General features: G+C 68.1%; 58 protein-coding genes (1 of these 58 cut by a window edge). 41 read left to right on the top strand and 17 right to left on the bottom strand.

What is annotated here, in order from left to right; all coding sequences use genetic code 11:
* Window positions 1-3,521 carry the 5' portion of a non-ribosomal peptide synthetase gene (locus SK571_RS30480; protein ID WP_319987527.1) on the bottom strand. It extends 217 nt beyond the left edge of the window, so only the first 3,521 of its 3,738 coding nucleotides appear in the window; the start codon lies at window positions 3,519-3,521; its stop codon lies off the left edge, out of view.
* Window positions 3,522-3,679: 158 nt separating this feature from the next.
* Here SK571_RS30480 and fabG point away from each other — a divergent pair, with 158 nt between their 5' ends.
* The 21 genes from fabG (at window position 3,680) to pcaB (ending at window position 26,262) form a co-directional block, all read left to right on the top strand.
* The gene (gene fabG, locus SK571_RS30475) at window positions 3,680-4,420 is read left to right on the top strand and encodes a 3-oxoacyl-ACP reductase FabG (protein WP_319987526.1); all 741 of its coding nucleotides are present in this window, start codon (window positions 3,680-3,682) and stop codon (window positions 4,418-4,420) included.
* A complete protein-coding gene (locus tag SK571_RS30470; RefSeq protein WP_319987525.1) occupies window positions 4,417-6,078 on the top strand; it encodes an aldehyde dehydrogenase family protein in 1,662 nt (553 codons plus the stop codon). Before fabG ends, SK571_RS30470 begins: the two co-directional genes overlap by 4 nt.
* A gap of 11 nt (window positions 6,079-6,089) precedes the next feature.
* Window positions 6,090-7,193, top strand: a complete 1,104-nt coding sequence (locus tag SK571_RS30465) for an acyl-CoA dehydrogenase family protein (RefSeq protein WP_319987649.1) — start codon at window positions 6,090-6,092, stop codon at window positions 7,191-7,193.
* Window positions 7,193-8,425, top strand: a complete 1,233-nt coding sequence (locus SK571_RS30460) for an aspartate aminotransferase family protein (protein WP_319987524.1) — start codon at window positions 7,193-7,195, stop codon at window positions 8,423-8,425. The genes SK571_RS30465 and SK571_RS30460 overlap by 1 nt, the downstream gene beginning before the upstream one ends.
* Window positions 8,426-8,452: 27 nt before the next feature.
* Window positions 8,453-8,938, top strand: a complete 486-nt coding sequence (locus SK571_RS30455) for a type II toxin-antitoxin system RatA family toxin (protein ID WP_319987523.1) — start codon at window positions 8,453-8,455, stop codon at window positions 8,936-8,938.
* 23 nt (window positions 8,939-8,961) lie between these two features.
* Entirely contained in the window at window positions 8,962-9,204 is a 243-nt protein-coding gene (locus SK571_RS30450) for an acyl carrier protein (protein ID WP_319987522.1), read from the top strand.
* On the top strand, window positions 9,201-10,430 hold the full coding sequence (locus tag SK571_RS30445) for a beta-ketoacyl-[acyl-carrier-protein] synthase family protein (protein WP_319987521.1): 1,230 nt from the start codon (window positions 9,201-9,203) through the stop codon (window positions 10,428-10,430). The genes SK571_RS30450 and SK571_RS30445 overlap by 4 nt, the downstream gene beginning before the upstream one ends.
* 9 nt (window positions 10,431-10,439) lie before the next feature.
* Entirely contained in the window at window positions 10,440-11,255 is an 816-nt protein-coding gene (fabI, locus tag SK571_RS30440; protein ID WP_319987520.1) for an enoyl-ACP reductase FabI, read from the top strand.
* Window positions 11,252-11,731 (top strand): MaoC family dehydratase, encoded by a 480-nt coding sequence (locus tag SK571_RS30435; RefSeq protein WP_319987519.1) that lies wholly within the window; start codon window positions 11,252-11,254, stop codon window positions 11,729-11,731. The genes fabI and SK571_RS30435 overlap by 4 nt, the downstream gene beginning before the upstream one ends.
* A gap of 59 nt (window positions 11,732-11,790) precedes the next feature.
* Window positions 11,791-12,618, top strand: coding sequence for a helix-turn-helix transcriptional regulator (locus SK571_RS30430; protein WP_319987518.1), 828 nt, complete (start codon window positions 11,791-11,793; stop codon window positions 12,616-12,618).
* Between the two features lie 123 nt (window positions 12,619-12,741).
* On the top strand, window positions 12,742-15,006 hold the full coding sequence (locus SK571_RS30425; protein WP_319987517.1) for an MMPL family transporter: 2,265 nt from the start codon (window positions 12,742-12,744) through the stop codon (window positions 15,004-15,006).
* A gap of 157 nt (window positions 15,007-15,163) precedes the next feature.
* A complete protein-coding gene (locus SK571_RS30420; protein ID WP_319987516.1) occupies window positions 15,164-15,859 on the top strand; it encodes a response regulator transcription factor in 696 nt (231 codons plus the stop codon).
* Window positions 15,860-15,876: 17 nt separating this feature from the next.
* Window positions 15,877-16,734: a sensor histidine kinase gene (locus SK571_RS30415; RefSeq protein ID WP_319987515.1), complete on the top strand. Its 858-nt coding sequence runs from the start codon at window positions 15,877-15,879 to the stop codon at window positions 16,732-16,734.
* Window positions 16,735-16,803: 69 nt separating this feature from the next.
* Window positions 16,804-17,922, top strand: coding sequence for an acyl-CoA dehydrogenase family protein (locus tag SK571_RS30410; RefSeq protein WP_319987514.1), 1,119 nt, complete (start codon window positions 16,804-16,806; stop codon window positions 17,920-17,922).
* Window positions 17,923-17,949: 27 nt separating this feature from the next.
* The gene (locus SK571_RS30405) at window positions 17,950-18,978 is read left to right on the top strand and encodes an SDR family oxidoreductase (protein WP_319987513.1); all 1,029 of its coding nucleotides are present in this window, start codon (window positions 17,950-17,952) and stop codon (window positions 18,976-18,978) included.
* Window positions 18,975-20,237: an aspartate aminotransferase family protein gene (locus SK571_RS30400; protein WP_319987512.1), complete on the top strand. Its 1,263-nt coding sequence runs from the start codon at window positions 18,975-18,977 to the stop codon at window positions 20,235-20,237. Before SK571_RS30405 ends, SK571_RS30400 begins: the two co-directional genes overlap by 4 nt.
* Before the next feature lie 2 nt (window positions 20,238-20,239).
* The gene (locus SK571_RS30395) at window positions 20,240-20,716 is read left to right on the top strand and encodes a type II toxin-antitoxin system RatA family toxin (RefSeq protein ID WP_319987511.1); all 477 of its coding nucleotides are present in this window, start codon (window positions 20,240-20,242) and stop codon (window positions 20,714-20,716) included.
* 9 nt (window positions 20,717-20,725) lie between these two features.
* A complete protein-coding gene (locus SK571_RS30390; protein ID WP_319987510.1) occupies window positions 20,726-21,232 on the top strand; it encodes a flavin reductase family protein in 507 nt (168 codons plus the stop codon).
* An 11-nt stretch (window positions 21,233-21,243) separates the two neighbouring features.
* The gene (locus SK571_RS30385) at window positions 21,244-22,917 is read left to right on the top strand and encodes a class I adenylate-forming enzyme family protein (RefSeq protein ID WP_319987509.1); all 1,674 of its coding nucleotides are present in this window, start codon (window positions 21,244-21,246) and stop codon (window positions 22,915-22,917) included.
* 31 nt (window positions 22,918-22,948) lie between these two features.
* Complete coding sequence (locus SK571_RS30380) at window positions 22,949-24,883, top strand: FAD/NAD(P)-binding protein (RefSeq protein WP_319987508.1); 1,935 nt, start codon at window positions 22,949-22,951, stop codon at window positions 24,881-24,883.
* Entirely contained in the window at window positions 24,880-26,262 is a 1,383-nt protein-coding gene (gene pcaB, locus SK571_RS30375; RefSeq protein WP_319987507.1) for a 3-carboxy-cis,cis-muconate cycloisomerase, read from the top strand. Before SK571_RS30380 ends, pcaB begins: the two co-directional genes overlap by 4 nt.
* Here the strand turns inward: pcaB and SK571_RS30370 are convergent.
* Entirely contained in the window at window positions 26,249-27,676 is a 1,428-nt protein-coding gene (locus SK571_RS30370; protein ID WP_319987506.1) for a molybdopterin-dependent oxidoreductase, read from the bottom strand. The genes pcaB and SK571_RS30370 overlap by 14 nt on opposite strands.
* A 42-nt stretch (window positions 27,677-27,718) precedes the next feature.
* Here SK571_RS30370 and SK571_RS30365 point away from each other — a divergent pair, with 42 nt between their 5' ends.
* Genes SK571_RS30365 through SK571_RS30355 form a run of 3 tightly spaced genes read left to right on the top strand, consistent with a single transcriptional unit; the run spans window position 27,719 to window position 29,664 of the window.
* Window positions 27,719-28,300 carry a TetR/AcrR family transcriptional regulator gene (locus tag SK571_RS30365; protein ID WP_319987505.1) on the top strand — a complete coding sequence of 194 codons (582 nt, stop codon included), beginning with the start codon at window positions 27,719-27,721 and terminating at the stop codon, window positions 28,298-28,300.
* Window positions 28,301-28,313: 13 nt separating this feature from the next.
* On the top strand, window positions 28,314-29,189 hold the full coding sequence (locus SK571_RS30360) for an alpha/beta fold hydrolase (RefSeq protein ID WP_319987504.1): 876 nt from the start codon (window positions 28,314-28,316) through the stop codon (window positions 29,187-29,189).
* 7 nt (window positions 29,190-29,196) lie between these two features.
* A complete protein-coding gene (locus SK571_RS30355) occupies window positions 29,197-29,664 on the top strand; it encodes a hypothetical protein (protein ID WP_319987503.1) in 468 nt (155 codons plus the stop codon).
* A 1-nt stretch (window position 29,665) separates the two neighbouring features.
* Here the strand turns inward: SK571_RS30355 and SK571_RS30350 are convergent, their stop codons facing one another.
* Complete coding sequence (locus SK571_RS30350) at window positions 29,666-30,322, bottom strand: class I SAM-dependent methyltransferase (RefSeq protein ID WP_319987502.1); 657 nt, start codon at window positions 30,320-30,322, stop codon at window positions 29,666-29,668.
* Entirely contained in the window at window positions 30,315-31,259 is a 945-nt protein-coding gene (locus SK571_RS30345; protein ID WP_319987501.1) for a DUF4142 domain-containing protein, read from the bottom strand. The genes SK571_RS30350 and SK571_RS30345 overlap by 8 nt, the downstream gene beginning before the upstream one ends.
* A gap of 121 nt (window positions 31,260-31,380) precedes the next feature.
* Between SK571_RS30345 and SK571_RS30340 the strand changes: the two genes are divergently transcribed.
* Entirely contained in the window at window positions 31,381-32,049 is a 669-nt protein-coding gene (locus SK571_RS30340) for a DUF305 domain-containing protein (RefSeq protein WP_319987500.1), read from the top strand.
* A gap of 16 nt (window positions 32,050-32,065) precedes the next feature.
* Here the strand turns inward: SK571_RS30340 and SK571_RS30335 are convergent, their stop codons facing one another.
* The 4 genes from SK571_RS30335 to SK571_RS30320 all read right to left on the bottom strand — a co-directional run bounded on the left by SK571_RS30335 (window position 32,066) and on the right by SK571_RS30320 (window position 35,986).
* Window positions 32,066-32,956 carry a cation diffusion facilitator family transporter gene (locus SK571_RS30335; protein WP_319987499.1) on the bottom strand — a complete coding sequence of 297 codons (891 nt, stop codon included), beginning with the start codon at window positions 32,954-32,956 and terminating at the stop codon, window positions 32,066-32,068.
* 131 nt (window positions 32,957-33,087) lie between these two features.
* A complete protein-coding gene (locus SK571_RS30330; protein ID WP_319987498.1) occupies window positions 33,088-34,371 on the bottom strand; it encodes an MDR family MFS transporter in 1,284 nt (427 codons plus the stop codon).
* Window positions 34,368-35,480, bottom strand: coding sequence for a PLP-dependent cysteine synthase family protein (locus tag SK571_RS30325; RefSeq protein WP_319987497.1), 1,113 nt, complete (start codon window positions 35,478-35,480; stop codon window positions 34,368-34,370). The genes SK571_RS30330 and SK571_RS30325 overlap by 4 nt, the downstream gene beginning before the upstream one ends.
* Window positions 35,481-35,608: 128 nt before the next feature.
* Window positions 35,609-35,986, bottom strand: coding sequence for a hypothetical protein (locus SK571_RS30320; RefSeq protein ID WP_319987496.1), 378 nt, complete (start codon window positions 35,984-35,986; stop codon window positions 35,609-35,611).
* Between the two features lie 315 nt (window positions 35,987-36,301).
* Between SK571_RS30320 and SK571_RS30315 the strand changes: the two genes are divergently transcribed.
* Together SK571_RS30315 and SK571_RS30310 are read left to right on the top strand one after the other, a co-directional pair.
* The gene (locus SK571_RS30315) at window positions 36,302-37,036 is read left to right on the top strand and encodes a M23 family metallopeptidase (protein ID WP_319987495.1); all 735 of its coding nucleotides are present in this window, start codon (window positions 36,302-36,304) and stop codon (window positions 37,034-37,036) included.
* Between the two features lie 249 nt (window positions 37,037-37,285).
* Entirely contained in the window at window positions 37,286-37,567 is a 282-nt protein-coding gene (locus tag SK571_RS30310; RefSeq protein WP_319987494.1) for a DUF3040 domain-containing protein, read from the top strand.
* Window positions 37,568-37,960: 393 nt separating this feature from the next.
* Here SK571_RS30310 and SK571_RS30305 read toward each other — a convergent pair whose 3' ends face one another.
* Both SK571_RS30305 and SK571_RS30300 read right to left on the bottom strand, forming a co-directional pair.
* Entirely contained in the window at window positions 37,961-38,134 is a 174-nt protein-coding gene (locus SK571_RS30305) for a hypothetical protein (RefSeq protein WP_319987493.1), read from the bottom strand.
* Window positions 38,131-38,775, bottom strand: a complete 645-nt coding sequence (locus tag SK571_RS30300; protein WP_319987492.1) for a class I SAM-dependent methyltransferase — start codon at window positions 38,773-38,775, stop codon at window positions 38,131-38,133. Before SK571_RS30300 ends, SK571_RS30305 begins: the two co-directional genes overlap by 4 nt.
* Before the next feature lie 81 nt (window positions 38,776-38,856).
* On the opposite strand from SK571_RS30300, the gene SK571_RS30295 reads away from it, so the two are divergent.
* A complete protein-coding gene (locus SK571_RS30295; RefSeq protein WP_319987491.1) occupies window positions 38,857-39,459 on the top strand; it encodes a TetR/AcrR family transcriptional regulator in 603 nt (200 codons plus the stop codon).
* A gap of 6 nt (window positions 39,460-39,465) precedes the next feature.
* On the opposite strand, the gene SK571_RS30290 is transcribed toward SK571_RS30295, so the two are convergent.
* Window positions 39,466-40,047, bottom strand: coding sequence for a class I SAM-dependent methyltransferase (locus tag SK571_RS30290; protein ID WP_319987490.1), 582 nt, complete (start codon window positions 40,045-40,047; stop codon window positions 39,466-39,468).
* Window positions 40,048-40,301: 254 nt separating this feature from the next.
* Here SK571_RS30290 and SK571_RS30285 point away from each other — a divergent pair, with 254 nt between their 5' ends.
* A complete protein-coding gene (locus SK571_RS30285; RefSeq protein WP_319987489.1) occupies window positions 40,302-41,348 on the top strand; it encodes a HupE/UreJ family protein in 1,047 nt (348 codons plus the stop codon).
* An 8-nt stretch (window positions 41,349-41,356) separates the two neighbouring features.
* Window positions 41,357-41,872, top strand: coding sequence for a hypothetical protein (locus tag SK571_RS30280; RefSeq protein ID WP_319987488.1), 516 nt, complete (start codon window positions 41,357-41,359; stop codon window positions 41,870-41,872).
* Between the two features lie 3 nt (window positions 41,873-41,875).
* Here the strand turns inward: SK571_RS30280 and SK571_RS30275 are convergent, their stop codons facing one another.
* The 3 genes from SK571_RS30275 to SK571_RS30265 form a co-directional block, all read right to left on the bottom strand.
* Window positions 41,876-43,144 (bottom strand): MFS transporter, encoded by a 1,269-nt coding sequence (locus tag SK571_RS30275; protein WP_319987487.1) that lies wholly within the window; start codon window positions 43,142-43,144, stop codon window positions 41,876-41,878.
* A gap of 61 nt (window positions 43,145-43,205) precedes the next feature.
* Window positions 43,206-43,853 carry a DUF305 domain-containing protein gene (locus tag SK571_RS30270; protein WP_319987486.1) on the bottom strand — a complete coding sequence of 216 codons (648 nt, stop codon included), beginning with the start codon at window positions 43,851-43,853 and terminating at the stop codon, window positions 43,206-43,208.
* 126 nt (window positions 43,854-43,979) lie between these two features.
* Entirely contained in the window at window positions 43,980-44,336 is a 357-nt protein-coding gene (locus SK571_RS30265; RefSeq protein ID WP_319987485.1) for an ArsR/SmtB family transcription factor, read from the bottom strand.
* 20 nt (window positions 44,337-44,356) lie between these two features.
* On the opposite strand from SK571_RS30265, the gene SK571_RS30260 reads away from it, so the two are divergent.
* From SK571_RS30260 to SK571_RS30235, 6 genes are all read left to right on the top strand, one after another.
* The gene (locus SK571_RS30260) at window positions 44,357-45,694 is read left to right on the top strand and encodes an MFS transporter (RefSeq protein WP_319987484.1); all 1,338 of its coding nucleotides are present in this window, start codon (window positions 44,357-44,359) and stop codon (window positions 45,692-45,694) included.
* A gap of 389 nt (window positions 45,695-46,083) precedes the next feature.
* Window positions 46,084-46,494 (top strand): ArsR/SmtB family transcription factor, encoded by a 411-nt coding sequence (locus SK571_RS30255; RefSeq protein ID WP_319987483.1) that lies wholly within the window; start codon window positions 46,084-46,086, stop codon window positions 46,492-46,494.
* A 3-nt stretch (window positions 46,495-46,497) separates the two neighbouring features.
* A complete protein-coding gene (locus SK571_RS30250) occupies window positions 46,498-48,543 on the top strand; it encodes a heavy metal translocating P-type ATPase (protein WP_319987482.1) in 2,046 nt (681 codons plus the stop codon).
* A gap of 22 nt (window positions 48,544-48,565) precedes the next feature.
* Entirely contained in the window at window positions 48,566-48,946 is a 381-nt protein-coding gene (locus SK571_RS30245; protein ID WP_319987481.1) for a hypothetical protein, read from the top strand.
* Window positions 48,947-48,964: 18 nt separating this feature from the next.
* Window positions 48,965-49,651 (top strand): DsbA family protein, encoded by a 687-nt coding sequence (locus tag SK571_RS30240; RefSeq protein ID WP_319987480.1) that lies wholly within the window; start codon window positions 48,965-48,967, stop codon window positions 49,649-49,651.
* 20 nt (window positions 49,652-49,671) lie between these two features.
* The gene (locus SK571_RS30235; protein ID WP_319987479.1) at window positions 49,672-50,247 is read left to right on the top strand and encodes a vitamin K epoxide reductase family protein; all 576 of its coding nucleotides are present in this window, start codon (window positions 49,672-49,674) and stop codon (window positions 50,245-50,247) included.
* A 16-nt stretch (window positions 50,248-50,263) separates the two neighbouring features.
* Here SK571_RS30235 and SK571_RS30230 read toward each other — a convergent pair whose 3' ends face one another.
* Window positions 50,264-50,896 (bottom strand): class I SAM-dependent methyltransferase, encoded by a 633-nt coding sequence (locus SK571_RS30230; protein WP_319987478.1) that lies wholly within the window; start codon window positions 50,894-50,896, stop codon window positions 50,264-50,266.
* A 124-nt stretch (window positions 50,897-51,020) separates the two neighbouring features.
* Between SK571_RS30230 and SK571_RS30225 the strand changes: the two genes are divergently transcribed.
* The 4 genes from SK571_RS30225 (at window position 51,021) to SK571_RS30210 (ending at window position 53,077) form a co-directional block, all read left to right on the top strand.
* A complete protein-coding gene (locus tag SK571_RS30225; RefSeq protein ID WP_319987477.1) occupies window positions 51,021-51,533 on the top strand; it encodes a DinB family protein in 513 nt (170 codons plus the stop codon).
* A 207-nt stretch (window positions 51,534-51,740) separates the two neighbouring features.
* The gene (locus SK571_RS30220; protein ID WP_319987476.1) at window positions 51,741-52,076 is read left to right on the top strand and encodes a hypothetical protein; all 336 of its coding nucleotides are present in this window, start codon (window positions 51,741-51,743) and stop codon (window positions 52,074-52,076) included.
* Window positions 52,073-52,513 carry a MerR family transcriptional regulator gene (locus tag SK571_RS30215; RefSeq protein WP_319987475.1) on the top strand — a complete coding sequence of 147 codons (441 nt, stop codon included), beginning with the start codon at window positions 52,073-52,075 and terminating at the stop codon, window positions 52,511-52,513. The genes SK571_RS30220 and SK571_RS30215 overlap by 4 nt, the downstream gene beginning before the upstream one ends.
* A 228-nt stretch (window positions 52,514-52,741) precedes the next feature.
* On the top strand, window positions 52,742-53,077 hold the full coding sequence (locus SK571_RS30210; RefSeq protein WP_319987648.1) for a YnfA family protein: 336 nt from the start codon (window positions 52,742-52,744) through the stop codon (window positions 53,075-53,077).
* Window positions 53,078-53,187: 110 nt separating this feature from the next.
* Here the strand turns inward: SK571_RS30210 and SK571_RS30205 are convergent, their stop codons facing one another.
* Window positions 53,188-53,712 carry a hypothetical protein gene (locus SK571_RS30205; protein WP_319987474.1) on the bottom strand — a complete coding sequence of 175 codons (525 nt, stop codon included), beginning with the start codon at window positions 53,710-53,712 and terminating at the stop codon, window positions 53,188-53,190.
* Between the two features lie 239 nt (window positions 53,713-53,951).
* Window positions 53,952-55,133, bottom strand: a complete 1,182-nt coding sequence (locus tag SK571_RS30200; protein ID WP_319987473.1) for a cytochrome P450 — start codon at window positions 55,131-55,133, stop codon at window positions 53,952-53,954.
* Between the two features lie 90 nt (window positions 55,134-55,223).
* Here SK571_RS30200 and SK571_RS30195 point away from each other — a divergent pair, with 90 nt between their 5' ends.
* Window positions 55,224-55,799, top strand: a complete 576-nt coding sequence (locus SK571_RS30195) for a TetR/AcrR family transcriptional regulator (protein WP_319987472.1) — start codon at window positions 55,224-55,226, stop codon at window positions 55,797-55,799.
* The last annotated feature ends 62 nt before the right edge of the window (window positions 55,800-55,861 follow it).

Below are 55,861 nucleotides of genomic sequence, written 5' to 3'. Positions count from 1 at the left end.
AGCAGCATTGAGTTGCCACCGAGGTCGAAGAACCCGGAGTCCAGCCCGACGTCGCCTCGCCCGAGCACTTCCTGCCAGACGCCTGCCACTGCGCGTTCGGTTTCGGACCGCGGTACGACGAACAGCGCGACGGGAGCCACGGGCGCGGGCAGGGCCTTGCGGTCCACCTTGCCGTTGTCGGTCTGAGGAATGGCGGTGAGCCACACGAAAGCCGACGGCACCATGTAGCCCGGCAATTCAGAGGCTGTCCACCCGCGCAGGTCAGCGTCGTTCGCCCGCTTCTGCCGCGCGACGAGATAGGCGACGATGCGGCGGTCGCCGGGTGAGTCCTCACGCACGATGGCGACGGCATCGGACACCGCGTCGTGCCCGCGCAACCTGGACTCGATCTCGCCCAGCTCGATGCGATGCCCGTGCACCTTCACCTGGTTGTCCATGCGGTTGAGGTAGACCAGCCGCCCGTCGGGTCGCTGCCGCACCAGGTCACCGGTGCGGTACAGCGTGCCGGGCGGCAGTCCGGCCGGACTCTGCACGAACCGTGACGCGGTGAGCTCAGGCCGCTTCAGGTAGCCCTGAGCGACACCGTCGCCGCCGATGAACAGCTCGCCCGGCGTACCGGGCGGCACCGGCGCACCGGTCTCGTCGAGCACGTGCAGGCGGGTGTTCGCGATCGGCCTGCCGATGGTCACCGGTCGCCCTGCGACGACCTCGTCCACTGTGGACCAGATCGTGGTCTCGGTGGGGCCGTATAGGTTCCACACCTGCTCGCACGACCCGGCAAGGAAGTCGGCCAGGTCCTGCGGCAGCGCCTCGCCACCGCAAAGCACCCGCAGGTCCGGGTCGCCGCGCCACCCCGCGGTGCGGAGCATCTGCCACGTCGCCGGCGTCGCCTGCATCATCGTCGGACGGCTGCGGCCGAGCTGCTCCAGCAACGCGAACCCGTCCGCGGCCGTCTCCTCGGTGCAGACCTCGACGCGTCCACCGGAGATCAGGGGCAGGTACAGCTCCAGCCCGGCGATGTCGAAGCAGACCGTGGTGACCGCGAGCAGATGGTCCCCAGCCGTGCATCCGGGCTGGTTCGCCATGGCGCAGAGGAAGTTCGTCAGCGCGCGGTGCCCGATGCGGACGCCCTTGGGTTTGCCCGTCGATCCCGAGGTGTAGATGACATAGGCGAGGTCGCCCGCGTTCGCGCGTTCCCGGAACTTCTCGCCCAGCCCGCGCGACTCCGCGCGGCTCAGGTCGACCACGTGCGTGGGAAAGTCGCCGACGTCGTCCAGCAAAGCCGACTCGGTTAGCAGCACGGCGAGGCCAGCGTCTTCAGCCATCGCCCGGATGCGGGCCGGCGGGTACGTGGGGTCGAGCGGTACGTACGCGGCACCAGCCCGCAGCACCCCGAGCAGCGTGACCACCAGGTCGGCGGAGCGCCGCAGGTAGACGCCCGCCAGCGAGCCCGAGGCGACGCCACGCCGGATCAGGAACGCGGCCAGGTCGGCGGAGCGGCGGTCCAGTTCCCCGTAGGTGAGCGTGGTGTCGCCGAAGATCACGGCGGGGGCGTCCGGAGTGCGTCGTGCCTGTTCGGTGATCAGCTGGTGCACGCACTTGGCGCGCGGGTAGTCGCGACGCGTGCTCGCCCACTCCGCCGTCATCTGGGTGCGGTCGGCCGTCGTGAGCAGGGACACTGTGGTGAAGTCGGATGCCGTGAACTGGCCGAAGCGCTGGGTGATGCCTTTGATGACTTCCGGGGCGAGGTGCCTGGCCGAGAACCGCCACAGCGTCGTGCCGTTCACCGCGATGCCGATCGAGAGCGTCGTGCCCGGCCTCGGGGAGGTGTCGAGGCCGGACACGACGCTGACCGGGAGTCCGTCCCGCGCCAGATCGGCGGTCGGACCGTCGAGCTCCGGCCGCGTCCAGATGTCGGCCCGGCAGGCCGGCTGTGAGCGGGCCAGTTCCAGCTCGGTCCTGACCGAGGCGCGGAACGCCTCCGTGATCGGTGGCACCCGCAGAATCCCGTGGTCGAGTCCCACCTCGAAGCCGTCGGTCTGGCCGCTGATCCTGGCCAGGAACGCGAGGACGCGTGCCTCCACGTCTCCTGCCGGCACCGCGATCTCGACGGAGACGTACTCGCCCGCAGGCGCGGAGGACGGCTGCTCGTGCGGCAGGCGGAGAGCCTGCAACCCGTTGAGGCGACGCACCCAGAACTCATCGGCGGCGCGCGCGGCGGCGAGCGGGTCGGACGGCCCCGGCAGCGTGCCGAGCAAGCGGGTGGGGTCGGCCGCCATCGCGCTCAGCAGTTCGACGAAGTGGGCCAGGAGGCTCGCCGCGGCGGCGTCGTCGAACCGCGAGCGGTCGTGGCCGAGCGAGAAGGTGAGCTCGCGGTCGCGATAGGCGTTCAAGGTGAGCGGTACGCCCACCTGGTCGCGAGAGGCCGTGCGGGTGTTCTCCCAGCGCCCGCCCTGTCTGCGGAACAGCGTGTCCACGGCGAAGTCCTCGAACACCAGAATGCTCTCGAACAACGGCATCGACGCGGGCACGTCGGCCCATTGCCTGATGAGCCCGAGCGGCGTGTGCTCGTACTGCTGAAGCGGCTGGTGGCGGTCGCGCAGCTCGCGCACGAAGTCGATCACCGTGTGGCCTGGGTCGATCTGCGCGCGGTGCGGCAACGTGTTGATCAGCAGACCGAGCATCGACCCGCTACCGGGGACGCCGGACCGGCAGGACCGGGTCGCGCCGAACACCACGTCGTCCCGGCCCTGGTACTGCGCGAGCACCATCGCCCAGGCGGCGTGCACGAACACGCTGACCGGGATGCGGTTCTCGCGGGCGAGCTGCTCGATGGCGGCCGTGGCTTGTTCGGGCAGGGAAACGGAAGCCGAGCCGTAGCCGCTGTCACCGGTGGAGCCACCCAGCACCGGCGCCGCGGCAAACCCGGCGAGATGAGCGCGCCAAAACGGTTCGCTCGTGCTGAAGTCCTGCTGCGCCAACCAGTCCAGGTGTGTGCTGAACGGAACCCGCTGCTGGAGAACAGGATTGCCGCCCGTGCGGAACGCGTCGTAGCGGACCACCAGTTCGTGCACGAGGGCGGCCAGCGAGCGGCCGTCCACCAGCGCGTGATGCACCGTGAGAAGGAACTGGTGCTGCTCGGACCGGGTGCGTGCCAGTAGGAAGCGCACCGGCGGCGCCGTGAAGTCGAACGGCAGGTGCTTGTCGGCGAGCAGGTGGTCGCGCAGCCGCTGGTCCGGGTCACCGTCACGCCAGTCGACGACATGCATCGTGAACTCGGCATGTGCGCGCACGAACTGGCTGCGACCGCCGGGGTCCAGCACGGTGCGCAGGACCGGGTGTGCCGCGACCAGAGCGCGCAGTGCGGCACCGAACGCCTCTACGTCTACGGGTTCGGACAGCGCGAGCGTGCACTGGACGACGTAGCTGCCCTCCTCGGGTGCGCTCAGGCTGTGCAGCAACATGCTGTGCTGAAGCTCGGTCAGCACACGTGGTTCGTCCGATGTGGATGGTCGGGTCATGGGTGCGGCTCCTTCACGTCGCATTCCCACAGTGGGGTGCCGCACCCGTTTGGATACTCCGGCGAGGAATTTGCTTCGGCGGTATCTCCGCCACACCCGGCCGGGTCTGTGGCCGTGAAGGGCGATCGCCCCGTCACCACACCAGCTGGGAGGAACCGATGTCGGAGCGTCCGTGCGCGATCGTCACCGGAGGTTCGCGTGGGATCGGCCGTGCCGTCGCCGTGCGACTGGCCGCGGACGGTCATGACATCGCGTTCTGCTCGCGGTCGGTCGACGACCACGTCAAGGAGACCCTGGAGCTGATCAGGGCCGAAGGCGCGGACGCGGTGCACGAGATCTGTGACGTCACCGATCTCGCCGCGGCACGTGCGTTCGTCACGCAGGTCGAGGACCAGCTCGGTCCGATCGCCGTGCTGGTCAACTCGGCCGGCGTCGTTCGCGACGGCGCGTTCTTCCGGATGTCCGGCGAGGACTGGGACACCGTGCTCGGCACCAACCTCACCGGCACGTTCAACCTCTGCCGTGCCGTGACCTTCGGCATGATGCGGCGCAAGGCGGGCGCCATTGTCAACGTCTCGTCGATCGTCGGCGAACGCGCGAGTGCCCTGCAGGTCAACTACGCCGCCGCGAAGGCCGGCGTGAACGGGCTGACCCGGTCGCTGGCCAAGGAGGTCGCGGCACACGGCGTGCGGGTCAACGCCGTCGCGCCGGGGTTCATCGAGACCGACATGACCGCCGAACTGGACGACAAGGTGCGTGAGGCCGCGCTGGCGATGACTCCGCAGCGGCGGTTCGGCACCCCGGACATGGTGGCCGATCTCGTGTCGTTCCTCGTGTCACCGCGCGCCGAGTTCATCACCGGCCAGATCGTCCACGTCGACGGCGGCATCAGCCTGTGAGCGAGAGGCAGCAGATGAAGACGGTGCCGACCTATGCGTCGTTCGTCGGCGGGCAGGACCTCGCCTCCGACCGCCATCTCTACACCGTGAGTGCGCGTTCGGTGCTGGAGGACGTGTTCTCCGCACTGACGCTCAAGCGGAAGCTGGACGCAGGCCAGGCCGACCCGGCCGAGTTCGCCGACCGGATCGTCGGACGGTGTGCGGCCGCAGGTGACGACGTCAACGAGGCCGCGTTGCGGGCAGCCGCAGCGGCCGCGCCGATCTGGGCGTCGACTCCGCTGCGTACGCGGCTTGAGGGCATGGCGATGATCCGGGAGCGCGTCCGCGCCCGTCACGACGAGATCGTCGACACGCTGATCGCCGAGGGAAACCCTAGGCTGCTCGCGCAGTGGCAGGTGTCCGGCATGCTGACCGCGGCGAGCGACGACATGCTGATCTGGTTCGAAACGCAGCTGTGTCAGGAGTTCTCGGTCGGGCCGCGCCGGTTGTTCGTGCGCCGGGTCGCCGACGGTGTGGTGTGTGTGAACCCGCCCCAGAACGCTCCCGCGTCGAGCGCGTTGCTCGGCTGCATGTCCTTGCTCGCAGGCAATGCGATCGTCGTCCGGGCGCCGCGCAGTGCGCCGCTCGGCGTGATGTACCTGTTGCGCGAGTTCGTCGCGCCGGTGCTGGAGGAGCTCGGCGCACCTCCCGGCACGCTCAACGTGTTCTGCGCACGACCGGGCCGCACCATCGACACGTGGCTGGAAAGCCCGCTGGTGAACGACATCTTCTACACCGGCAGCGTCGAGCGCGGCCTCGAGGTCGAACGCAGGTGCATCGAGGCCGGCAAGAAGCCGATCCTGGAGCTCAGCGGCAACGACTGCGTGGTCGTCTGGCACGACGCGGACGTTGAGCTGGCCGCACAGGCGCTCACCGAGGCGTTCTACGGATCCGGCCAGATCTGCATGGTTCCCAACCAGGTCGTGGCGCATCCGCGTATCGCCGACGAACTGCTCGTCGCACTGGATGCCGCGCTGCAGAAGGTGAAGCCCGGCTACCCCGACGAGGACGGTGTGCTGCTGTCCCCGGTCATGCGCACGGAAAGGTTCTTCGGCTATGTACGCGACGCGCTGGAGCACGGTGCCAAGCTCGTGCGCGGCGGAAGGCGGCTGGAAGTCGACGGCACACCCTCCGACACCGGGATGTTCCTGGAACCCACGGTGCTGCGCGTGGATGGCCTTGTGGACTGCCGAGACATCGAAATGGTCCGCGAGGAGACCTTCTTCCCCCTCCTCCCGATCGTCGTCCCGCAGGAGGCGGAGGACCACAGCCTGCTCGACGACGTGATCGCGTTCGTCGAGAGCAACCGCTACGGCCTGCGCAACTCCTTGTGGAGCAAGGATCCCGCCGTGATCGACGAGTTCGTCCGGCGGGTCCGCAACGGTGGCCTGCTCAAGGTCAACGACTCGCACATCGGCTTCGCGCCCTACCTCCCGACCCACGGTGGCACCGGCCTCACCGGTGGCGCCTTCGGCGAGGCCAACTACCCGGCTCTGCGGACCTCGCACCTGCAGGGCGTGTCGATCGCCGAGGGCGTCCGGCCTCTCGACGCGGTCTTCGACTCGTACCGCCTCGTCGCCGGCGTTCCCGCCCAGAAGCTCATGCAGAACAAGGAGTAGCAGTGCAGTTCATGGAGATCGACCGGACCACGCTCGACCGCCTCCTGCCGGGACTGCGCGAGCGGCTCGCCGAGGTGTCGCTGACCGAGCTCGAGTCGGAGAAGAACCCCGGCATAGAGATCTTCCGCACTCTCGGTGGCACGAACCTGTTGGTGCCGAAGGAACACGGTGGCCTCGGCGCTGATGCTCTCGACGCCGTACGGGTCATGCGGGCGCTCGCCGCCGTCGCCCCGTCCACGGCCGTCGCCACGATGATGCACCAGTTCTCGGTGAGCACGATGGTGGCCGCAGTGTCGTTCGGCGCCGAGAGCGGAGTGAACCCGGCGCTGCTGGACAGCATCACGCAGAACCAACTGCTGCTGTCGTCCGCCTTCGCGGAAGGCCGCACCGATCAGGACATCCTGCAGCCGACGATGACGGCGACGCCGGTCGAGGGCGGGTTCCTGGTCAGTGGCACCAAGAAGCCGTGCAGCCTCTCGCGGTCGATGAACCTGATGACGGCCAGCGTCGCGCTTCCATCGGAACACAGCATCACCGGCCTGGGCATCGCGGTGATCCCTGCCGACGCCGAGGGCCTTTCGGTGCACCCATTCTGGTCGAGCTTCGTGCTGGCCGGCGCGGAGAGCGACGAGGTCCGGCTCACCGACGTGTTCGTGCCCGCCGAGCAGATGGTCGCGCCGCCGATCGAGCAGGCGATCATGCTGCAGATGACCGGGCTGGTGCATTTCCAGCTCTCCGTCAGCGCGGCCTACACGGGTATTGCGAGCGCGCTGGTGCAGCGGGTGTTGGAGCGCGGTCGTGGTTCGGTCACCGACCGCGCGGATCTCGCGGTGCGCATCGAGTCGGCGGCGCTGGCCACCGAAGCCGTGGCACGTCAGCTGATCGCCGGCGACCCGATCCACACCACGCTCGCGGCGGCCCAGGTCGCGCGGTTCGCGGCGCAGCAGACGATCGGCGAGGTCGTCAACCGCGCGGTGGAGCTGCTCGGCGGCATGGCGTATGTGTCCTCTTCGGACGTCGCGTACCTGGCGGCCGCGTCGCACGGCATCTCGTTCCACCCGCCGTCGCGCAGCAGTGCGGCGTCGTCGATCGTCGACTACTTCACGGCCGGCTGATGACGACCGAGACGCAGCGCCGGTACCGGGCGCACCTGGGCAAAGGCCGTGCGGCGCTCGCCGAGCTGCTCGGTGGCGAGGAGGAGGTCGCCTCGTCCGGTGCCTGGGTGCACACCGGGTCCGGCCGGAAGCTGTTGAACTGCGGGGGGTACGGCGTGCTGATCATGGGCTCGCGGCACCCGCGGGTGGTCGAGGAGGTGACGGCTCAGCTCGCCACGCACCCGGTGGCGACGCGGTTGTTCTTCGAACCGTCGATGGGCCGCGCGGCTGAGGCGCTGACCTCGATCGTCCCGGACGGACTCACGAAGGTGCATTTCGCGAACTCCGGCACGGAAGCCGTCGAGGCCGCCGTGAAGATGGCGCGCAGCAAGGGAAAGCGGAAGCTGATCTCGGCGCACGGCGGCTATCACGGCAAGACGCTCGGAGCGTTGAGCCTCACTGCGAAGGACACGTTCCAGCGTCCGTTCCAGCCCCTGCTGCCGGACGTCACGCACGTGCCCTACGGCGACGCGGATGCTGTCCGTGCCGAGCTCGCGGCATCGCCGGGGGAGTGCTGCGTCGTGCTGGAGCCCGTCCAGGGCGAGGCCGGTGTCATCATTCCGCCGTCCGGCTACCTCAAAGAGGTTTCGGCTCTGTGCCAGGAGTTCGGGGCCCTCTTCGTGCTCGACGAGATCCAGACCGGCATGGGCAGGCTCGGGAACTGGTGGGGTGCCGACGCGGAGTCGATCACGCCGGACATCCTGCTCACGGGCAAGGCGCTCGGCGGCGGCCTGCTGCCCGTGTCGGCGGCGGTGGCCACCGAGGACGCCTACAGCGAGTTCGACCGCGACCCGTTCCTGCACACCTCGACGTTCTCCGGCAGCCCGCTGGGAATGGCGGCGGTCATCGGCGCCATCGCGGCGGTGCAGGACGACGGCCTGGTCGACCGCGCACGCCACCTCGGCGCCGAGCTCCTGCCTGAGCTGCGCAACGTCGTCACCCGCGTGCTCGGTGACCACGTGCGGGACGTACGCGGCGAAGGCCTGCTGATCGGGTTGGAGTTCGCAACACCCGACGTGCCGACGCTGCTGATGGTCGACCTGGTCGTTGAGGGAGTGGTCGCGAACCACTCCCTCAACGAGGGACACGTCCTGCGCTTCACCCCGCCCGCCGTGCTGACCGGCTCGGACGTCGCGTTCCTGCTGGACGCGGTGGAACGGGCCGCCACCAAGGTCGCGAGCTGGGCCGACTGATGAGGAGTTCTGAATGAGGAGCCCAAAATGAGGTCGATCGAGCTCAGGGCGGTGGTGCCCGCGTGCGCGCCGGCCGACGCCTTCGATCGGCTCAGTGACTTCAGCCGGTTTCCCGAGCTGTGCAAGGAGATCCGGTCGATCGAGCAGCATCCGGCCGGTCTCGGCGAGCCCCGGCACACCGACTGGTCCGTGGAGTTCCGCCAGGGCCTGCTGAGCTGGACCGAACGTGAGACCTTCGACCACGAGGGCCTGCGCGTCGAGTTCACGCAGATCGACGGTGACTTCGCCGACTTCCGCGGCACCTGGCAGGTCTCCACTTCCGGCGACGGCAGCGAGATCGTCTTCGAGGTCACCTACGACTTCGGGATCGAGAGCCTCGCCGGCGCCATGGACCCGATCGCCGAACGCCTGCTGCTGCGCGTGGTCGGCGACATCCTGGACGGCCTGTTCGACGGCGTCGTGCTGGCCAGGGCCACCGATCCCGAGGCGCTGAGCCTCGCCAAGTCCGAGTAACCACCAGAACGAGGGTGACCACCATGTCAACGACCATCGAACGCCTCACCGCCGTGCTCGTCTCGCGCTTCGGCATCACCGAGGGCGAGGTCAGCACCGACTCGAAGCTGACCGACCTCGACCTCGACTCGCTGGCCCTGATCGAGCTGGGCATGGTCACCGAGAAGGAGTTCGGCATCAAGATCAGCGAAGAGGACGTCTCGCCCAGTGACACCATCGCCAAGGTCGTCAACCTGATCGAGGACAAGGTCGGGGTGGCCGGATGAGCGGGACCTTCGACGTCGCGGTGACCGGGGTCGGCCTGGTCACCTCGGCGGGAATCGGCGTCCAGGCCTCCTGGGAACGCATCCTGCGCGGCGAGTCCACCGCGACGACCGATCCCGGCCTGTCCGGGATCGGGCTGCCGGTGGACTTCAGCTGCCGGGTGCCGGACTTCAACGCGGCCGAACTGCTGGACCGCCGCAGCGCGTGGCGCCAGGAGCGCTTCACCCACCTGGCGCTCTATGCGGCACGGGAAGCCGTCGCCGACGCGAAGCTGGACCCGGCCACGTGGGACGGCGCCAGGGTCAGCGTGATCATGGGCAACGCGCTCGGCGGAACGCCGACGTACGAGGCCCAGCTCACGGCGTTGCGCAAGGATGGGGTGTCCGCTGTGACGCCCATGCTCATCCCGATGATCGGGCAGGGCGGCTCCACCGGGTTCGTCTCGATGGACTGCGGCGCACGCGGCCCGAGCTGGAGCGTGTCCTCGGCCTGCGCTTCCGGCGTCACGGCGTTGGGCACGGCTCGCGACCTGTTGCAGAAGGGCATCTGCGACGTGGTGATCGCGGGCGGTTCGGAGTCGGCGCTCAGCCCGCTCATCACCGCCGGCTTCGCCCGCATGGGTGCGATGTCGACCCGGTGCGACGACCCTGCGGCCGCCTCCCGGCCGTTCGACGTCGACCGCGACGGTTTCGTCGCCTCCGAGGGTGCGGGCGTGCTCGTGCTGGAGCGGCTGGACGACGCGCTGGCCCGTGGCGCTCACGTGCGCGCCAAGCTCAGCGGCTACGGCTCGACCTCGGACGCGTTCCACGTCAGCGCACCGCGACCGGACGGCTCCGGCGCCGAAGCCGCCATCCGCAACGCACTGGCCGACGCGGGACTGAGTCCGGAAGAGGTCGACCACGTCAACGCCCACGGCACCTCGACTCCGCTCAACGACCTCAACGAGGCGAAGGTCGTGCGCCGGATCTTCGGCGACCGGCCCGTCGTCACGTCAGTCAAGGGCAGCGTCGGCCACTCCCTGGGCGGCGCCGGCGCGATCGAGTCCGTGTGCGCGGTGCTGTCGGTCGAACAGGGCCTCGTGCCCGCCACGGCGAACCTGGTGAACCAGGACCCGCAGATCGAACTGGACGTCGTCACCGGCGAACCGCGCCGGATGCCGGTGAACGTCGCCATCAACAACTCGTTCGGCTTCGGCGGCGCCAACGCCGTCGTCGTGTTCACCAAGTAGGGGAACACCATGCTGCTCAAGGACAAACGGATCCTCGTGACCGGCGTCCTCACCGAGGACTCCATCGGGTACGCGGTCGCGCGGATGGCTCAGCAGGCTGGTGCGGAGGTCGTGCTCACCGGGCACGGCAAGGCGCTGCGGCTCACGAAGCTCACCGCGGACCGGCTGCCGCAGCCGTGCGACGTCCTGGAGATGGACGTGACCGAGCGGGACCAGGTCGACGCCGTCGTCGCCGACCTGGAACAGCGGTGGGGCGCGGTGGACGGCGTCGTGCACGCCATCGGGTTCGCGCCCGCCACCGCGCTCGGCGGCGGCTTCCTCACCGCGTCGTGGGAGGACGTCGCCACGGCGTTGCAGATCTCCACCTACTCCTTCGCCACGCTTGGCGGCGCATTCGGCCCGTTGCTCGCCAAGTCCGGCAGCGGGTCACTGGTGGGCATCGACTTCGACGCCCGCCAAGTGTGGCCCGGCTACGACTGGATGGGCGTGGCCAAGGCGGGGCTGGAGAGCTGCAACCGCTACCTCGCCTACGACCTCGGCCGCGACGGCACCAGGGTCAACCTGGTCGCGGCCGGCCCGTTGCACACCGTGGCCGCCCGCTCGGTGCCAGGTCAGAAGCTGCTCGAGGAGCTCTGGGGCGACCGGGCTCCGCTGGGCTGGGACGTGCGCGACGCCGAGCCGGTCGGCCGGGTCGTCTGCTCACTGCTCTCGGACTGGATGCCGTCGGTCACCGGCGAGCTCATCCACGTCGACGGAGGCGCGCACGCCATCGCCACCAGCGTGTCCGGCACCTGGCTGAACCGGAAGACGGAGAACACCGAATGAAGCGCTACAGCTCACCCGCCGAGATGATCGCCGAGGTCGGCACGACGCTGGGAACCAGCACCTGGTGGCTGGTCGACCAGCAGATGATCAACACCTTCGCCGACCTCACCGTCGACCCGCAGTGGGTGCACGTCGACGAGTTGCGGGCGAAGGAAGGACCGTTCGGAGCCACGGTCGCGCACGGCATGCTGACCATCTCGCTGGCAGTGTCCCAGCTCGCCGAGATCGTCGAGGTCGGCGGCACGGACATGCTGCTCAACAAGGGCATGGACCGCCTGCGGTTCTCGGCGCCGGTCACGGCGGGCACGCGGATCCGCACGACCGCCGAACTGGTGTCGGTCACGCCACGAATCCGCGGCTTCACCGAGATCGTCTTCGGCATCAGCGTCGAGGTCGAGAACACGGGCAAGGTGGCGTTGACCGCGCAGGTGCGCGCGTTCGCACACGTCGCTGAATCGGACGAATCGACCGTCTGATGTGTGCCCCTGTCACAATGGTGCCCACGTGCGGCGACCGGGGTGGACAGGGGAGGCTGATGGCGGACGGCACCTGGAGCGGTGGGTTCGGCGTCATCCGGCCGGGGTGGCAGCTCTACCTCGGCGCGGTCGGTCATGCGGCCGAGCACGCCCACCACGCGATCCAGATCGTCGTCGCCGACGGCCAGATCGAGCTCCAGGACGGTGAGGGCCGGCGGCAGCGCTGCCAGTCCGCCGTGATCCCCGCGAACGAACCGCACGCCATCGTCGAGGGCAACCCGCGCACGGTGATGCTCTACCTCGAACCGGAGAGCACCACCGGCCGGGAACTCGTCGCCAACGGCGTCTCGTCGTCGGTGGCGGAGTGGGCTGATGCCGCTCGTACGTTGACGCCCGCATTGCTCAGCCGTGACGACCAGGAGCCGGAAGCGCTGGTGTGCCGGATCTTCGGTGCGCTCGGCGTGGACTGCCGGGTCGTGACCGGTGTCGTCGGCCATCCGGTGCTGGAGGACGCGATCCAGTACCTGCCGACGATCATCAGCGGTCCGGTGTCGCTGGCCGAGGTGAGCGCCGCCGTGGGCATCTCTGACAGCCGCCTGCGGCACCTGTTCGCGTCCGAGATCGGCCTTTCGTTCCGCCGGTACGTGCTGTGGCTGCGGCTGCAGCGCGCCGTCGAGTCGGTGCTCGGCGGCTCCACGCTGACCGAGGCCGCGCACACCGCGGGTTTCACCGACTCCGCACACCTCACCAACGTCACCCGCCGCACCTTCGGCCTCGCACCGTCCCTGCTCGCCAGGGCGGTGTCGCCGCACCCTCCGAGCGAGGACTGCGAGAAGGTGACCGTGGGATGCATGGACGTCCCCGAACGGCACAGTCGTACTCGATAGTGCGCGTACCCCAGGTGGGTATAGCCGTTTCTTACAAGTCTCGGGACGGGCCGCGCCCGCAGACTTCTGTCATCGGGTGAGGTTCGCCCGCTCGCAGGAGTTTCACCGAGGAGTGAGCAACACATGACAGCGGACCAGAAGGAGCGGGAGGCGCCGCCCGGCATCAGCAAGGGGGCTAAGCGCTCACTGCTGGAACGCATCGGACACGGCGTCTTCCGGCGCCGGATCCTGGTGCTGGTCGCCGTGGTCGTCGCGATCGGACTCGCGCTGCCGTTCGGCTCGGACGTCACGGAACGCCTGTCCGAAGGCGGGATCACCGCGACCAACGCGGAAGCGACCCGCGCCGACAACATCCTGAACAAGGACTTCAAGGCAGGAGCACCACATCTGGTGTTCCTGGTGAAGACGCCGGGCTCCGTCGAGGACCCCGCCGCGGTCAAGTTCGGCACGGAGCTCACGGACCGGCTCGCCAAAGAACCCGGTGTGGTGCAGGCGGAGTCGTTCTGGAGCCTGAACGGCGCGCCGCCACTTCGCGGTGAGGACAGCAAGTCCGCGATGGTGCTCGTCCGGCTCGCCGGCGACGAGAACGAGGTCAGCAAGGCGACCACGCGCATCGTGCCGAACATCGTCGGCAAGCGCGACGGGTTCACCGTCGAGGCGACCGGTGTCGCGCAGGTCCGGGCCGAGGTCAACACCCAGAGCGACGAGGACCTGGTGCGGGCAGAGCTCATCGCCGCGCCCCTCACGTTGCTGATCCTGCTGCTGGTGTTCCGCGGTGTCATCGCCGCGCTGACGCCGCTCGCGGTGGGTGGTCTGGCGGTGGTCGGCGCGCTCGTCATGTTGAAGGTGTTCAACATGATGGTGCCGGTGTCGGTGTTCGCCGTGAACATCACCATCGCGCTCGGGCTCGGCCTCGCCATCGACTACAGCCTCTTCATCCTCACGAGATTCCGAGAGGAGCTGGCGAGCGGATCCGATGTGAAGGAAGCGATCGGCACAACGGTGCGCACCGCCGGCCGCACAGTCGTCTTCTCCGCGTTGACCGTCGCGGTGTCGATGTCGTCGCTGTTGTTGTTCCCCATGAACTTCCTGCGCTCGTTCGCCTACGCCGGAATCTCCGTCGTGGCGCTGGCGGCGCTGGGCGCGGTGGTCGTACTGCCCGCCCTGCTGTCGGTGCTGGGACGCAAGGTCGACGCGCTGAGCCTGCAGGGTCTGTTCAGGTCACGGAAGAAGGCGGCGCAGACCGACGGCAGTGGTGGCTTCTGGCATCGCTGGTCGTTGATCGTGATGAAGCGGCCGCTGCCGTTCTTCCTGATCGTGACGGCGCTGCTGCTCGTCGTGGGATCGCCGTTCCTGGGCGCGAAGTTCGGCGAGTCGGATGACCGCGTGCTGCCGCCCGACGCACCTGCACACGTTGCCGCGCAATACATCCGCGACAACTACGCGAGCAAGGAGGACTCGCCGCTCACCGTGGTGCTGCCGGGCGTGCCCGCGCAGGCCGATTCCACGAAGATCGGCGACTACGCCACCAAGCTCTCCCAGATCAGCGGCGTCACCAGGGTCGACGCCGCTACCGGCTCGTACATCAAGGGCGAGCAGGTCGCACCGCCGGACCCGAGTTCGGCGAGGTTCGACGCGCAGGTGGGCACCTGGGTGTCGATCATCTCGGAGCCCGAGCCGTACTCGCCGCAGGGTGGCGACCTGGTGGCGAAGGTGCGGGACCTGCCGTCGCCGTCCACGGACCGGTTGGTCGGCGGTCAGGCCGCGCAACTGGTGGACGCGCGGGTCAACGTCGGCGGTGCGTTGCCGTGGGTGTTGCTGTTCATCGCGGTGACCACGTTCATCCTGCTGTTCCTGTTCACCGGCAGCCTGCTGATCCCGTTGCAGGCCATCTTCATGAACCTGCTCAGCCTCACCGCCACGTTCGGAGCGATGGTCTTCATTTTCCAGGAGGGCCACCTGCGCTGGTTGGTGGGCGACTTCATCGTCACGGACAACGTCAACATCCGAATGCCGATCCTGATGTTCTGCGTGGCGTTCGGTGTGTCGATGGACTACCAGGTGTTCATGTTGTCCCGCATCAAGGAGCACCACGAGCTCACCGGTGACAACGTGGCCTCGGTCGCGTGGGGCCTCGAGCGGGTCGGCAGACTCGTGACGGCGGCCGCGGTGATCGTCGCGGTGGTGCTGTTCGCCTTCGCGACCTCGGGGCTGACTCCGGTCAAGCTGCTCGGTGTCGGGCTCGCGATCGCGGTGATCGTGGACGCAACACTGATCAGAGGTGCGCTCATGCCCGCGCTGATGCGCATGTGCGGCGACGGCAACTGGTGGTTGCCGGGATGGCTCCGCGCCTTCCACAACAAGTTCGGCTTGTCGGAAGCGCGGTAGCGGAACCGGGGCCGGCTCTCTCCTTCCCCCAAGGACCCCCTAGGAGAGCCGGTCCCGGACCCGCTTGTTCACGAGCGCTGACAAATCCCCCTCCAGCGCTTCGATACTGGCTGGTGCGGCCCATCTGCGCCGCACCAGCCAGCAAAGGGGCCACGTAGTGCGGATCTTGCTCATCGAGGACGACGACCACGTCGCGGACGCGTTGCGTGAGGCACTGGTCCGTTTCGGGCACACCACCGACCACATCACTCAGGGCTCCCAGGCGGTCGACGCCGCTGAGCAGGCCGACTTCGTCCTGCTCGACCTGGGCCTGCCGGACCTGGACGGCCAGGAGGTCTGTCACCGGCTGCGCGAGTCCTCGCAGGTGCCGATCATGGTGCTGAGCGCACGCACCGAAGAGATCGACCGGGTACTGCTGCTGCAGGCCGGCGCGGACGACTACCTGGTGAAGCCGTTCAGCACCCGTGAGCTGGTGGCGAGAATTGACGCCGTCAGCAGAAGGACCCTGAGGACCGCCGTGAGCGAGCCGGGACAGCCGGACAGCCCGATCCAGCTCGGCCCGCTGTCGGTTGAGCCGAGAACCCGCAAGGCCAGTGTGGACGGCCGATCGATAGCGCTGACCCGCCGGGAGTTCGACCTCCTGCTGGCGTTGCTGGCCGACCCCGGTGCTGTGCGGCACCGGGAAGACCTGATCAACGAGGCCTGGGATCCGCACTGGCACGGATCGACCCGCACGCTCGACGTCCACGTCAGCTCCCTGCGCACCAAGCTCGGTCACCGCGACTGGATCACTTCCGTGCGAGGCGTGGGTTTCCGCCTCGCCGTACCCGCTGCGATGTCGACAGGATCCTGATGAGCCACACCGTTCTGGTGGTCGTTCTGGTCGGACTCCTCGCGGGAACGGTCTTACTGGCGTGGCAACTTCGTCAGGTACGCGGTGCCTTGACGGAGTTCGCCGCAGGCAACTACTCGACGCGGCTCCCGCGATCAGGCTTGCTCGCCATCACGGTCAACGGACTGGGCGATCGCCTGGTCGAGTTGCACGACTTCCAGCGGTCGTTCGTAGCCGATGCCTCTCACCAGCTGCGCAATCCACTGGTGGCGTTGCAGTTGCGGCTGGAGAACCTGGAACCGCACGTCGTGCCGGAGGGGCACGGCAAGATGGAGAGCGCGCTGCGCGAGGCCAACAGGATGAGCCTGATCCTCAACGCCCTGATGACGATGGCCAGGGGAGAAGGTCGCGTCGACGCGCGGCAGCCGGTGGACATCGCCGCCGTGCTGGAAGATCGGATGGCCTCGTGGCGGCCGATAGCAGCCGTTGCGGGCGTTGACCTCCTCATCAAGCCGTGCACAGGTCTGTGGGCCACTGCTCTGCCCGCTGCCGTCGACCAGATCCTCGATGTGTTCATCGACAACGCTTTGCGGGTTTCTCCAGTGGGGTCGACGATCGTGCTGTTCGCGGAGTCGTCCTTGCATCAGGTCCGGTTGTTCTGCCGTGATGAGGGGCCTGGTATGAACCCGGCCGACGCGGCCCGCGCGTGCGAACGTTATTGGCGTGGCACGCAAAGACGAGACACCAACGGAGCCGGGCTCGGGTTGTCGATCGCCGCCGGCCTGGCGCGAGCCAGCGATGGTTGGCTCGCGCTGAATCCAGCGCCAGGTGGTGGAACGGACGCGGTCCTGGTTCTGCGCACAGCTCAGTCCATTGTGGATGACAGAGAAGTTTAAGCAATCCCTTACAAAAGACTGTTGCTGTCCTGGGTAGACGTTGCACCGCTGGTTTCTAACGTTGTTGGCATGCAGTACTTGCGACGCGAACGAGACCAGCTGGAGCGCCTGCTCCCGGGACTGGACGACGCTCTGGCGGCCGTACCGCTCGCCGAGCTGGAGCAGCAGGGCGGTCCTGGCATCGGCCTGTTCCGTGAACACGGCGGCGCCGCACTGCTCGTGCCCACTGAGCACGGCGGCCACGGCGCCGATCTTCTGACGATGGTGCGCGTGCAACGTGCACTCGGCGCACGGTCTCCGTCCGTCGCGGTCGCCACCACGATGCACCACTTCTCGGTGGCATCGCTGGCCGAGACCGCCCGCACGAGCAGCGGGATGGAATGGCTTCTGCTGTCGGCGATCGCCAAGGACAATCTTCTGCTGGCGTCGGCGTTCGCCGAGGGGCGCACGGGACAGCACATCCTCTCGCCGTCGATCGTGGCACGTGTCGACGGCGGCAAGGTGTTCCTGAACGGCAGCAAGAAGCCGTGCAGCCTCGCCCGGTCGATGAACCTCATCACCGCGTCGGTGTCGCTCCCGGGACCGGACGGTACGTCGCAGCTCGCCGTTGCCCTGGTTCCGGCGGACGCGCCCGGCGTCTCGGTCAAGCCCTTCTGGACCAGCCCGATCCTCGCGGGCGCCGAGAGCGACGAGGTGATCCTCACCGACGTCGAGGTGCCTGAGGAACTGGTCGTCCGCACCGGCGTGACGTCCGACGGGCAGCTCGACCACCTGCAGACCGTGGGGTTCGTGTGGTTCGAGCTGCTGATGACCGCGAGCTATCTGGGGGCGGCATCGGCGCTGGTGGAGCGCGTGCTCCAGGTCGAGAAGGTCGACGCCCGGGTGCGGGCCGACGTGGCGAGCGCGTTGCAGGCGGCGATGCTGGCCGTGGAACGCGTCGCGAGCCAGGAGCCCGACCACGACTCCCTCGCTGACGCACTCGCGGTCCGATACGCCGCCCAGGACGCGATCGACCAGGTCGCCGGCCGCTGCGTGGAGGCGTTGGGCGGCATGGCCTTCATCGGCTCGGGGGACGTCGCCTACCTCAACTCCGCGTGCCGTGCCCTGGCCTTCCACCCGCCCGCCCGTGCCCGCATGTCCGGCGCGTTGCTCGACCGGCTCCGCGGTGAACCGCTGCGCATCCCGTAGCCCGACAGACATCAGGTGAGTGAATTCGTGAAATCGCAACAGACCATCCTTCTCACCGGCGCCTCCGGAGTCGTGGGCACCGCACTGCTGCCGAAGCTGGCTGGGCACCGGGTCATCTCCTTGGTGCACAAGCAGCTTCCGCCCGGCTCCGAGCACATTCGGGGTGATCTCGGAGCACCGGATCTGGGTCTCGACCCGGCGGTCGCACGCCGGCTCGCGACCGAGGTCGACGTCATCGTCCATTGCGCGGCCGTCACCGACTTCGGCGCCGGCGCCGCGGCGACCGATGGCCTCAACGTGGCGGGCACGACGAACGTGCTGGAGCTCGCACGTAGGGCCGACGCGACGGTGCACTACCTGAGCACGGCGTTCGTGGCCCGCAACGGAATGACTCGCGGTCGTACCCACGAGGGTGGCGCCGATCCGGCTGACTACCTCGCCTCCAAGCTCGCGGCCGAGCAGCTCGTCCGGGACAGCGGCGTAGCGGCGACGATCGTCCGGCCGTCGGTCGTGATCGGAGACAGCGCTACCGGCGCCATCTCGAAGTTCCAGGGCCTGCACTCGCTGGCACTCGCGGTGCTCAAGGGCGCCTTGCCGCTGCTGCCGCTCGACCAGCGTGCACTCATCGACTTCGTGCCCCAGGACCACCTGGCGAACGCACTCGCCGCGCTGGTCGACACCGAGACGCGGGCAGGGGAGTACTGGGTCACGGCAGGCGAGGCCGCGCTGTTCACCCAGGCGATGATCGACATCGTCACCGACGAGGCCGAGCGGATCGGGTTGTCGCTCGTTGCGCCGCGGCTGGTGGAACCGGACATGGTGGACCGGCTGGTGCGGCCTGTGTTCATCGACCCGTTGCCCAAGGGCGTGCGCCGCCGGTTCGACGACATGCTCGCGATGACCGCTCTGTTCGCGGGCGCGGACTTCTTCCCGTGCAGCGAGATCCCAGGCTTGGAGCCGCTCGACGAGGAGCGGCTGAGCGAAGCCTTCCGCAGGTCCGTTCGCTACCTCGCGGTGGAAAAGGGCCTCGCGCGTCCGGGAACGGAAGCGGCATGACCGAGCTGGACGTCCCCGAGCTCTACCGCCGGCATCTCAGCAGCGGCCGCGCCGGGCTGGCCCAGTTCACCGGCGGCCACCTGGAGACGGACTCCGCAGGCGCCCGAGTGCACGCGAGCGGCCACGAGTACCTCGACTGCGGCGGCTACGGGGTGTTCCTCCTCGGCCACCGGCACCCGGTCGTCACGAGCGCGGTGATCGAGCAGATCGGGCGCAACCCGATGGCCACGCGCCTGCTGCTCGAACCCACCGGTGCCGTCGCCGCGCAGGCACTCGCCGCTGTCACGCCAGAGGGACTGGACCGCGTCCACTTCGTCAACTCCGGCGCTGAAGCCGTCGAGGCGGCCATCAAGTTCGCTCGCGCACAAGGCAGAACGACGCTCGTATCCGCGACCAACGGCTACCACGGCAAGACCACAGGCGCGCTGAGCTTGACTGCACGCGCGGTCTACCAGGACCCGTTCCGCCCGCTGCTTCCCGACGTGCTGCATGTGCCGTACGGAGACGCGGCAGCCATCGCGGACGTGCTCGCGGAACACGGGAATCGGGCGTGCGTGGTGCTGGAGCCGATCCAGGGGGAGGGCGGCGTCGTACTGCCACCGCCCGGCTACCTGCGTGAGGTGGCGCAGCTGTGCGCCGAGCACGGCGCGCTGTTCGTGCTGGACGAGGTGCAGACCGGCCTCGGCAGGCTCGGCACCTGGTGGGGTGCCGACCGCGAAGACGTCGTGCCGGACGTGCTGCTGGTGGGCAAGAACCTCAGCGGTGGCGTGATTCCGGTGGCCGCCGCGGTGACCACCGACGAGATCTACGCGCCGTTCGACAAGGACCCGTTGCTGCACACCTCGACGTTCGCCGCGTCGCCGGTGGCCATGGCCGCCGCTGCCGCGACCATCGCGGTGATCACAGAGGAAGGCCTGGTCGACAGGGCTCGCAAGCTCGGCGATCAACTCCTCCTGAACCTGCGGTCGATCGTCGACCGCGAGGTGCCGCACCTCGGCCTGGAGATCAGGGGAGCGGGTCTGCTGATCGGTGTCGAGGCGCCGACCGCCCACATCGCTGGAGACCTCGCTCTCGAGCTGCTGTCGCAGCGCGTCCTGGTCAACCACTCGCTCAACGCCAGCACGGTGCTCCGGCTGACCCCGCCGGCCGTGCTGACCGAAGCCGATCTCGACTGGCTGTTCACCGCGTTCGTCGTCGCCCTCAAGGCGGTCGGCGCACGCCACCGGGGTACCGCCGCCGCTCTTGAAAGGACCTCCTGACCATGCCAGCCGTACGTGTGGAGACACTCGTTCCCGCCGCCGACGCCGACTTCGTGTTCGCACGGATCAGCGACTTCCCCCGGTACGCCGACCACACCCACGCGGTCCGTGAGATCCGGGTCGAACAGATCGCCGACGGTGTTGTCGTGTCGGACTGGTCGGTCAACTTCCGCAACGGCGTCATGCGGTGGCAGGAGACCGACCGCATCGACCCGATCGAACGGACCGTGGAGTTCGACCAGCTCAAGGGCGACTTCGTCGGCTTCAGCGGCAGCTGGCGCGTCGAGCAGGTGGGTGTGGACGTGACGCTGCGCTTCGACGCCGAGTTCGACCTCGGCATGCCCAGCCTCGCACCGATCATCGACCCGATCGCCGCGCACGCGTTGCGCGACAACATCGAGGCGATCATCCGCGGCCTGCTCGGCGAGCACGTCGTCTTCCTCGCGGACGACGAGTCCGAACCGGCCAGGGTCGGTTAGGCGACGCCGATGCGCTCAACCGCGCCCGTCGAACACGGCAGCCGGTTCCGGGACGTCTGCGCAGCGCTGCCTGCGGCGGTCTGCGTCGTCACCGGAACCGGGTCGCAGGGCCTGTACGGCGCCACGGTGTCGTCGATGTGCTCCGTGTCGCTCGACCCGCTGATCGTGCTGGTGTGCCTGGACAACCGCTCGTCCACGCTCGCTGCGGTCCGCGAGAGCGGTTCGTTCGCCGTCAACGCGCTGCACGCCGGACAGGACGAGATCGCCTCCCGGTTCGCGTCCCGTGTGGACGGTACGACCAAGTACCACGGCGTGCCGCACCGGATCCAGGACGGCGTGCCAGTGCTCGACGACGCGCTTGGCTGGTTCGTGTGCGAAGTGGCCGAGGCGCACCTCAGCGGCGACCACACGATCCTGACCGGCCTGGTGCGAGAGGTCGGCGGTGGCGACGGCGAGCCACTTCTTTGGCACAGAAGGACTTTTCGCGGGCTCGCGCCCGAGGACCCCTCCAGTTGACAGGTGGAACGATGACGAACAAGCCCGACTTCCTCACCAATTACGCCCCGACCTGGGGGCGGCGCAGGCTCACCCCGTTCTCCCGAGTTCCCGCCACCGCGCGTCTCGGCGACGTGTGGCAGACGGCCGCCGCTCGTGGCGGCTCGCGCACGGTCACCGTGGACCGTCCGGCCGACATCGACCCGAGCGGGCCGCTGCAGCGCACCTACGCCGGGTGGGCCGAGCTGGTCGACGACGCGGCTGCCTGGCTGTACGAGGCTGGCGTCCGCGAGTGGGACCGCGTGGCGATCATGAAGTCGAACCACCTCGACGTCGCACTGCTGGCCTGCGCTGCCGCGCGGATCGGCGCGGTGCCGGCCCAACTGGCCTGGACGCACCCGCCGGAGTTCGCGCTGCCGATGCTCGCCAGGCTTCAGCAGCCGTTCCTGATCACCGACCAGGTGCGTCTGGTCCAGTGTGGACTCGACGAGCACGCCCTGGCGACGCTGGTGAGGCGGACGATCGTCGTCGACGGCAGTGACCGCACGGACGTCGTCGCCCTCGACGACCTGCGCGGTGCCGCCAAGGCCAAGCCGAAGCTGCGCGGCCTGGACGAGCCGATGGTCATCACGCACACCTCCGGCACCACCGGCGTGCCGAAGCTCGTCATGCACTCGGCCACCACCGCGCACGCGCTGTCGCTGGTCGAGGCTGAGAAGTGGCCGGGCGCGGCGCTGGAGGCCGAGGACACGATGGCGCTCGCGGATCCGTTCTGCCACCAGCGCCTCAGCACCGGCATGCTCGCCATGGCCACGATCACCCCGACGATGCTGATGCTGTCGGACCCGCAGTCCGAGCAGGCGCTCAAGCTCATCCGCGACAACCGCCCGACCGTCGTCGAGACGCTGCCGAACATCTACCTGTACTGGGAGCAGTTCGCCCAGGAGGCGTCGCGGCCGCTGCGCAACGTGCGGCTCTACGTCAACTCGTTCGACGCGATCCACACCCGCACCATCCGCACGTTCCTGAACGCCACCGACCACAAGCGCCCGATCTGGGTGCAGTCGTGGAGCCAGAGCGAGGCGGGCGCGATGGTGATCCGTCCGTACAGCAGGAAGTCCGTGGCCAAGCGCGGTCACCGTCCGCCGCCCACCCAGGTCCTCGGCTGGCCGATCCCCGGTCTGTGCAAGGCGCGCGCCGTCGACCCGGAGACCGGCAAGAAGGTGCCCGCGGGCCAGGTCGGCCTGATCGAGATCAAGCAGCCGGGCCGCTGCCTTGCCTACGTCGGTGAGCAGGACCGCCACGAGCTCAAGACCAACGGCTTCTGGTGGAACACCGGCGACCTCGGCGTCGTGAGCAGGCTCGGCGCGGTGCGCCTGGTCGACCGCGAGATCGACCGCATCCCCGGCGCCAGCGCGATCGAGCTCGAGGACGTGCTGCTCGACCGGCTGCCGCTGACCACCGAGGTCGTGATCCTCCCGTCCGGCGGCCAGCTGCCGGTTCCGGTGCTGAGCACGCAGAACGACGAGCCGCTCGTGAAGTCGGACTGGGAGCGGGCAACCGCGGACCTGCCGACGCTCGCCGAGCCGATCCAGATCAAGTGGGAGGAGTTCCCCCGCACGGCGACCTGGAAGATCCGCCGCGTCCAGCTGCGCGAGCAGCTGCTCGACGGTGCTTCCGCGCTCGGCATCGGCCGCTGGACGTAAACGTCCGCGAAGCAACGGGGACACCATCGCGATGAGCATCCATCTCACTCAACTCACCGTGGCGCCGCTGGGCGTGCGGGAAACCGTCGAGATCGGCCTGGTCGGAGTCGGACCGCGCGGTCTCTCGGTGCTGGAACGCCTGTGTGCCAACGCCGGCCAGACACCTGACCGCTCCGTGAAGATCCACCTCGTCGACCCTCACCTCGGCTCCGGCGGGAGGGTCTGGCGGGCGGACCAGTCGCGGCACCTGTTGATGAACACCGTCGCCTCCCAGGTGACGATGTTCGTCGACGAGAGCGTCGACTGCGCTGGTCCCGTGGTGGCGGGCCCGAGCCTGCACCAGTGGGCGCGCGTCGTCGCGCTCTTCCTGCCGGGGCTGCCCGTGTGGGTGCGCGAGGAGGCTCTGGGGCTCGGCCCGGACACCTATCCCACCAGGGCGTTCTACGGGCACTACCTGCGCTGGGTGCTCGACCACGTGATCAAGTCGGCGCCCGCCAACGTCTCCGTCGTCTGCCACACCGATCAGGCCGTCGATCTGGTGGACGACAAGGGCGGGCTGCAGACGGTGATGCTGGAGTCCGGTGATCACCTGGCCGGACTGCACGCGGTGATCCTCGCGCTCGGGCACCTGGGCGTCGTGTCGACGTCCGCGGAGAAGAGTCTCGCCGGCTATGCCCGGCGAGAGGGGCTGCACTACGTCGAGCCGGGCAATCCGGCCGATGCCGATCTCGACGCGATCGCCGCGGGGGAGCCGGTCATCCTCCGCGGCATGGGCCTCAACTTCTTCGACCACCTCGCCATGCTCACCGCGGGGCGAGGCGGCGTGTTCGTGCGCGAGGACCACGGTCTGCGCTACGAGCCTTCCGGTTTGGAGCCGGTGTTGATCGCCGGCTCTCGTCGCGGCATTCCGTATCACGCTCGCGGCGAGAACCAGAAGGGCCCGTTCGGCAGGCACATGCCGTTGTTCCTGACGGACGAGCGCATTGCCAGCATGCGTGCGTCCGGGCAGCTCGACTTCCTCACGGACATCTGGCCTTGGGTCGACCGGGAGGTGCGGTCGGTCTACTACGCGGCTTTGGTTACGGAACGCGGTGACGATGCCGCGAAGTTCGTTCAGGAATTCGTGTCCACTGAGGACGAAGAAGGACTGCTGCACCGGTACGGCTTCGACGAGGACTCGCGATGGGACTGGGGCGCGATCGCGTTTCCGGACCGAGGCATTGAGTTCACCGGCCCGGACGATCATCGCGCCTGGATGCTGTCCTACCTCCGGCAAGACGTGAGGGAAGCCAGACGCGGCAATGTGAGCGGGCCCTTGAAGGCCGCGCTGGACGTGCTGCGGGACCTTCGCAACGAGGTCCGGCTGCTGGTCGACCACGGTGGTCTCACCGGCGACTCGTACCGGGACCAGCTGGACGGCTGGTACACGCCGCTCAACGCGTTCCTCTCGATCGGCCCGCCGGTGCACCGCATCGAGGAGGCGATCGCGCTGATCGAGGCGGGCGTGCTCACGGTGCTCGGCCGGGACATGGTCGTCGAGTGCGGTGACGACGGTCTTGGGTTCCGCACGTACAGCCCGCGGGTGCCAGATGCGGTGTACCGGGCGCGGGCGTTGGTGGAGGCGAGGCTGCCCGAGATCGACGCGCGGCGCACGACCGATCCGTTGCTTTCCCGGCTGTTCATGCGGAAAGCCTGTTCCCTCAACAGGATTCCGAACCGCGATGGCGGCCACTACGAGACCGGCGGAATCGCGGTGGCCAGTCGGCCGTACGCGCTGCTCGACGGTGCGCGCCGGCCACACCCGCGGCGGTTCGCGTTCGGCGTGCCGACCGAAACGGTGCACTGGGCGACGGCGGCCGGCGTGCGGCCCGGCGTCAACTCGGTCATCCTCGGGGACGCCGACGCACTCGCGCGGCAGAGCCTTTCCCTGGCCGAGCAGATGATCACCGAGCCGGTGACGGCATGACCACCCGAGGAGTGACGTTGTTCGCGGACACGGGCTTTCTCTCGCCCGGCTGGGCTGACACCGGCGCGGAACACCTGCTCGACGACCGGGCGTGGCTCGCCGCCATGGTCGAGGTTGAACTGGCGCTGGCACGGGCCCAGGCGAAGGTCGGGATGGTGCCGCCCGACGTGCCCGGTGCGATCGCGGCCGCCGTGGACATGACCCAGTTCGACTGGGAGGGACTGGTTTCCGGTGTGCGCGCCACCGGAAACCCGGCCGTCGTGTTCGTGTCCCAGCTGACGAAGATCGTGGCTGCGACCGATCCGCGTGCCGCTGACCACGTCCATCGCGGTAGCACCAGCCAGGACATCCTGGACACGGCCACGATGCTGGTCACGCGTCGCGTGCTCGACCGCGTGCACACCGACCTGTCTCGCGTGGCGAGTACTCTGGCCGGGCTCGCCGGGACGTACCGCGACACCGTCATGGCCGGCCGCACCCTCACACAGCACGCGGTGCCCGTCACGCTCGGGCTCAAGGCAGCGGGTTGGCTCAATCCGGTGATGGACGTGCTCGACCGGCTGGACCGGCTCGCACTTCCGGTCTCGCTGGGAGGTGCGGCGGGGACACTGGCGGCCTACCAGGAGTTCACCGATGGTGACTGCCTCGACCTGGTCGAACCGTTCGCCGACGAGCTGGGGCTCACCGCTCCGCTCGTGCCGTGGCACAGCGCCCGTCTCCCGATCGTCGACATCGGTACGACGCTCGCGGCCGTGACCGGTGTGCTCGGCAAGATCGCGGCCGACGTGGAGGTGCTGACCCGCACGGAGATCGGCGAGCTGGCCGAACCGCAGGCGCCAGGTCGTGGCGCATCGTCGGCGATGCCGCAGAAGCGCAATCCTGTTTACGTGACGGCGATTCTCACTGCCGCACGTCAGGTGCCTCAGCTGGTCTCGGTGCTGCACCAGAGCATGGTGGTTCCGGACGAACGGTCCGCGGGTGGTTGGCACGCCGAGTGGCAGCCGCTGCGCGAATGTCTGCGCCTGTCCGCCGGCGCCGCCCGGAACGCGGCCGACCTGACGAACGGCCTGTGCGTCTTCCCAGAACGGATGCTCGCGAACCTCGCCCTGACCGGTGGAGCGGTCGTGTCCGAGCGGCTCAGCGCGGTGCTGACGCCGTTGCTCGGCAGGAGCGAGGCGAAGGCGTTGCTGACGGAGGCCGCCTTTGCCTCGGCCGACTGTCCGGCCGAGCTGCCAGAGATCCTCACGAAGCTGTTGGTGTCGCGCGGTCACGAGGTTCCCGATGTGGCTGACCTCTGCGACTCGTCGGCCTATCTGGGGGCCTCCGGTCCGCTCGTCGACCGCGTGCTCGAACGGTACGAGGAGGTCAATGTGCGGTGATCGTCACCGTGTGATGGCCACTTGCGCCTACCGGGAAAGGCGGACTGGGCACCGAGTCCTGCACGCTTCCGTTCGCAGCGGTGCAGCGCGCCCTGATGCGGTGGACGCCGGGGGAGAGGTCGAGGTGAACCCGCCATCGCCGCCATGACGCGGGCGCGAGCTCGGCGGCGAGTTCCGCGGGCTGCCAGTCCTGGCCGTCCACGGCGACCTCCACTGCTTTCACTCCGTCGGGCGGAGCCCAGGCGACACCAGTCACCTGAACGGAGCCCGCCTTGGTGCGGCGCTGCGGATGGTCGATGCGGGACAGCGGCCGGATGTGCAACGGCCCGCGCGTCCATCCGCGTGCGTGCCAGTAGTCCGGGTTGGGTGCGGTCTGGATTCGCAGGCTGGTCACCCACTTCGCGCCGGTGTACTGCCCGTAGAGGCCGGGAACGAAAACTCGCGCCGGAAAGCCGTGCTCGGCGGTCAGCGTCCGGCCGTTCAGTCCTAGCACGACATAGCCGTGGCGCACTTCGTCCAACGGGATGCTGCAGTCCCAGCCGTCCACCGCCTGCGTGACGAGGTGTCCGTCGCGCGTCGTCGGCGCGGCCTCGTCGAGGATTCTGGCGAACGGGACACCGAGCCAACGGCCGTTGCCCAGCCGGTCCCAGCCCAACCTGTTGTGCACGCAGACCATCGCGGCGTCGAACTCGACCAGCCCGGCCTCGATCAGATCGTCGTGGCGGAGTGACAGCTCGTTCTCCACCTCGCCGGTGACGGAGAGTCGCCAGCCGTCCACGTCGATGATCGGTGGCCGCATGTTGGCGTCGGTCACGTAGAACTCGTCGACCGGAGTGATGAGCGGCGCCACCCCAGGCCAGTCTTCAGCGCCGTCAACGGCCGGTGGCAAGGGATTGATGGCGAACAACGGCTTGCCGACGCACGCGACCTCTTCGCGCAGGTGCCATTGAGCGGCCAACGTTCCCGCGATCACCATGGCGCTGACCGGAAGAGCGGCTCTGGTTCGCGTCCTGAGCGTGGCCAACGTGCTCACAGCGCCCAAACCAACCGCCGCCGTGGCCACTGACGCTCGCTGCTCCGGTGTTGCTCGTCGCCGGGTCAGGTACCAGCCCGTGGCCGCCACCGCACTCACGACCGCGAGGTCGCGCTTCGCATCACGAGGCAGGCGCCCGAGGGCACCGCCCAGCGCCACGACCGCTGCCACCACCGTCCCCCGGATCACCGGTTTGTCGGATTCCTTCAGCAGCCGCACGATGGGTTCGACCAGCGGACGAGGACTGTGATCGACGACGAACTGGCTGATGGCGTCAAGTGGAGACCGCGATCTCAGCAGGGCGGCGACCGTCTCCGCCGCCGCCAGACCCGACAGCGCCGCTACGAACCCCCGGTTGCCCGATGTACGCTCGCGTCTCATAGTTGCAACATAGGTGTTTCAAATGGGAGGCGCGACCGCTACATGAATGAACGATCACAGCTACTCGATGACGCTGTGCTCGCCGCGGCCGCCAAGGTGATCGCGGAGCACGGCTGGCATGAGTTCACCCTGGAGCGGGTCGCTCAGGCCGCCGGGATCTCGCGCGTCACCCTGTACCGCAAGGGAGCCACGCGCGAGCTGCTCGTCGAGGCCCTGGTGGTCGGTGCTGCGCAGGCGTGGCAGGCCGGGCTCTGGCTGGCGCTGACCGGACCGGGCAACGCCGCGGAACGCCTGCGAGCCGCGTTGCGCGCGTCGTGCGAGGTCGTGGAACAACACCTGTCCCTGCTGGCTGGACTGAGCAACGCGCCAGACCCGGTCTTCCACCTCGACGGCGGCGATACCCGCAACGTCTACGTCGCACCGTTCGAACGACTCCTGCACGACGGAATCGCCGACGGTTCGCTGCGCGCCACCCTCGACCCGGCGACGACCGCGCTGTTGCTGTTCAACATCGTGCCCCGCACCTACATCCATCTGCGCGACGCCCACCAGTGGCTCCCGGACCGCACCGCCGAGGCGCTGCTGGACCTGTTGATGCCTGGAGTGCTGCCCGAACACCCTTGAACGGAGGAGATCCATGGCCACCAGCGTGCAAGAACTCGGTCCGGTCCAAGAGGTCGAACTGCCGGAGGGACGAATCCGGTACCACTCACGCGGCGAAGGACCGCCGATCGTGTTCGTGCACGGCATCATCGCCAACGCCGACGTGTGGCGGCACATCGTCCCGGCCTTCGCCGACCGCTACCGCTGCATCGCCCCGGACTGGCCGCTGGGAGGCCACCGCGTCCCGATGCGCGAAGGCACCGACTTCTCCCTCTACGGCTTGGCAGACCTCGTCGACCGCACGCTGAAAGCCTTGGACCTGAACGAGGTCACGTTGGTGGGCAACGACACCGGCGGAGCCGTGTGCCAGGCGGTGGCGGCCCGGCACCCCGATCGCCTTGCCCGCCTGGTGCTGACACCGTGCGACGCCTTCAAAAACTTCCTGCCGTTGCCGATCAAGCACCTGCAGTTGACCGGCCGCACTTCGGCCGGGCTGAAACTTCTCGCTGAGTCACTGAGGTTCCGTCTCATCCAGCGCATGCCGATCTCGTTCGGCCTGCTCACTCGCCGCCCGATCCCTGCCGACATCATGGCCAGTTACACGGCGCCGCTGCGAGAGGATCGCTTGGTGCGCAGTGACTTCGCTCAGCTTGTTCGTGCGATCTCGACGCGCTACACATTGGACGCCGCCGAGGGGTTGAGCAAGTTTGACCGTCCCACGCTGCTGCCGTGGGCGCGGCAGAACTTCTTTCCTGTCGCTCACGGCGAACGCCTCGCCGGCAAGCTGCCCAACGCCACGCTGCGGATCATCGAGGACTCCGGCCCGTTCGTGACCGAAGACCAGCCGCGCCAACTCATCGCGCTGATGGAGGAGTTTCTTGCGGCAACGGAACGCCGCGAGGTGCTTTGATACTGCGATGACGGTCGCCGCGTTCGTGATCTCGTGCTTCGGCCTGCTCGTCGCGTGCGTGGCCGCTTGGTACGGCCGCGGCCAGAAGCGCGCGGCGGAGAGGTCAGCGGAGGAGGCTAAACGTTCGGCTGACGCCGCGGTGGCTCTCGCCGAGGTCGACGCTGCCCGACGCGCGGAGGAAGTGGCGGAATCCGAGCGCAAGCGTGTGCGTTTCGTGCTGGAACACCATGACGGCGACGTGTATCTGCTCCAGAACGTTGGAACTGACAGTGCCTACGGCGTGCACATCGACACGGGCGGAATGGGTGACCAGGACGAGGTTGTCGACTTCGACGAGTTCCAGGCTGACAGCGAGCACAGGCTTTTCCTGGCCGTCACGTTTGATGGCGGTCAGGCCGACCATGTTGTGGTGACCTGGCACCACACCGAGGACCGATCTGACAAACCTCGATCGGTGAAGCTGCTCGGCCCGTAGATCACTGATCGCCCGGTTTGCGGGCGACCAGGCGCTCCACCACGCCGAGCTTGAACCGTTGCCGCAGTTCGACTTCCAGCCCGCGCCCCTGAACGAGGTGCAGCGGCCGACGCCGAAAGTGCTCTCCCGCCATCGGAATCGTGATCCGCTCCACCAGCCACTGCACGCCTCGCGCAAGGCGTGACGAACTGGCGACGTGATCGACGAGGATCAACCGCCCACCGGGACGCAGCACCCGCACCATCTCGTCGACGGCCGTCTCGTGATCGGGAATGGCGCATAACCCCAAGGTGCACACGACCGTGTCGAACGAGCCGTCGTCGAACGGCAAAGCGTGAGCAGTCCCTTGCCGCAACGTCACTTCACGGCCGACGTGCTGTGCCCGCGACCGCGCCAGATCGAGCATCTGCTCGCTGATGTCGAGTCCGGTGATCACGACGTCGTCGGCGTAGAGCGGCAGGTTCAGCCCGATGCCGACGGCGACCTCGAGAACGTCGCCGGTGGCGTGGGAACACGCCCACTGACGTGAGTCACCGAAGACCCGGCGATCCAGAACGCCGATCTCCTTGTCGTAGCTCGTGGACTTGCGATCCCAGTACTGCTCCCAGCGGGTCGTCCGACTGCCGGTCCGCGCCATGGTTCGCCCCAGTTCATCCATCGGTCGCTGCCCTGTCCAGGGAAGCACGATCGCGAGGCCTGCGGCATCGGGGACAACCCGGACACCCGGTCAGGATCGGGGCGTGACCTTCCTGCGTTTGGCCCAGAGCCAGAGCCCGGCGAGACCGCCGATCGCGCCGAGCACGAGGAGTAGGGTCGTCGTGCCGGTCGAACTGGATCCCGTGGTGCGGGTGACCGGCGGTGAGGAGCGTTGCAACGGTTCTGTGCTCGTGGAGGCGGTGTCCGGTGCGGGGGGGCGACTTGCCGAGCACCGTGGCCGAGGGCAGGGCGGCGAAGTCGACCAGTCCGGTCTTCTCCAGCACGGTGATGTGGTCGAAGACCGTGTTCATGGTCTGTGCTGCCATCGCGCGTACGAGCTCGTTCTTCGTTCCGGCGCGAATCTGCGCGGCGAACCCGTAGACCTTGCCGTGTGCGGCTCGCAACCGGTTGACGAAGGTGCGCTCGTAATCGTCGCCCTGGGAGTTGGTGAGCTCGGTCAGCCAGCCCGACTGGTCGGAGTTCGGCTGGTTGGGCAGCTCGACGCCCAGAGCCTGCCCGCCGTTGCGGATCATCTGGTCGAGCGCGGTGTGACCGTCGATGAGGTGCTGGCCCGCCTCCAGGATCTTGGGGTTCTGCGACTTCTGCATCGCCTGCTGTCCCGCGGGCAGTTCCCAGAGCCCGGCCAGCCGGACCTTCGAGATGAAGTCGCGATCACCGGCGCCGAGCGGGCCCCACTTGGTCTCCACCACCTCGTCGCCCTTTCCGCCGCTGCCGAGAGGGGCGGCGGGAAGACTTCCGGTCAGTGCGGGCGCTGGTGCGGGAGCACCGGTCTTGTCGTGCTGAGCCTCCGCGCCGGCCGGTGCGCCCAACGGAATCACGAGGCTGATCACGACGGCTGCGAGCCATCGAATCCTCGGCTTGCCCGTGCTGTCACCCATGCCGAGACCTACGAAGGGCGGTAGTAGATGGCTCAGGTCGAGCAGGTGCCGTTGTCGGAATGTTATCCGAGCTTATCTACTAAAGTGGCTAGTAGATAGGTGGTCTCTGATGGAGGTAGTGATGAGTGAAGGGTCGGCCTCGAACTGGCCGCGGCGGACGATCGCGATCGCGGTCGGAGTCGCGCTGGTGCTGCTCGGTGCGGCCGGCGGCATCGCCATCGCCCGGACGAGTTCGCCTCCGGCCGCGCCGACCGCTGTCGACATCGGGTTCGCCCAGGACATGTCGGTGCACCACCTGCAGGCCGTGCAGATGGCCAACCTGGCCGAGAGTCGCAGCGAGGACGCCGCCGTACGTCAGCTCGCATTCGACATCTCGTCGGGTCAGCTCGAGCAGGTGGGCAGGATGAAGGGCTGGCTGGGCATGTGGGGCGAGCTCGAGCAGGCGCCTGCGGGCACGTTCATGACGTGGATGGCCGGTGAGCACGACGGGATGCCCGGCATGAGTGGCACGTCCGGTGCGGGGATCGGCAGCATGCCGGGCATGGCGACGTCGCAGGAGCTCGCCCGTCTGCGCGGTCTGAACGGTGCGGAGTTCGACGTGCTGTTCCTGCAGTTGATGACGCGCCACCATGAAGGTGGGATCTTGATGGCGCGCTACGGCGCGGACAATGCGGTCGTTCCTGTCGTGCGCGGCCTCGCCGGCTCCATCGCCGCCAGCCAGAAGACCGAGGTGCGCATGCTCAAGGACATGCTCTTGGCGCGCAATGCTCAGCCTCTCGGCGCCAAGTGAGTTTCGCGCTGTCCGATCATGGATGAACAGGCTGTTCATGGGCGGCATGGCTCTCGGGCTCCAGTTGGAACGTGGAGTGCGCGACGTCGAAATGGCCCGCGAGGCAGGTCTGGAGCTGGTCGAGCACCTGAGGCGCATGCCCGTCGTGGAAGCACTCGTCCTCAACCACGATGTGAGCCGACAGCACGGGCATGCCGGACGTCACCGTCCACGCGTGCAGGTCGTGCACATCGCGAACGTGCGGCACCTCCAGGATGTGATTCCGGACGTCGTCGAGGTCCACGTCCTTCGGTGCGGCCTCGAGCAGCACGTCGACCGCTGCGCGCAGCAGGCTGAACGCGCGGGGGAGGATCAGCAGTCCGATCAGGACCGCGACGATCGCGTCGGCGCGGGTGAAGCCGGTGAACATCGCGATGAGTGCGGCGGCGATGACGCCGACCGACGCCAGGGTGTCGGTCACGACCTCGAGGAACGCACCGCGCATGTTCAGGCTCGCGTTCTGCGCCTTGAACAACAGCAGCATCGACGCGACGTTGCCGACAAGGCCGATGATGCCGAACACGAGCATCGAGCCGCTCTGTAGCGCCGGAGGTTCGGTCAACCGGGAGATCGACTCGTACATGATGTACGCGCCGAGACCGAGCAGCACGGCCGCGTTGACAGCGGCAGCCAGGATCTCCGCCCTGGCCAGTCCGAACGTGCGCTTCGCCGTGGGCGGCCGCGCGGCCAGCGTGATGGCGACCAGCGCCAGCGCGACGCCGGCCGAGTCGGTGAGCATGTGGCCGGCGTCCGCGAGGAGCGCGATGCTGCCGGACAACAAGGCGCCGATGACCTGCACGACCATGATGCTCGCCGTGATCGCGAGCACGCCGATGAGGCGCCCGCGGTGCTGACCTCCGGCGGTCACATGCCCGTGCCCGTGTCCAGTTCCCACTTCGAAGATCCCCTCAGGTCATCCATGCATACATAGCAATCTGTGCATGAATACTAGCGTGCTCGGCTTCTCGGTGCACGCCGGTGGGGCAGGCAGTGCTTCTACTAAGTCCTATAGTAGCTCCGGGCGGACTCTTCGCCCTGCGCTTTCGCTCGTGTGGCAGGCACGGGTCGGCTGAGCAGGTGCAGACACCAGGCACAGAACACACCCAGGGCGGCGAGTCCCCACCACGGCGTCGATGGCGCGTTCACCGACCTGCTCAGGTCGAGGGCCACGCCGGTGGACAGATTGCCTACCAGGATGCCGACGCCGACGATGGTGTTGTACAGGCCGTAGTGCGTCGCGACGAGCTTCTCTCCGGACAGCGAGACGATGATGTCCATCTCGAAGGGGAACACCACGGCCGTTGCCAGCGCGAGCAGCGACGCCGACAGCACGAGCGGCACGTACGCGAGCGCGCCCAGGCCGCTTGGCGACGCCGCGGTGAGCACGGGAGGGACGAAGGCGGCGCTCATCAGGACCAGGCCCACCGCGAGCGACCTGTCCCGGCCCCACCTCTCCCGGCACCACGAGGTGATGCGCAACTGGCTCGCGATGGTCAGGATGCCGGAGACGGCGAAGAGCCCGGCGACCAGCGCGGTGCCCTCGGCGTCGGAACCCGCCAGACGGCGTGCCTCCAGCGGCAGGGCCAGGTAGACCTGGAACGACAGCACGTACGAGCCCGCCATGACGAGCGCGAACAGGATGAAACGGCGGTTGCCGAGCACCTCCCGCCAGTCTCGCAGCACGGATGTTCCCCTGGCCTCGCGATCCGGTTCGCGGGCCGGCAAGGCCTTGATCTGCAACAAGGTCAGCACTGCGAACACGCCGGCGGCGACCAGGCAGGTCAGCCTGAACGTGACCCCGGTCAGCACGAGGCCGATGATCGGTCCGACCAGGATGCCGGTCTGGTAGAAGACGTTGAAGAGTGCGAACGCCTCCACTCGCCGTGGTCCTGCGTCGTGCGCCACGTACGCCCTCACCGCAGGGTTGAACAGTGCCCCCGCGAAGCCGGTCGCGGCCGAGGCCACGATCAGCGCCGGCAGGCCGTCCGCGAACCCGAGCACCGCGAATCCCACCGTGCGCAGAGCGCATCCAGCGACGATCAGAGGCTTGTACCCGAGTCGATCGGCGAGCGTGCCGCCGATCAGGAACATGCCCTGCTGCGAGAAGTTCCGCACGCCGAGCACCAGTCCCACGGCCCAGGCCGTCAGGGCGAGAGCCCCGGACAGGTGCATCGCGAGATAGGGCATGAGCATGTAGAAGCCGACGTTGATGCTGAACTGGTTGATCAACAACAGGCGGACCGGCCGATCGAACGACCGGAACTGCCGCAGGGTGTTCGTCACGCCCTGCCTCCCGCCGGGTCGGTGACGGTGCGGCACCTCGTCCATCCGGTGACCTCGCGGTCGCTCGCGAGAACGATCTCCTCGGGCTCCATGGCCGGGGGTCGCACCGTCAGTTCGTTGGCCGCGCAGTACGTGTCGTTGTAGATGGTGTCGAAGTAGCGCTGCGGTCCGTCCGGGAACACGGCCGCGATGCGGACGTCAGGATCGTTCGTGCGCGCGAGCCAGCTGGAGACGACCGCGACCGCGCCGACGCTCCATCCGCCGGTGGCGTGGTGGTGGGTGGCGAGCCTCCGGCACGCCCAGACCGACTCGCAGGCGTTGACCCAATGGACCTCGTCGAATGCGGCGTAGTCGACGTTGCGCGGGTGGATGCTCGATCCCAGGCCTCGCATCAGCCGTGGCCGGGCGGGCTGGCCGAAGATCGTCGAACCGACGGTGTCCACACCGACTAGGCGCAGGTCGGGAAAGTACTCGCGCAACACGCGTGACACCCCGGCGGAGTGCCCGCCGGTGCCGACCGAGCACACCAGCACGTCGATGCGTCCCAGTTGTGCCACCAGTTCGAGCGCGAGTGATTCGTAGCCGGCCACGTTGTCCGGGTTCTGATACTGGTCGGGGCAGTAGGCGCCAGGCGTGTCGGCGAGCAGCTGGGTGACCCTGTCGCACCGTGCCTGCTGCCAGCCGCCCACGGGGTGAGACGATGGCACGAGGTCGACGCGTGCGCCGTGCGCCTGCAGCATCTGCTGCACGATCGGTTCCATGCCGGGGTCGGTCACCAGCGTCACCGGGTGGCCGTAAACGATGCCGGCGAGTGCGAGACCCAGGCCGAGGGTGCCGCTGGTCGATTCGACCACCGCGCCGCCGGGAGCGAGCTCGCCGCGTTCACGGGCCTTGGCGATCATGTGCAACGCGGGACGGTCCTTCATCCCGCCGGGGTTGAAGCCCTCGAGCTTCGCCCAGAAACCGCGGGACGAAAGACCCGACAGGTCGTCGATCCACTGGACCGGAGTGTTCCCCACGACCGAGGCGGGCGTGTGACACAGGGGAGCGGACGACGAGGTCAGCAAGCGTGCGGGTGAAGGGGCGTGCATGCCACTGGTGGTGAGCATCTTGTCCTCAGCGTTCTGCGCACGGCCGTGCCGTGGCGGTCTCGGGAAATGCCTGCGCAGGGCAGCGTTGGCAAACAAGTCGCGCGGTCACGTGCGTACTCGTTTTCCTGCATGCCGTGGTGCGCCGGTCAGGTCCGGGAGACGTTGAGGATGATCAGCAGTTCGCGGCCGATTCTGGAGATGCCACCGGTGTCCGGTGAGGCTGCGAACGGTCCGTCGGTGCGAGTGGCGCTGCGGAGGAGGAGGCCGTGGCAGGTCAGCGGTGAGGCGCCCGCTGTTTCGCTCGTGCGGGGAAGTGCGCGGTCGAGTCCCGCCTTGTCCGCCTCGGTCAGCCCGTGGTGGCAGTGGTCACCGGAGTCGAATCCAGCCGCGTGCACATGGCTGGTCGCAGACGATCCGTGGGTGTTCGCCGTACACAGAGCGCCGAAGAAGGACGCGACCACCGCAAGCGTGACAGCGAGCACCGCCACGTGGATGCCACGTGCTGTCTTCGCTCCGCTCCGCACGGTGATCAACCTAGCGGCAATTGGCTACGCGAAGTAGTCGCTCGATCGTGTCCACTATGGACCAGATCGAGTTTTTCCTTGGCGCAGTGCAAAGCGCACGTACATCCATAGTGGACTAACGCTTTAGGTGCCGTGGGTCGGCGGCGACATCGTGGTGTCGCACGTCACATGACCACCTTGTCTACTATCTAGCATAGTAGACAAGCGTGATGGTGCAACGACGGAATCGCGATACTCGAGGCACGTCGGCGAGTGCCGCCCCAGCCCGTGGCGCCTGGTGCCACCCCGTCGCGCGGCGGATTGCGGGCTGATCCGATGGCACGGCACGTCCAGCCGCGATCGCGGCCTAGCTCGCGGCTGTCCGCCAATCTCGTCATCTTCGGAGTGGCGGCCGGTGCCGCCGCGGCGTTCCAGACGAGCGCGGGGGCGTCCACCTCGACGTCTGCTCCGTCGTCTGACGCCGGCCTGCTGTCGGCCAGCATGACCGGCGCGTACGCGGGTGTCGGCGGGGATGTCGACAAGCCGAAACTGCTCGCGCTACGTCCGCCGGCCCACGATGGAGACGTGGCACAACTCGCCAAGAGCCTGCGGATGACCGAGCAGCGGGAGGCGGAGACCGCAGCGCGTCTTCTGGCTGAGCGCGAGGCGGAGGAACGGCGCAAGATCAAGGTCTTCGCGCCGACCGAAGGAACGTTGACGTCGGCCTACGGCCCTCGGTGGGGAGGGACGCACTACGGCCTCGACGTTGCCAACCGGATCGGCACACCGATCCGGTCCGTGATGGACGGCGTGGTGATCGACGCGGGTCCCGCCAGCGGGTTCGGGCTGTGGGTCAGGATCCGGCACGTGGACGGGACCGTCGCCGTGTACGGCCACATCAACAGCTACGCGGTGCGCGAAGGTCAGCAGGTCGGCGCGGGGCAGGTCATCGCGGAGGTCGGCAACCGCGGCAACTCGACCGGCCCGCACCTGCACTTCGAACTGTGGGACCAGGCGGGGCGCAAGGCCGACCCTCTGGCCTGGTTGCGGTCTTTCGGCGTCCGGATCTGACTGGGAGTGCTGCTCATGACCGTTACCGCACAGCCCGTGCCCGTCGCGCGCGCGGCGAGGCTGTCCCAGAGGACCTCCATCGCCGCCCGTTCCAGCTCACCCAGCTTGCTCAGCACGCTGGCGATGGTGTCACAGACAGGGCCGAACAGGTGATCGCGCCGAACAGCGCCCACGTGTGATCGGGAACCTTGGCCAGGTTCCCGCGTTGGCTCTGGTAAAGCCCTGAGCCGCCCAGCGAGAGGGCCGGACGTGAAACTGCCGGACCGTGAGCAGCAGGAACTGGACGAGGTCGAGCGCCGTCTCGCCGAGGACGACCCGAAGCTGGCCGCCAAGCTCAACCGCTCCGCACCCAGGGTGCCGCGCCGGACCCTGGTCGTCGCCGGGGTGCTGTTGCTCTACGTGGCTGGCCTGGTCGTGATGATGGTCGGGGTGACGTTGTCTTCGGTGGTGCTCATCGTGCTCGGCGCGGGCGTGGTCTTCGGAGTGTTCGCCTGGTTCGCTGTGCGGATCTGGCGAAAGCGCCGCGGGTAGCGGGTTATCCGGGGCCCGGGACACGTCGGTTCGAGGTAGATGACCCGCGCGATCGGGACTGCGTTTCGCGCTCGTTGTTCAGCCGCGTCGATGGCCGTCGCGATGTCGGCTCCGGTGGCTGATGCACCGATGGTGACCTTGGCGGCGACCAGCAGTTCGTCGGGCTCAGGTGCAGGGTCCGCAGGTGGATCACCGACTCCACGTCCTCACCGGTGATCAGGGGCATCGTCACGCCGATCAACGCGAACACCAGGCCGCACAGCGCGCCCATGTCCTCGAGCAGGATGACCGGCGTGGCAGGCGATCACCACTCCCAAGGGTTTCGCCTGCCGTGCCACTTGGTGCGCAGGTAGGCGGCGTAGCCAGCTTGCTCACCGCGGCGTTGATGGTGTGTCAGGTCGAGGTGTGGCGGCGCCACAACCTGCGGGCCGCCACACCCACGAGCAGATGTGCCGCTATGGCGATCCCGGCGATCACCAGGCCGAGGCGGTAGCCGAGTCCGATGTGGATGATCAGTCCGGCGAGCACGGCCACGATGGTGAGCTTGCCCGCGAGTCGTCCCTTCACAGCGGCTTGTCCGCTCGAACGCAGTGAAGGAACCAGCTGGCCCGCGCGGTCGGGCCGACCCGAAAGGCGGCGTCGCCGAGCATCGGGGCGATCCGCTCGACCGGGTTGTCGCGCATCGTCTCGCCTGCCGTCGCCCCGACCAGGTGCCTGGCCAGAAGTCCCTTCGGTGGCTGGAAATCCGCGATCAGCACCCGGCCTCCAGGGCGCAGCACCCGGAACATCTCCGCGAACGCCTTCGCACGGGCGTCCTCGGGGATGTGATGGATCGCCAGGCTGGACAGCACGACGTCGAACGACGCATCCGGCAGGTCCAGTGCCTCCGCTTTGCCGACCAGGAACGAGCAGTTCGCGCCAGCCCGCTTGCGTCGGGCTTCCTCCACCATCGGCTCGGACACGTCGACGCCGACCGCGCGCCCATCCGGTGCGGCCTGCGCGGCGAGCGACGTGAGGTAGCCGGGTCCGCAGCCCACGTCGAGCACCTCGTCGCCCGCGCTGACCTTGGCGAGGGTGACCAGGCGGCCGAAGATGCGGCGGCGGCTTCCGGTGAACGCCAGTGCGGAAAGCAGTTCGTATGCGCGTGCCTGGTGGATCGCACCAGGGGCGTCTCCTGGTGGTTTCCCGTGTGAGTGGGCCTTGTGCATCGCGTCCCCTAACTTAGTGACGACTAAGTAGTTGTGCGGCGAGCTTAGTCACGACTAAGTAGGTGTGTCTAGGATGCTTCCGTGACCGAACAACGGGAGCGCCGGACCCGGATGACCGCCGAGGAGCGCCGTGAGTCGATCCTCGCGGCGGCGATGGAGCTGTTCGCCGAGGTCGGCTACCTGCGCGGCAAGACGTCAGCGGTCGCCCGCAAGATCGGCGTGAGTGAACCGGTGGTGTTCCAGAACTTCGGCACCAAAGCGACCTTGTTCGCCGCCGTGGTCGACCGCGCCGCCGACCACATCTGCCGCATGGTCGACCGCGTCACGACCGCCGACATCCCGGTTTCGGGTCTGCTCAAGATGATGCTCGATCCCGAGCACCTGCAGCACGTGCACAGCGCGGGCTCAGTGGGAGCGATCTTCGCCGATGCCTCCACGATCCACGACGAACCGGAGATCGAGGCGGCCACCCGCCGAGCCGTGCAGCGGTTCGCCGCCGCGATCACCGGCCTGCTCGACCGCGGCCGGGCAGGCGGCGAGCTCCGCGCCGACCTCGACACCGAAGCCGCCGCCTGGTGGCTGATCTCCCTGGTGGCCTCGCAGAAGTTCCGCCAGGCCACGGCCGCCGATCCTCAGGCGATCGAAGCGCGACTTGCTGAAACCACACTCGCGTTCTTGACCTGACGTCGTTCAGCTCCTGCTGACGAGCAAGTAGCGCTCATCGTCGATCTCGCGCCCCCACAACGCAGGATCGTCCAGCCGTGTGACGTCGGCTTCCCCGCGAACGTCCAGCACGAGCGCCCGGCACTCGGCGGCGGTGAGGCCGGCGCCCGTCGACCAGCGCCCTTCGATGAGTACGAGCAGTCCGCCGGGTTTGAGCAGGTTCACCCAGAGCTTGAGCGCGGCAGCGGGGTCCGGCAACGCCCACAGCACATGGCGGGCGAGCACGACGTCACAAGACGCTGGTGCGTAAGGAGGTTGAGAGACATCACCCTGCACGAACACAGCCGGCACCCCGGCGCTGTCCGCTTTCGCCTGGGCGGCCGCGACCAGGCGCGGCGAGAGGTCGACGCCACAAACGTCGTGCCCCGCCTGCGCCAGCAGCACGGAGAGACTGCCCGTCCCGCACCCGAGGTCAACCACTGACGCCGAACCAGGCGGCATCAAAGGCAAGAGCACAGCCGCCCACGCGGCCCGCACTTCGGCGTCGAGCAGCCCGTGATCCGGTTCCTGGTCGAAGGTCGCCGCATGCTGGTCCCAGAAGTCGCGCACTTCGCTTGTCATGCCCGAAGTTTGCAATGGCGCGCGTTTGTTAAGGGTTGCCGAATTTCAGCCGTGGTTCGCGCTGGCGTGCTTGTGCGCGCTCAGCGGTGACCACCTGCTCGCATTCGAGACCGCGATGCTGCTCGTGGCCTGCGCTACCGACCGCACTCGCTACTGACCGCCTTACATCTTCTCGGCTAGGGTCCCGGCCAGCGGATTACCGCTGATCAATGGGTTCTCGCGCAAGGGAGTTGATGCAAAAGGTGTGCAGAAAAGTCATCGGCGCGCTGGCGTTGGTGGTGGCGATGGTGGGCATGCCTGGTCAGTCGCTCGCCCACGGCATCACCGGGTCGGCCGCCGGGAAGAACACCTGGGAGTTCATCCCGCTGGGCATCGAGCACATGCTGCTGGGCTGGGACCACCTGCTGTTCATCGCCGGCATCGTGTTGCTCGCGGGCGAGCTGAAGCGGGCGGCCAAGCTGATCTCGGTGTTCGTCGTCGGGCACAGCACCACGCTGATCATCGCCACGCTGGCGGGCTGGAAGCTCAGCGCCACGCTGGTCGACGTCGTGATCGCGTTGAGCCTGGTGTTCGTCGGCGTGGTCGGCTGGATCGGCCGTCCGCAGAAGTGGCGCTGGTTCGCTGCCTCGGTGCTCGGGTTCGGTCTCGTGCACGGGCTCGGCTTGTCCACGCGGCTGCAGGACCTCGGCCTCCCTGAGAGCGGCCTGCTGTGGCGGGTGATCGCGTTCAACGTCGGCGTCGAGATCGGCCAGTTGATCGGGATCGTGATCATGGTCGTGCTCGGCCGGGTGTTCGCCCGCCTGATCAAGTGGGACAAGGCACCGAAGCTCGCCAACGGCGGCCTGGTCGCCGCCGGGATCGTGGCGGCGATCGTGCTGAGCGTCCTCAGCGTGTTCGCCCCGGCACCGCCCGCGGACGCCTACGCGGCCGGATGTTCGGTCAAGACGCGCACGGAGACGTTCAAGGGCGAGGGCAACCACCCGCCGAAGGACTTCTACGAGCCCAGCGAAACCGCGCCGGAATCCGACTTCGGACACGTCGCGGGTGATGGCTACCTCGTCGTGCAGTACTCGGGCCTGTCCGAGGCCCAGGTGGGGCAGCTGCGGACATTCATCACCGGCCCCGACGGGCAGAAGGTCGTGGGCGGGCTCAAGCAGGGCCAGGCCGAGCAGATCAAGGCCATCAACGCCTACGACACGATGAGCTGCGAGAAGTTCGACCTTGAGTCGCTGAAGAAGTTCGCCGACAAGTGGCTGACCGATCCACGTTCGAAGAGTGCTGAAGGCTGATCGTGAAGATGACCGAACTGCGCATGGTGCGCGCGGCCCTGGTGGCCGTGCTGTCCAGCGCTGTCTCGGTCGCCGCCCACGCGGCGGCAGGCGGGGGCATGCCCGACCTCGGGTCGACGCTGCTGCTCACCGTCATGATCGCGGGCGCTGCCACGGCCCTCGCTGATCGCAGGCGCAGTGCGAAGCGCACCGTCGCCATCCTCGCGGCAGCCCAGCTGTCGCAGCACTTCATGCTCACCTGGCTGTCCGGCCTGCCGCACCACCACGACCTCTCACTGCACCCCGCGATGATCGCCGCGCACGCGGCCGCTCTCGTGATGTCCGGGTTCCTGCTGGCTCGTGCCGAGGACGTCGTCTTCGCCGTCGCGGGCGCGTTCGCCGCGCTGCGGCCACGGCTGCTGGTGTCACTGCCCATGCCCGCCGACGTCCCCGTCGGGGTGCCGGTGTGGTCGGACGTCGATCCTGTTCGGACTGTCCTCTTGCGACGCCAAATCGGGCGCCGGGGACCTCCGCGCGGCTGCTGAACCTCAGCTCTTCTTTCCGCCTTTGAGGGCGGGAGTCGTACACGCATGTCTTGAACACGCCGGGGCGCGCTGGTGCGCGCCTCGGCGAAGTTCGGGCCTGACCTTGATGAGCGGCAGCGTCGCCAGCACCAGGTAAGCGATCGCGAGCGCGATCACCCCGGCGGACACGGGTCCTGAGAACAGCATGCCACCTGCCGCACTCCCCAGCGGGAAACCCAAGGCACATACGGCGGCACGGGCGCCCGTGACCTGGCCGCGCACGTCGTCGGGAACACTGCGCTGGAACAAGGACCGTTCGATCGCGTAGTACGGGCCCCACAAGAACGAGGCCACCGCGACGAGCACCGCCGCGACCGGAAGCGCGTCGGTCAGCGTCAACGCCGCCAGCGCCGGCGCCCCACCAGCGATCACGACCGGCAACCGTGCGCGGACGGGGAGCCGAAGGAACAAGGGAAGTCCACAGAGGACACCGCACAAACCGCCCGCACCTGCGGCGCCGAGCAGCACACCGAACGCGAACGCACTGTCGTGCAGGACTTTGAGCGCGTACACCGGGTACAGCAGATCGGTCGCTCCGCTCAGGAACAGGAACCCCGCGGCACATGCCGTGAGCAACAATGCCGTGGGATGTCGCGCCAGCACCACGAACGCCGGGCGGCCACGTTCTTCGCGTGCAGGCGCACGCAGGTCCGGCAGCCGGAAGGAAAACCAGCTCATGATGGCGAAGCTCGCTGCGTCGACCACCAGTGCCGTGCTGACCCCTGCCGTTCCGACGAGGAAACCGGCCACAGGTGGCCCGACAACGTAGGCAAGTTCCCAGTTCACCGAGAGCAGGGAGTTCGCCGACTCGAGGTCAGCGTCCTCGACGACCCGAGGGACGAGGACACCCTCGGCCACTTCGCTGACGGCCGCCAAAGCCGCGCTCACCGCGCCGACCACACAGATGTGGACGACTCGAATTTGCCCGAAGTAATCGAGCACCGGCAAGAGCGCGATCAGCACGCCGCGGACCGCGTTGTCCCATCCGAGTAGCAGCCGCACGGGAAACCGGTCCAGCAGCCTTCCCGCGACCGGTCCGCACACCAGGATCGGCAGCCCGGAGCAGAGCAGCACCAGCCCGAGCTCGCGAGGGCCCGCCAGGTCCAGCACCAGCCAGGACAGCGCGACGACGGTGAACGCGCTACCGCACCGCGACACCATCATCCCAAGCCAGAACCGCCGGAAAGCCGGCTTGCGGAGAACGCGCAGATACCCCCGGAAAGTGCGTCGCATGCACTCACGCTAACGGGCCGAAATGGAAAATGTTATTTCAACTAGCAAATTCTCTTTTTAATTAAAATGGGGAAGGGAGTGGTGTGCTGCCCCGTTGCGCGAGCATCGACGTCATCAGCTCGATATCGGAGATCTGGGTGACCAGCATGTTCGCGGCGAACGTGCGCACCTGGCCGGTCGAGGCGTACTGCTCGCCCGCACGCATCATCGGCATGCCGCCCTGGTGGTGCCGGATCATCAGGCGCAGGAAGTAGACGTCGAGCTCCTGCCCGCGCAACGACTTCAGCGTGGCGAGCTCCTCCTCGGTCGCCATGCCCGGCATGGCCGCGGCCCCCGAAGCAGGACCTGCCGCGTGGCCGCTGTGACCTGTTTCCGAAGGTATCCAGGCCATGTGCGGGCCGGGCGCGGTGGCCGGCTGCTCCCACAGCGTGAGCCAGCCCTGCATCCGGCCGATCTGCTCCTGCTGGCCGTTGCCGATGTCGAACGCGAGCAGGCGCACCGCCTGATCGGTGCTGTAGTCGCGGATGGCGTCGGCCATCACGACCGCCTGGCGGTGATGCACCGTCATGTCCTGCGAGAAACCGACATCAACGGCACCGAACTCTGCCCGCGACGGAAGCAGTTGCGTCCTTAATAGCGTTCCGCCGACTACGCCGAGTGCGGCGACCACCACGAACGCGACCACCGGCACGACCACACGTCGAAGCATCGAGTTCCTCGTCAGAAGTTCGCCACCGCCGCGTACAGCAACGTCAGCACGATCGCCGCGACGGCCACTGCCGCCACGATCCGGGTGATTGTGCGCCATCGTTGATCCACCGCTGTCAACTCCCGGTCAGTCGTGGTCCGGCTTGCCGGTGAGGTGGTGATCGGCCGCGTTGACCGCCTCGAACAACAGTCGCTGGACGTGGCCACCGCGCGCCCGGTAGAGCATCCGCCGGCCTTCGCGGCGCCCGGACACCAGTCCGGTCAGTCTCAATTTCGCGAGATGTTGCGACACCGCCGGGCGCGCGATTCCCACCTCTGAGGCCAGCGTCGTCACGTCGTACTCGGCCCCGCACAGCAGCCACAACATGCGGAAACGCGTCGCGTCGGCGAGCATCCGGAACCCGTCGACGGCCGCTTCGACGTGTCCGCCAGAAGGTAGCTGTTGCCAGCGATGCGTTGTTGCAACGTCGTCGCGTGCGTACATGAGCACATATAGTGCCAGACATGCTCGCTGTTCTGCGCAATCGCACGTATCGCCACCTGTTCGGGGCACACGTCGTGGCCCTCACCGGCACCGGTTTGGCGACCGTCGCGCTGGGACTGCTGGCCTACGACCTTGCCGGGGCAGACGCGGGAGCGGTGCTCGGTACCGCGCTGGCGATCAAGATGGTCGCCTACGTCAGCGTGGCGCCGATCGCGGCGGCGCTGCTCGGGGCGTTGCCACGGCGAGCGGTGCTGGTGACGCTGGATCTCGTCCGTGCCGGAGTTGCGGTGACGCTGCCGTGGGTGGACCAGATCTGGCAGATCTACATCCTGATCTTCTTGCTGCAGGCAGCCTCGGCAGCGTTCACGCCGATCTTTCAGGCAACGATTCCGGACGTGCTGCCCGACGAACGTGAGTACACGCGGGCCGTCACTCTCTCGCGGATGGCTTACGACCTCGAAGGCCTGCTGAGCCCGTCGCTGGCTGCGGCGTTGCTGGTGCTGATGAGCTTCAACAACCTGTTCCTCGGCACGGCGATCGGTTTCGTGGGCTCCGCGCTGCTCGTGGTGTCGGCGGTGGTGCCGCGACCAAAGCCGGTGAGGCGCAACGAAAGCCTGTACGCGGCGACGACTCGTGGCATCCGGATCTACCTGGCCACGCCGCGCCTGCGCGGTTTGCTGGCCGTGCACCTCGCCGCAGCCGCAGCGGGCTCGATGGTGCTGGTCAACACCGTCGCGTACGTGCGCGACATACTCGGTCGCGGTGCTTCCGACGTTGCCGTCGCGCTCGCGTTCAACGGCGTCGGATCCTTGGCTGCCGCACTGGTGTTGCCCAAATTGCTCGACCGCGTCACCGACCGCGCACTGGTGCTGCGGGCCTCCGTGGCGCTGGTCGTACTCCTGTTCGCCGGTTCCGCGTTCGCCTCGCTGCTCGGCGGTACGCACTGGCTTGCGCTGCTCGTGCTGTGGGCGTTGATCGGAGCCGGATGCTCCTTCGCACTGACACCGGGTGCGCGGCTCTTGCGTCGATCCGCAGACTCGTGCGATCGGCCCGCGTTGTTCGCTGCGGACTTCGCGCTTTCACACGCCTGCTGGTTGCTGTGTTACCCGCTGGCCGGATGGGTGGCCACCGCCGCGAGCATGACAACGGCCTTCATTGTTCTTGGTGGTGTGACGGTGGTTGCGGCTCTTGTGGCATGGCGTCTGTGGCCGACGCATGACCCGGAGGTGGTGGAGCACGTGCATCACGACCTTGAGCCCGATCATGACCATCTGCACGACGCGGTGCTCGCGGGCGGCGCGTGGCGGCACGCACACGAGTTCCGCATCGACGACCACCACGAGCGCTGGCCGCGCTAGCCGGACTGTGCGCAGTAGGCGCAGGTTCCGGTGATGGTCACGCGGACGAGCACTTCGGTGAAGCCCAGTCTCAGGACCAGCAGCGTCGGCACCAGATAGGCGAGGGGCCATAGGCCCGTAGCCGGCCGTGCCGTCGTGTGGTGCCGCGGCTGTGGGGGTGCGGCCGAGGGGGTAGGACGCGACCGGCGGTTGAGCACTAGTGCGTCGGTTGTTGGGCGGTGCCGCGGTGTTCCGTCCCTGTCGTGCGGCTGCTGGGCGGCGGTCACTGCCGTAGGCCTCTGGGGTGGAGCGAGGGCGGATGCTCTGCCGGATGCCAACATAGCAATGGGTGTTGAGATGACGCTCACCGAAGCTTGTTCCAATGTATCAACGAGCGTTAGGATATGCATGTGACTGAGGAGCGCCGGGACACTTGTGACCTGTTGTGTCTGGACCTGCCACATGCCGAGGAGATCCGGACGGGTCTGCCTGAGCTGTCCGCGGTGGAGTCGGCCGCAGCGGCGGCGCGGGCGCTGGGCGATCCCACGCGGTTGCGGATCGCCGCGGCGTTGCTGGCCGGCGGGGAGTTGTGCGTGTGCGACGCCTCGTGGGTGGTCGGTGCGGCGCAGAACCTGACCTCGCACCACCTCCGGCAGCTCAAGATCGCCGGACTGGTGTCGGCCCGGCGTGACGGGAAGCTGGTGATGTACGCGCTGAGCGGGCGTGGCCGGGCATTGGTCGCCGCAGTTCTGTCAGAGCAGACGGACGAGGCCTTGCCCGTGGTGGCGGGTGTGGCCGACAGCAGAGCACTGGAGGGGTGAGTCGTGGCTGACGAGTGCTGCGGGCCGCAGGAGCCGCGTCCGAGGACGACCACAGCGCAACGCGACCAGCAGGTCGATGACCACGATGGCGACCATGGTCCCGAGCAGGGACCTGGGAGCTGGTGGCAGGTCCGCGAGCTGCAGTTGGCCGCAGTTGCGGCGGTGCTGCTGGCGGCTGGCTGGTGGCTCGGTTCCACGGGAGCCGAGCTGGTGGGCAACGGGCTGACGTTGGCCTCGGCGGTGGTGGGCGCAGCCTCGTTCGTGCCGGGTGCCGTGCGCAGCCTGCTGCGTCGACGGGTCGGGGTGGCGACCCTGATGACGATCGCCGCGATCGGCGCTGTCGCGTTAGGACAGATCACCGAGGCCGCCATGCTCGGTGTGCTGTTCTCCATCGCCGAAGGCCTGGAGCACTACGCCATCGTCCGCACGCGCCGTGGCCTGCGGGCACTTCTGGGGCTGGTGCCGCCCACCGCGTCGGTGCTGCGCGAGGGGACAGAGCTGCAGGTCGCTCCGGATGAGCTCGTGGTCAGCGACCGGATGGTGCTGCGACCCGGTGAACGTGCCGCGACCGACGGAATCATCCGCTCCGGCCACACCAACCTGGACCTGTCGGCGATCACGGGTGAGTCGGTGCCGGTGGAGGCCGGTCCTGGCAACGCTGTGTACGCGGGCGCGATCAACGGTGGCGGCGCGATCGAGGTCGAGGTCACCGCACGAGCCTCGGACTCCTCGCTTGCTCGCATCGTGCACATCGTCGAAGAGGCCCAGGACCGCAAGGGCACCGGGCAACGTCTCGCCGACCGCATCGCGCGCCCACTCGTTCCCGCAATCATGATCTTGGCCGTGCTCATCGCCGGGTTCGGGGCGCTGCTGGGCGACCCGATGGTGTGGCTCGAACGCGCCTTGGTCGTGCTCGTGGCCGCTTCACCGTGCGCGCTGGCGATCTCCATCCCGCTGACCGTCGTCGCCGCCGTGGGCGCGGCGAGCAGGCAGGGCGCGCTGGTCAAGGGCGGCGCCGCGCTGGAGGAACTCGGCCGCATCGGCACCGTCGCGCTGGACAAGACCGGCACGCTGACCCGCAACGCTCCGCGGGTGGTGGACGTCGTGCCCGCCGGGGAGAACACCCGCGAGCAGGTGCTGGCCACCGCTGCGGCACTCGAAGCCCGCAGTGAGCACCCGCTGGCCCGCGCGATCCTGCAGGCCGCGGATACCGTGCCGGCCGCCGATGACGTCACCGCGGTGCCCGGCCACGGCCTGACCGGCTTCCTGGACGGCGCCTCGGTGCGGCTGGGCAAGCCGAGCTGGGTTGATCCCGGATCGCTGCGCGGCGAGGTCGACCGGCTTCAGCAGGCAGGCGCCACCGTCGTGCTCCTCGAGCGGGACGGGACTCTGCTCGGTGCGGTCGCGGTCCGCGACGAGCTGCGTGACGAGGCTCCGGAGGTCATCAGCAGGCTTCGCGCGCTGAACATTGACACCGCGATGCTCACCGGCGACAACACCGCCACCGCAACGGCTCTGGCCGGCAAAGCGGGCATCGCCACTGTGCACGCCGAACTCCTGCCCGAGGACAAGGCCGCGCTGGTCGACCACCTGCGCAACGGGCGCAAGATCGCCATGGTCGGCGACGGCGTCAACGACGCCCCGGCACTGGCAACCGCTGACGTCGGCATCGCCATGGGCGCCATGGGTACCGACGTGGCCATCGAGACTGCGGACGTGGCGCTGATGGGTGAGGACCTGCGCCACCTGCCTCAGGTCCTCGCGCACGCACGCCATGCCCGCCGGGTGATGTTGCAGAACGTCGGCCTGTCGCTGGCGATCATCGGCGTGCTGATCCCGTTGGCGGCCTTCGGCGTCATGGGTCTGGCCACCGTGGTGTTCGTGCACGAGTTCGCCGAGGTCCTGGTCATCCTCAACGCCATCCGCGCCGCCAAGAGCACCCCGCTGCCCGAGGTCACCGCGGTCACTCCGACCACGCCGCAGGCGCTGAACCTCACGGTGGCGAGCATGCCGAAGCAGGGCGACTCCGGCTGCTGCGACGCTTGCTGACCCGCCCGCTAGCCTGGAGCGCGTGCCCGGCGCCAGCACGATGCGGAAGATCGCGCGAGTGAGTCTCGTGCGCGTCTTCGCCGTGCTCGCGCTGGTCGTCGGGATCGCGCTGCTCCAGGGCACACCGTGCGAACGCGACGTCGTGTCGACGGCGCAATGCGCGGCGTCCAGCATGCAGGTGTTCGTTGATTTGCCGGTCGATGGAGCTTCGGAACCCCTTGATGACCTCGGCGGTGTGGCGGAAGCCTGCCTCGCGGTGTTGCTCGTCGTACTGCTCGCCGTCGCTGGCCTTCGCCATCCTCGTTTGTTCCTCGTGAGCGTTGTGCGCGCACCTCTGCCATGGCGGGGCCCAGATCGACGCCCTGGAGTTCAGCTCACGCGCCTCTGTGTGTTGAGGACGTAGATCTCGCTGTATGTCGTCATGACCAAGAACGCCAGGATTTCGTTGATCATCATCGCTGTGGTTGTGGTGGTGCTAGGCGGCTTCATCCTGATCAGCAAGCTCACCGGGCCCTCGGCGCCACAACAGACCGGGTCGGCCAACGTCGCCGGGCCCACTCCTGCCGCACCGACGGACGTGCTCGTCCGGCCCGACAGCCACAAGCTCTCCAACGCGCCCAGCGCCAAGGTGACCGTCGTCGAGTTCCTCGATCTCGAATGTGAGGCCTGCCGGGCGGCCTATCCCGGCGTGGAGAAGTTGCGAGACGAGTACGGCGACCGCGTGACGTTCGTGATGCGCTACTTCCCGGTTCCAGCCCACCGCAACGCCGAACTGGCCGCCACCGTCGTGGAGGCCGCAGGCAAGCAGGGCAAGCTCGAAGCGATGTACCAGCGCATGTACGAGACCCAGGCGAACTGGGGCGACCAGCAGGTCTCCCACCGCGAGACGTTCTTCGGGTTCGCCCGCGACCTCGGGCTCGACATGGCGAAGTTCGAAGCCGATGTGAACGACCCGGCGACTTTGGAGCGCGTTCTCAAGGACCGCAAGGACGGCGTGACCGTGGGTGTCCAGGGCACGCCGACGTTCTTCATCAACGCCACCAAGCTCCAGGGTCCGCCGAGCTACAGCGCGCTCAAGGCCGCGGTCGACCGAGAACTGGCCAAGTGACCTCAACCGACGTGCGGTTCGTGACCAGGCTGCTTCCGTGGCTGCTCATCGCGGGCGGCGGGATCGGCCTGGTCGCGGCCTTCGTGCTGACTGTCGAGAAGCTCGCGCTGCTCAAGGACTCCGACTACATCCCGACGTGCAGCATCAACCCGGTGCTGAGCTGCGGCTCGATCATGAAGCCTGAGCAGGCCGAGGTGTTCGGCTTCCCGAACCCGCTGCTCGGCATTGCCGGGTTCGCGGCGGTCGGCACGATCGGCGTGGTGCTGGTGACCGGAGCGGCACTACCGCGCTGGTGCTGGCTCGGTCTGCAGGCCGGCGTCACGTTCGGTGTCGGTTTCGTGCATTGGCTGATCTACCAGAGTTTGTACGTCATCGGGGCGTTGTGCCCGTACTGCATGGCCGTGTGGGCCGTCATGATCCCGATCTTCTGGTACACGACGCTGCACAACCTGGAGCAAGGGCATCTTCCGTCGCCAAGGCGCACCACGACTGCCTTGGCCAGCTACCACAGCGTGGCCCTCATCCTGTGGTACCTGCTCATCGCCGGTGCGGTGTTGCAGGCGTTCTGGTTCTACTGGACGACGTTGGTCGAGTAGCTTGCCCGGAGGTTGGTCAGGCGGCCGGTTTGCGGGCGACGAGTCGTTCCACTAGACCGAGCTTGAAGCGTTGCCGCTGCTCGACATCCATGCCGCGGGCTTGGACCAGATTCAACGGCCGACGCAGGAAGTGCTCGCCAGCCAACGGAATCGTGATCCGCTCCACGACCCACTGCACACCCCTGGCGAGCCTGGACGAACTGGCGATGTGGTCGACGAGGATCAACTGTCCACCGGGGGCGCACACCCGGACCATCTCGTCCACAGCGGACTCGTGGTCCGGGATCGCGCACAGCCCCAACGTGCACACCACAGTGTCGAAAGAGGAGTCGTCGAACGGCAGGGCATGAGCGGTGCCCTGTCGCAAGGTCACCTCGCGACCGAGATCTTGTGCGCGGGAGCGGGCGAGATCGAGCATCTGTTCGCTGAGGTCCAGGCCGGTCACGGCGATGCCGTCGGGATAGAACGGTAGGTTGAGGCCGGTCCCGATAGCGACCTCGAGCACGTCTCCGGTGGCCTGGGAGCAAGCCCAACGGCGCGAGTCACCGAAAGCCGGCGGTCCAGGACACCTAATCTCCCTGTCGTAGTTCGCCGACTTGCGGTCCCAGTACCGCTGCCAGCGGGTGGTGCGGTCATCTGTCTGCGCCATGGTTCCTCGCCCCCGGTCAGTCCCCAACGGTCGCTGCCTCACCAGCGGAGCACGTTCGCCGTGCTCACCGCATCCGGGACAACCCGGAGTTGAGCATCGTGCCGAGTCGGCGCACCATGAGCAGGTGGACAGGTCTGCGGTTCACCACGACTTCGATCGGGCGCGCTCGGCGTTCCGCGCCCTGTTCGACGGTGCCACGGAAGAGGAGCTGAGGCGCCCGTCGAACGGTACGCGCTGGAAGAACCGGCAGTTGTTGTTTCACATGTTGCTCGGCTTCCTGATCATGCGGGCGTTGCTGGCGTTGGCACGGATCGTGGCTCGCCTGCCGGATCGGGTGGGCCGTGGCTGGGCGAGGCTGCTCAACGCGGTGACGAAGCCCTTTGACGCGGTCAACTTTCTCGGTTCATGGCTTGGTGGCAGCCTCATGCCCCGCAAGGCGATGGTCGTGCTGTGTGACCGCACGATCGCTGCACTGCACCAGCGTCTTGACCGGGAAACCGAGAGCGGTCTGGTGAAGGGCATGCCCTATCCGACTCGCTGGGACCCGTTCTTCCGCGAGTTCATGACCGTGGCGGACCTGTACCGCTTCCCGGTGCAGCACTTCGACTTCCACCGGAATCAACTCTCGCTCACTTGAGCAGACGGCGCACCACGTGCGCGGCGTCGCGTCCGCCGCGCAGGGTGGCGGAGGAAAGGCTGCGTTGCTTCGGCGTCCTGGGCCCCGCGGCCGCCGACCGAACAGGCAGTCGAGCCGGACGTCACGGTGGTTGAAGCGAAAGCCGCTGCCGGATGCGGCTGGCAGTGACTTGCATCTGGTACCCAGGTACAGGCTTACCGTCGAAGCATGAGCACAGAAGCTGAGTCCTGGGCGCCGCAGGCCTGCACGTTGCCTACCGGGGAACGTCCGCTGCGTGTCGCTGAGTTCGATGCGTTGTTCACGGAAGCGGTGCAGAACGTCCGCCGCGTTGACGCCACCTCGGTGTCCCTGGACCTCCAGCCGCGTCCCGAGGTGGCCGCGCGGGCGGCTGACCTGTTGGTGCGGGAGACCGGCTGCTGTTCGTTCTTCACCTTCAGCCTGGTCGCGACCGGCGGCAGCCTGCACCTGGAGATCAAGGTTCCAGGGCAGCACGCCGAGGTGCTCGAGGCGCTCGCGGCGCGGGCGGAAGGGATGTCGAAATGACCGGGTTGCGAGCCGGAGAGGTCGCTGACGCCGCGGGCGTGAACCGGCAGACGCTGCGGTACTACGAGCGCGTCGGCCTCCTCGCCGAGCCGGACCGGACGCTGGGCGGGCATCGGATTTACCCGGTCGAGACGGTGACCGTCATCCGGGTCATCAAGGCCGCTCAGCGACTCGGCTTCACCCTCGACGAGGTCGCCGAACTGCTCGACCTCGGAACGCACCGGCACGGCAAACCGGGACTGCAGGCGCGAGCGACCGCCAAGCTGACCGAAGTCGAGACCAAGATCGCCGACCTGGAGATCATCCGGGACACGTTGAAGGCCGCGGTGGCGGCGGGCTGTGACGACCTGATCGTGTGCTCGCACATCCCGTCCTGCCCGCTGCCGTTCGCCGGCCTCGCCGACGGGAAGGCTGCCGATGCAGGCTCCTGCTGCTGACAAGGCCCGGCGGTTCGCTTGGCTCGCCGGAGCCGCGTGCCTGCTGTGCTGCCTGGTGCCGGTGCTGGGGATTGCAGGTGTGGCGGGCTTCTTCTCCGCGCTCGGCTTCCGAGACGTGCTGGTTGGTCTCGCCGTCGCCGCAGTGGTGGGCGCTGGCGTATGGCTGGTGGTTCGACGTCGACGACATCACCGGTGCGCCGGTGGGGGATGTGGCTGCCAGACTGCTGGATCATGACGGTTCTGCGTTCGGTGGTGTTGTTCGTGCTCGCCGCGGTGGCGGAGATCGGCGGCGCCTGGCTGGTGTGGCAAGGACTGCGGGAGGATCGGGGTCTGCTGTGGATCGCCGGAGGTGTGCTGGCGCTTGGCGCGTACGGCTTTGTCGCGACCTTCCAGCCCGATCCGAACTTCGGCCGGATCCTCGCTGCCTACGGCGGGTTCTTCGTCGCCGGATCACTGGCCTGGGGCGTGGTGATGGATGGATTCCGCCCTGACCGATGGGACTACACCGGCGCCGTTATCTGCCTGCTCGGCGTCGTAGTGATCATGTACGCGCCGCGAGGGTGACTTGGTAGCGAATCGTGCACGACATTCCTTACTGCGTGCGGCCGTGCGGTGACTTCCTGGACGGTGACCACCGCATTGTCGAGCAGTCGCCCGCAATGAGAGTCGGCAGTCTATGGCTGCACTGTCAGTTCGAGTGACCACGCGTTGGACGGGGGACCGTGCGGGTCGCCGGAGTGGAGGCTGGTGGTCGTCAGCACACTGGTGCCTTGTGCAGCGGCACGCAGCTGTGCGGCAAGTTCTCCGGTGGACGCGATGTTCTGGTTGACGACTTCGACCACGTTGCTCGAGGTGTTGGTGAGGTTCGCCCAGGCGCCGATGACGCTGGCCAATCGGATTCGCAGCTGCGTCCCCGTCTTGACGCAGACGCTGTAGTTGCCGGGACTGGCTGCGGCCGTGGTGGTGAGGTCGAGTTCGCCACTCGCACACTCGGCGGTGAGTTGCTGCTTCGTCTGAGCTGATGGTGTGTCACTGGCAGGAGTGTGCGAAGTCGGCGTCGCGGAGGCGGTGGTTGTCGGTGCGCCCGACTGTTCGCCGCCCTGCCCGGCTGAGACCGTGCCGCTCCCGCAGGCGGTACAGGTGCCGATGAGAACGAGCAGCGCGCCAAGCGCGACCGTGAGGCGGGCTGAGCCGGCCATGTCGTGGTTCCCCTCGTGCGGTGTGCGAGCGGTGGCCCTGGTGGCCACGTCCAACGCGACCCCAGGGGAGTCCCACTTCGAGGAAGGGCTAGCTCCCCAGACTCTGGATACCAGAAATGTTGGTGTCCCCGCGGTCGTTCGCGATGGCGTCGCTCTGCCTGCCCGCGGCGTCCTCGCCATCGGCCAGGCGACGTGGGAGATCCTCGATCGTGAGGAGTACGAGCGCACCCAGCGGGAGGTCAGCGGTCCCACGTCACCGGAAGTGCGGTGAGCCCACCGGTCAGTACGTCTTTCCGGACCGTCAGGTCCCCCACGGGCACGGCCAGGCTCATGGTGGGGAAGCGCGGGATCAGTTGGGAGAACACGGCTTGTAGTTCCATGCGGGCCAGTGGTGCGCCGATGCAGTATCGGAGGCCGTGTCCGAAGGTGAGGTGGGCGGAAGCCTGGCGGGTGATGTCGACGCGGTCCGGCTCGGTGAAGACGGCCGGGTCGTGGTTGGCGGCACCGTTGTCGAGCAGGACGAGGTCTCCGGCGCTGATGCTGACGCCGTCGATCTCCATGTCGGTGCGGGCGTAGCGGGGGATGCCGCCACCGCCTTTGCCTGGCGCGCGAAGGATTTCTTCGACGGCGTTCGGGATGAGGCTGGGGTCGTCGCGCAGGGTGTTCCACTGATCAGGGTTGGCCAGCAGGAGCAGCGCGCCCATGCCGATCTGGACCACGGTCGTCTCGTGGCCGGCGAACAGCAGTGCCATGGAGAGCATGGCGGCCTCCTCTGTGGAGACGCCGTCGGTCGCGCACAGGCGGGAGATCACGTCGTCGCCCGGCTCTTGTCGCTTGGTCTCGACGAGGCGCATGCCGTAGCCGAACAGATTGCCGAGACCTTGTTCGGAGATGCCGCGGTCGTTGATGTTCGCGGCGGCCTCGGTCCACGCACGGAACTGGTCGCGGTCGTCGTACGGCACGCCGAGCAGCTCGCAGATCACGAGGATCGGCAGCGGGACCGCGACGGCGGCGTGCAGGTCGGCTGGAGTCTCTGAGGTGGCCAGTTGATCGAGCAGTTGTGCGGTCAGTGTGTCGATGCGGGGACGCAGTGCGCGCATGTGTTTGGGGGAGAAGTGCGGTTGCAGCAGTGCGCGCATGAGGGCGTGGTCGGCCCGCTCGGTGACGAAGTCTCCCAGCGGGCCGCCGAACAGGGCGGATTCGCCGGTGCGCGCCGCGTTCTGCGGGTCGGGGTGGGATCTGCCGAGCCGGTCGTCGCCGAGTAGCTCGCGCACGTGGGCGTAGTCGGTGACCAGCCACGCGTCGTGGCCGACCGCGGTGCGGATCCGGTGGACCGCGCCCTGGGACTGAAGTACGCGTAGTTGCGGAGGGACCTGCAGCGGCTGGGGCTGCTCGAACGGCAGTTGAGCAGGAGAAACCATGACGTGTGCCCCTTGTTCAGGTCAGTTTGTATAAGTTGACTTAAACAAAGCTACTTGTTTAGTCTGTTCTAAACAAGTGGAGGTGCAGTGGTGGCGGGTCCTCAGAACGTGCGGCGCATGCCGCGTGCTCAGCGGCGCGAGCAGATCCTGGACGCCGCGACCCGCGCGTTCGCCCGTGCCGGGTATGTGGCGACCGGACTCGACGGTGTGGCAGCTGAAGCTGAGGTCACCCTTGTGTTGCTGTACCGGCACTTCGACTCGAAGGCTGACCTGTACCGGGCTGTACTCGATCGGGCGTGTGCGCGGCTGGAAGCAACGGTCGGCTCCGGTGACTACGACGAGGGCAGCATCTCTGCGCTGCTGCGTGCCGCTGCCGAAGATCCGGATGGGTTCCGCTTGCTGTTCCGGCACGCGGTGCGTGAGCCGGACTTCCGTGACGTGGTGAACGGAATGCAGGCGATGTCGGCGGAGGTCACGCGGCGCGAGCTGGCCGCGGTGATTCCGGAAGGCCCATGGCTGGACTGGGCGGTGCAGTACGTGCCGACAGTCACCCTCGAGGCCGTGATCGCCTGGCTCGACGCGGGCCAGCCCGACCCGGACCAGGCCGCTGATCGCATCGCCTTGGTGGTGCACAGCGCCATCCGGGCGGCAAGCAGTGTTGACTGACCCAGTCGGTCATTTATGCTGGGCGGGTGCCACGCACTCGTTCAGCGGACATGTTTCCCAAA

The organism is Lentzea kristufekii, assembly GCF_033949925.1.
GTDB classification, from domain to species: domain Bacteria; phylum Actinomycetota; class Actinomycetes; order Mycobacteriales; family Pseudonocardiaceae; genus Lentzea; species Lentzea kristufekii.
The sequence above is the reverse complement of the archived record's forward strand: the minus strand, read 5'-3'. Positions and strand labels throughout refer to the sequence as shown.

What these genes read in the sequence shown, in the direction of transcription:
- SK571_RS30370 (WP_319987506.1), bottom strand. Translation starts at nt 27,676, where the DNA reads ATGAGACGCGAGCGTACATCGGGCAACCGGGGGTTCGTAGCGGCGCTG.
- SK571_RS30355 (WP_319987503.1), top strand. Translation starts at nt 29,197, where the DNA reads ATGACGGTCGCCGCGTTCGTGATCTCGTGCTTCGGCCTGCTCGTCGCG.
- SK571_RS30275 (WP_319987487.1), bottom strand. Translation starts at nt 43,144, where the DNA reads ATGCGACGCACTTTCCGGGGGTATCTGCGCGTTCTCCGCAAGCCGGCT.
- SK571_RS30465 (WP_319987649.1), top strand. Translation starts at nt 6,090, where the DNA reads ATGGAGATCGACCGGACCACGCTCGACCGCCTCCTGCCGGGACTGCGC.
- SK571_RS30360 (WP_319987504.1), top strand. Translation starts at nt 28,314, where the DNA reads ATGGCCACCAGCGTGCAAGAACTCGGTCCGGTCCAAGAGGTCGAACTG.
- SK571_RS30445 (WP_319987521.1), top strand. Translation starts at nt 9,201, where the DNA reads ATGAGCGGGACCTTCGACGTCGCGGTGACCGGGGTCGGCCTGGTCACC.
- SK571_RS30430 (WP_319987518.1), top strand. Translation starts at nt 11,791, where the DNA reads ATGGCGGACGGCACCTGGAGCGGTGGGTTCGGCGTCATCCGGCCGGGG.
- fabG (WP_319987526.1), top strand. Translation starts at nt 3,680, where the DNA reads ATGTCGGAGCGTCCGTGCGCGATCGTCACCGGAGGTTCGCGTGGGATC.
- SK571_RS30460 (WP_319987524.1), top strand. Translation starts at nt 7,193, where the DNA reads ATGACGACCGAGACGCAGCGCCGGTACCGGGCGCACCTGGGCAAAGGC.
- SK571_RS30380 (WP_319987508.1), top strand. Translation starts at nt 22,949, where the DNA reads ATGAGCATCCATCTCACTCAACTCACCGTGGCGCCGCTGGGCGTGCGG.
- pcaB (WP_319987507.1), top strand. Translation starts at nt 24,880, where the DNA reads ATGACCACCCGAGGAGTGACGTTGTTCGCGGACACGGGCTTTCTCTCG.
- SK571_RS30425 (WP_319987517.1), top strand. Translation starts at nt 12,742, where the DNA reads ATGACAGCGGACCAGAAGGAGCGGGAGGCGCCGCCCGGCATCAGCAAG.
- SK571_RS30315 (WP_319987495.1), top strand. Translation starts at nt 36,302, where the DNA reads ATGGCACGGCACGTCCAGCCGCGATCGCGGCCTAGCTCGCGGCTGTCC.
- SK571_RS30435 (WP_319987519.1), top strand. Translation starts at nt 11,252, where the DNA reads ATGAAGCGCTACAGCTCACCCGCCGAGATGATCGCCGAGGTCGGCACG.
- SK571_RS30385 (WP_319987509.1), top strand. Translation starts at nt 21,244, where the DNA reads ATGACGAACAAGCCCGACTTCCTCACCAATTACGCCCCGACCTGGGGG.
- fabI (WP_319987520.1), top strand. Translation starts at nt 10,440, where the DNA reads ATGCTGCTCAAGGACAAACGGATCCTCGTGACCGGCGTCCTCACCGAG.
- SK571_RS30265 (WP_319987485.1), bottom strand. Translation starts at nt 44,336, where the DNA reads ATGTACGCACGCGACGACGTTGCAACAACGCATCGCTGGCAACAGCTA.
- SK571_RS30395 (WP_319987511.1), top strand. Translation starts at nt 20,240, where the DNA reads ATGCCAGCCGTACGTGTGGAGACACTCGTTCCCGCCGCCGACGCCGAC.
- SK571_RS30400 (WP_319987512.1), top strand. Translation starts at nt 18,975, where the DNA reads ATGACCGAGCTGGACGTCCCCGAGCTCTACCGCCGGCATCTCAGCAGC.
- SK571_RS30270 (WP_319987486.1), bottom strand. Translation starts at nt 43,853, where the DNA reads ATGCTTCGACGTGTGGTCGTGCCGGTGGTCGCGTTCGTGGTGGTCGCC.
- SK571_RS30220 (WP_319987476.1), top strand. Translation starts at nt 51,741, where the DNA reads ATGAGCACAGAAGCTGAGTCCTGGGCGCCGCAGGCCTGCACGTTGCCT.
- SK571_RS30450 (WP_319987522.1), top strand. Translation starts at nt 8,962, where the DNA reads ATGTCAACGACCATCGAACGCCTCACCGCCGTGCTCGTCTCGCGCTTC.
- SK571_RS30340 (WP_319987500.1), top strand. Translation starts at nt 31,381, where the DNA reads ATGAGTGAAGGGTCGGCCTCGAACTGGCCGCGGCGGACGATCGCGATC.
- SK571_RS30350 (WP_319987502.1), bottom strand. Translation starts at nt 30,322, where the DNA reads ATGGATGAACTGGGGCGAACCATGGCGCGGACCGGCAGTCGGACGACC.
- SK571_RS30345 (WP_319987501.1), bottom strand. Translation starts at nt 31,259, where the DNA reads ATGGGTGACAGCACGGGCAAGCCGAGGATTCGATGGCTCGCAGCCGTC.
- SK571_RS30300 (WP_319987492.1), bottom strand. Translation starts at nt 38,775, where the DNA reads ATGCACAAGGCCCACTCACACGGGAAACCACCAGGAGACGCCCCTGGT.
- SK571_RS30260 (WP_319987484.1), top strand. Translation starts at nt 44,357, where the DNA reads ATGCTCGCTGTTCTGCGCAATCGCACGTATCGCCACCTGTTCGGGGCA.
- SK571_RS30280 (WP_319987488.1), top strand. Translation starts at nt 41,357, where the DNA reads ATGACCGAACTGCGCATGGTGCGCGCGGCCCTGGTGGCCGTGCTGTCC.
- SK571_RS30455 (WP_319987523.1), top strand. Translation starts at nt 8,453, where the DNA reads ATGAGGTCGATCGAGCTCAGGGCGGTGGTGCCCGCGTGCGCGCCGGCC.
- SK571_RS30200 (WP_319987473.1), bottom strand. Translation starts at nt 55,133, where the DNA reads ATGGTTTCTCCTGCTCAACTGCCGTTCGAGCAGCCCCAGCCGCTGCAG.
- SK571_RS30230 (WP_319987478.1), bottom strand. Translation starts at nt 50,896, where the DNA reads ATGGCGCAGACAGATGACCGCACCACCCGCTGGCAGCGGTACTGGGAC.
- SK571_RS30390 (WP_319987510.1), top strand. Translation starts at nt 20,726, where the DNA reads ATGCGCTCAACCGCGCCCGTCGAACACGGCAGCCGGTTCCGGGACGTC.
- SK571_RS30325 (WP_319987497.1), bottom strand. Translation starts at nt 35,480, where the DNA reads ATGCTCACCACCAGTGGCATGCACGCCCCTTCACCCGCACGCTTGCTG.
- SK571_RS30365 (WP_319987505.1), top strand. Translation starts at nt 27,719, where the DNA reads ATGAATGAACGATCACAGCTACTCGATGACGCTGTGCTCGCCGCGGCC.
- SK571_RS30410 (WP_319987514.1), top strand. Translation starts at nt 16,804, where the DNA reads ATGCAGTACTTGCGACGCGAACGAGACCAGCTGGAGCGCCTGCTCCCG.
- SK571_RS30240 (WP_319987480.1), top strand. Translation starts at nt 48,965, where the DNA reads ATGACCAAGAACGCCAGGATTTCGTTGATCATCATCGCTGTGGTTGTG.
- SK571_RS30205 (WP_319987474.1), bottom strand. Translation starts at nt 53,712, where the DNA reads ATGGCCGGCTCAGCCCGCCTCACGGTCGCGCTTGGCGCGCTGCTCGTT.
- SK571_RS30215 (WP_319987475.1), top strand. Translation starts at nt 52,073, where the DNA reads ATGACCGGGTTGCGAGCCGGAGAGGTCGCTGACGCCGCGGGCGTGAAC.